Below are 57671 nucleotides of genomic sequence, written 5' to 3'. Positions count from 1 at the left end.
AAAGGGCAAACAGTATTCTTGCTATTTGACTTATCAGATCAGTACGTCGGCGGCTTTCGAGTTGCGAAAGTAAAATATGGCTATCAATTTGAAGAGGTATTTACTGAAGAAACAGCGGGCTACGCGGTCAATAAATCTACCCTTGATTCCGTTGTGTCTCTAACATTGCTCCGAACCGACAAACCTTCTCCTTCTGGATGGCTGATTAGCGAAGAAAGGCTGCGAGAGGGGTTGGATTGGAGTAAAAAACAACTAATCAACCTATGAAAAGTAAGCTCTATTGGTATTCGTTGGGGGTTCTATTTTGTCTATTTTGTCCACGGGTGGTCGCCGCGCAAACCAAGGATAATCAAGAACTGCAAAAAATGTACGAAGATGACCAAAATGCGCGTAAATCGCCTAATATCGACTGGGAAGTCCTAAATAAGCAAGACAGTATTAGGCAAAAACGAGTGAATGAATTTATCAAAGAAGGTAAGATTAAGACTGGCAAAGACTACTACCATTCAGCCATGATTTTTCAACATGGCACAGATACGCTTGCCTCAAGTATGGCCGTCAAACAAATGAGGAGAGCGATTGAAATAGATAGTACGGTGAACAAATGGCTTTTAGCTGCCGCCATTGACCGCGACTTGATGCGACGCGACAAGCCCCAAATTTACGGTACGCAATACATCCGAAAAGGCGAAAATGCGAAATGGGAAAGATACACGATTGATACCACCCAAGTATCGGATAAAGAACGAACATATTATGGCGTTGAAACCCTTACTGAGCAAAAAATAAAAGAGTATGAGCTTAATAGCCTTCCTATTTCAGAGGTCTATTTAAAGACAAACTCTTTGGATGAAGTGATCAAAGTCATCAAAATTAATTATGAAAAAGGGACTAACGGCACCTACAATGTTTCAGAAAATGCCATTAATGCTTTTGGATATAGTTTAATGAATGAAAACAAAAATGATGAAGCGCTCAAGATTTTCAAATTAAACACCGAACTTTACCCTAAGGGGTATAATACATTTGATAGCTATGGCGAGTGCTTACTAAAGTTAAAACAAATACCTGAAGCCGTAAAAGCGTATAAAAAATCTCTTGAACTTAACCCCAATAACAAACAAGCAAAAAAGGTAATCGAAAAATACCGATAGATGGTCCATTCCATTTTTGTCGTTTAGGTCATAAATCATATCTTGAATGGTTACTTTGGTAAAAATCCCTGACAAAAGTTTTTGTTTTAACGACATTTGTTGTATCTATTTGTAAAATCTTTTCTTTCAAACTATATCCTCTGTTATCCCAATGAAATCAGACAAGAAAAAAGCAGTGACCGATATTGCGCAGAAAATATCGGCTGCCCTTACAACCGAAAATGTATCGAAGAAAATAGCCAAAGCTATTGAAAAAGCTTCTGAGAAATTGGCTAAAAAGCTCCTAAAAATCAGCAAAGAGGCGAAAAAAGCTCAAGAAGCAGCCGAAAAAGAAGCAGCAAAAAAAGCGAAGAAAGCAGCCGAAAAGGAAGCTAAAAAGGCTAAAAAAGAGACTAAGAAGAAAAAGGAGCCAAAAGTAATTACGCCAAAAGTGGAGGAATCCGTAAAAACTGTTGCCCCTGAAGTTGCGCCAGTGACTCCCAAAGCAGCATCCAAACCTGCGGCGGCTAAACCCGCAGCTCCCACCAAACGCCCCGCTCCGAAAAAAGCTCCTGCTGCTCCGAAACCAAAAGAATCGGATACATTAGCCGAAAGCTAAGTTTCTCATTGATTTCTTGAAGGCGGTCTGACCATCGTCTGACCGCGACAAAGGTCAGACGGCAGTCAGACCGTAACACACAACAAAGGTCAGACGGCAGTCAGACCGTAAAATGCAACAAAAAAGCCTCCCAAAGACCGTGCATAGCATCGAACTCTCTGGGAGGCTTTTGTTTATTGTTACCCTTTTTATTCTTGTTTTGGTTTCTTCGGAACAAAAACAGGCTTCGGTCGTGCCCCCGTTCCCCCAATGGGGGCAGTTGCGTCAGATTTTTCTTCTGTCGCCTGTGGACTATCGACCGTGGGCGAGGGAGTTGAAGCTGACTGCTCAACGCTCTCCACTGGCGGCTGCGCCGCTGGCTTCTTAGGCACAAAAACAGGCTTCGGTCGTGCCCCCGTTCCCCCAATGGGGGCTGATTCGTCAGATTTTTCTTCCGTCGCCTGTGGACTATCGACCGTGGGCGCAGGAGTTGAAGCTGACTGCTCAACGCTCTCCACTGGCAGCTGCGCCGCTGGCTTTTTAGGAGCAAAAACAGGCTTCGGTCTGGCCCCCGTTCCCCCAATGGGGGCAGTTGTTTCAGGTTTTTCTTCCGTCGTCTGTGGACTATCAACTGTGGACTCAGTATTTGAAATTGGCTTTTTAGGCGCGAAAACAGGCTTAGGTCTGGCCCCCGTTCCCCCAATGGGGGCTGATTCGTCAGATTTTTCTTCCGTTGTCTGTGGACTATCGACCGTGGACTGTGGACTTGAAATTGGCTTTTTAGGAGCAAAAACAGGCTTAGGTCTGGCCCCCGTTCCCCCAATGGGGGCTGATTCGTCAGATTTTTCTTCCGTTGTCTGTGGACTATCGACTGACTGCTCAACGCTCTCAGCTGACGGCTGCACCACTGGCTTTTTAGGCGCGAAAGCTGGTTTAGGTCTAGCCCCCGTTCCCCCAATGGGGGCAGTTGCGTTCGATTTTTCTTCCGTTGTCTGTGGACTATCGACCGCGGACGCTGAAATTACAGCCTTTTGCTTTTTCAACTCTTCTTTCTCACGAACAAACTGTTCATACAACGACTTCTTCTCATCGGCCTGTTCGGGCGTAAGATTAGAGTAATGGTAGTTCATATCACGTACATCAAACTCACTGTAATCGAAAGTCTTGGTCATCGTTAAACACTCCGTTGGGCATACTGTCGTGCACAGGCCACAATAGCAGCATTTAGCCATGTCAATATCGAACTTGGCCGCATACAAACGAATGGGTGAGCCATCAGATGCTTTCCCAACTTCACCCGTTGCTTTAATCGGCTCAATATCAATACAATCGACGGGACAAACCTTTGCACATTTATCACAAACAATGCAATCATCCATTTCATTGTGTAAGCGATAACGGCCATTGTCGGGAATAGGCATTACTTCAAGCGGATACTGTAACGTCACCATTCCATCCTGTTCATTGAAATAGCCACTTGAACCGACATTATGATTACTTCGCCGATTTCGGGCTTGCCAAAGGTGTCTAAAGGTAAGCTTTAAGCCTCCTAGTGTGGTACGAATACCGTCGTTGATATGTTCAAAATATGTTTTCAAAAGATTTTTTCTTTTTTAGCTCTTCCCAAATCGTTTCAACCAATCGAGTAATCTTTCAACATCAGCGCGGAGAAAAAGTTGCGTTCCTTCGTTCATGGTCGCAGCCGAACCGCAAGCCACACCCCAGCGAATCATTTCTGAGTAAGTCAGTCCTTGCGTCAGTGCCCACGTCATCCCTGCCACCATGCTATCGCCTGCACCTACCGTGCTGCGTTTCTGAACGGGTGGAGCAGGTACGTGCTCACACAAGTCTTTCGTCACCAAAATAGCTCCTTTGGGTCCCATCGACACAATCACCACTTCACATTTTCCGTCCCCAATAAGCATTCGAGCGGCGTCATCCACGTCGTCGATTTGTAAATCTTTCGCGCCAACCAACGCTTCTAATTCTCCGATGTTGGGTTTCAACAAAAACACGCCTTCATCACAAGCAGCCCGAAGTGGTTCTCCCGAAGTATCTAAGACCAGCCTTGCTCCTATTTCTTTGCTGATAGATGCTACTTTTTCGTAAAAATTGACATCCATCTGTGGAGGCAAACTGCCACTTGCTACAACGTACTCGGCTTTTGACTGTCGTAATGTTTCCAAAACAGCCTCGGTTTCGGCTTCACTCAAGGCCGTCCCTGGCATCCCGAAACGGTATTGGGCGTTGGTAGAAGTTTCGGCAACAATAAAGTTTTCCCGCGTCCACTGTTCGGTCTGAATCACCTCACAATCAATCCCTTCTTGAGACACCAAATCACGAAGGACTTGTCCAGCTGGCCCGCCCGTCGTAAAAATAGCGGTACTTTTTCCTCCCAATCGCTTGATGGCTTTGGAAACGTTGATACCTCCCCCTCCCGCATCAAAACGTGGCGTATCACAACGCAGTTTTTGTTCTGGAATCAGTCGATCGATATGGGTGCTTTTATCTACCGCAGGGTTGACGGTTAGGGTGACTATTTTCATCGTGTGTCTGGTCGTTATTTTAAGATAATAGACTTATTTGGATGCCTTATTCCACTCTTCAATTTGAGCCAAAATATCTTGTTGCCCCACTCGTTTTTCTGAAGAAGTGACAAAAATGAGCGGCAACTCTACCCAAGTTTCTAACAGGGTCTTTTTGTAGTTTTCAAGTCGAGTTTGCAACTGGTTTGCAGTCAGTTTATCTGCTTTTGTAAACACCAAACAGAACGGCACTCCTTTTTCTCCCAGCTTTTGCATAAACTCAAGGTCTATTTTTTGGGGCTCAATACGGGAGTCAATAAGAACAAAAGTACACGTAAGGCTTTCACGATTGAAAAGATAATCGTCTATCATTATCGACCACTTTTGGCGTTCGGTTTGCGATACTTGGGCGTATCCGTAGCCAGGCAAATCGACCAAATACCAAGCATCGTTTATCATGAAATGATTGATTACCTGCGTCTTACCTGGCTTTCCTGAGATTTTAGCCAGGTTTCCGTGGTTGGTAAGCGCGTTGATAAGCGACGATTTACCCACATTCGACCGACCGATAAACGCGTATTCAGGGCGGTCGGGCTTAGGACACTGTTCGTGCTGCGAAGAGCTTTTGACAAAAACGGCAGTTTTGATTTTCATAGTGCAAAATTACAAATAACTCACCAATGACGTCGGGATTTGTTTGTTTTGACCAAATTAGTTTTCATAGAACTCAATCGGAAGGTCATCAGGGTCGGCGATAAAGAAAAAGCGCTTGTGGGTAAACTCATCCACCCGAATCGCTTCACATTCAACACCTTTATCGGTCAGATAGCCATGTGCTTGCGAGACATCTGCCACACTAAAAGCCAAATGCCGCAGTCCAGCGGCTTCGGGGCGAGAAACCCGCGCGGGAGGATTTGGAAATGAAAACAATTCAATTTGGTAGTGGTCATTGATGGCCAAATCAAGTTTGTACGAATCTCGTTCGGCACGATACACTTCGGCGACCACCCTTAACCCCAATAATTGGGTATAAAAATACTTTGAACGCCCGTAATTTGAACAAATAATGGCTACATGGTGAATGTTTTGAAGTGAAAGCATGTTGTTATTTTCCTTGTTTAAAACCTCCTTGGTTGTCTATTGCTCAAATTTAAAAAAATTTAGCCATGCCCCATTTACCCGTTTACGATACTCGATTGAAAGCCGCACCATTGGCCGAGTACCTTCAAACCTTGTATCCATTTTTAGACATAGTCGAAGCGCGCATTCTCAAAACGGGTATCAATCATACGTACTTACTTCGTACAACGACTGACTCGTACATTTTTCGGTTATACTTTTATCAGTGGCGCAGTCGGTTGGAGATTGAGGAAGAAGTTCGCTTGTTACTTCATTTAAAAGCATCGGAGGTGCCTGTTTCCTACCCGATTGCCGACAAAAATGGGGTATATCTCCAAGAAATTGAGGCTCACGAAGGGTTACGTTTCGGCGTCCTTTTTTCGTTTGCCGCAGGTGAGAAGGTTCGTTTTTTTAGCCCCAACCACAGCTACACCATCGGACAAGCAATGGCACGTTTTCACAAAGCAACACAGAACTTTGACTTACAACGCCCTACTTACACTTCCGAAACATTGCTCAAACAGTCATTGGAACGAATCCGAACGTATTTTTCTCCCGATTCGGAAACTATGAAGTACATTGAGCGAATTGTGCCTTTGCTAACCGATGTATTGGATTCAACCGACACAGCTTCGATTCGTGCGGGGGTAGTTCACCTTGATATTTGGTTTGATAACTTGAACATTGCTCCCGATGGGAAAGCGACATTCTTTGATTTTGATTTTTCGGGAAATGGCTGGCAATGCCTCGACTTGGCTTACTACAATATTCAACTGTTTAATACTGAACCTGACACCTATCGCTACGAAGAAAAACTAGCTCGTTTTTGGGCGGGTTATGAAGCGATACAGCCTGTATCTGACGAAGAAAAAGCGTTGATTCCGCCACTTGCAGTTTGTATTTGGTTGTTTTACTTAGGGATCCAATGTCAGCGCTACGACGACTGGTGCAACCTTTTTATTAGCGAAGATTATTTAAAACGGTTTATTGGCATGGCACAACGCTGGAGCGAAAAGCAAGGGCTGTTTGCCGATATGTAGAACCTGATAATCAACCATATACTCCATAACAAAGTCAGAGACTTTAGGCCGTAGCAGTCCCGACATGATGTCGGGACGAGCGACATTTAAAAAAGTGAGTTTCATTGTCAACTGCCCGTACTGCATACTGCAAGCAAGCGTCTATATCCTCCTTTTCAAGAAATGGATATGCCATTAAAAGATTTTCTACCGTTTCACCTGCTGCGATATATTCCAAAATTGTTTTTACGGTTATTCGATACCCTCTTATTATTGGTTTACCATTGCAAATATTTTCATTAATGGTAATTCTTTTCAATAAATTTTCCATGAGATTCTGTTTTACACAAAATTAAGGTTTTGTTTCCATGAAGACAAAGAGAGAATTATTTACAAACGCCGCCAACGAGTAGAAGAGACTTTAGGCCGTAGCCGTCCCGACATGATGTCGGGACGAGCGACGCATGTAAGACTTTCCAAGTTTTTAAACTTGGAAAGTCTGAACAGTCAAAACTATTCTACCGAAAGCATTTTGGCATTTACTTCTTTTTCGATGGTGATATAGCCTGGATAATTGATTTGTGAGTTACCAATCCCCAAGGTAGGGCGTAGTTTGATGGTCAACTTAGAAGGAGTCGTGTTGGCTTTTCCCGACAAATTTTGCATCATATTGACGATGGCTTCGCGGGCTTTGCTGTCGGTAATAAACCGATACGCGTTGGTGGTCAATTGCATCGGAACGCGGGTGGTTCCGCCTTTGGGTTGTACTTCAATACGTTGGTCGTATAGCCCAGTAAACAACTCATTTTCTGACAAAAACACCTTGTATTCAAACTGGTTGATACCTGCCAAATTTTTGGTTGGGTTCGTAATATCAAGATTAAGGCGAAGGTTGAGCGGGACGTCTTTTGTCAATATCGCTAACCCAATTCTTGGCGACTGCGACAAGTCAAGATTTTGTAGGCTTCTAACATCCACGCCTGCCAGCGTAATGTTATCGGCCGACGCAACAGTGTATTTGCAGTCGCCAAGGGTTTTTACTTCCGAAATTTGTTTCGTGACGGCACAGCGTTGAAGAGCCAACCCAAATACTATAAATAATAGACTGAAAGTTCTTTTTTTCATTTTTATCAATATATGTAAAACTATTTGTACGGTTTTAATAATATATTTCATTAGACATATCAGATTTTTGTCTAAACACATCTAACAAGCCTATTTCCCAAGAAACTCCTTTAAAGTCATATAAAATTTTTGAATGTTTATTTTTTACAGAACTTATTTTCTCTGGAAAATTTAACATAACAGTATATTTTGAATCTTTCATTAGAACATCCCCCATAGACAATGATGATTCCTTTATTTTTTTACTATCAATCAAGAACGACAACAATGATTCTGTCGAACGGTATGTCATTTGGTTACCAACTTTATAAAATTTTATTATTTCTTGAGGTTTACTCCCTTTTAATGTATCATCAAAATCAAAAATATCATCTGCTATTACTATAAACTTATTCATTGAAAGGTTTAGAGCATTTATATTTTCAAAATCCATTCCTATTCTGTATCTAAGTTCTGTTGTATCTATTTTTATTTCACTGATTCCATCTATTTTCGCACATTCAATCGAGTATTTATATAGGCTCTTTTTAACTTTACTAATGAATGAGTCATCCGTTTTATCTATTTCATTAGATATAGTATTTCCCGTAGAAGCTGTACTATCTTTCTTAGAACCTAAAGCTCCATCAAGGTTTTCTATTCCTTCAAAAAAACCAAATTGAAGTGTCATTCGCCCACTCGTTGGAGTATAAAAATCCACTTTTTCTTCTAAAGTAAGGCAACTCTGACAGGCTATCAAAAGTAAAAAGCAAGCAAAATATAGGTATTTATTCACAGTGATTTTTTCTTTAAATTTCACAACACTTTGCAATTTAAAGCATTTTCCAAGTTAATTCCTAATTACAAAGAAAAAGCAAGGTGGAGGGGTAAAGCTAACGATATTATGAACTTTACCCCTCCTAAAAAGATAATCTCATTACTGGCAAATCTTTTGCAACACTTTTTCCGTCGCCTCGTCAAGTTGCTCACGTTCTTCTTGGCTACGGTAAGTGGTTGCAAAAAGGCTGTCCATTGTTTTCGTGATTTTATCGGCCAATTCTCCCGTCCGAATGGTATAGCTTTCTTTCACCGAATCAATCTCTGCGCTTTTTTGGGGCGACAGTCGAAGTTTATATTTTGCCAACGAGTCTTCCATAAAGCGAATATCGTTGGCTGCTTTAAAGCGTTCTTCTTTTAATTGGCGGGCTTGGCACTCCAATTGGGCCATAAGTTGAGCATCGTTCTCCAGTTGGGCTTGGTTATTTTTTTGGCAACCTAGCATCAACATACTACCCAACATTACCCCCACTCCTATCGGTCTCTTCATCTTCATTAGGCATAAAATATTATTTAACATTTTGTGGCCATTGGATAGCACTAAGTACGTTGTTACCAATACCACGCCCCATCAACAAACCATTTTCGTTGTCCATTGCGTAGTGAATACCGCCGTACAAACGCGAATTGGCACATTCTTGGGACATCGCAGCAAAGTTTGTGAATTTACGTGGCTGAAAACCATGCTGCACTTGAGAACGGTCAGTAAAGTTATAATTGCCATCACCACTGGTAAACAACTTCACAAAAATACGCTCTCCAACCCCAATTTCCGTGGCGTGTCCAGAGGTATAAGCAGGAAAGGCAGGTGTTCCAATCACCGTTTTAAAAGCGGGGTCAATGTACTTTTGAATGTAGGATACAGGGCGAATCAATGAATAATCATATTTGGCTTTCCAACAAGCGATGAAGGCATCAATTTCGGCAATACCCAACATGGCATAGCCTACCACTGCTTTTTCAAGGGTCGCATTTGTTTCTTCTAGCAACTGGGTTAAAATATTGAATGTATGCCCCGTTGGAGTACAAGTGACAAACGGGTCATCAGCCCAAAACTTCGTAATTTCCACTTGTTCAGCCGTATTATTTTTCACTTGATTATACACGGCCAGTGCTTCATTATAAAATGTCGAACCCTTATCCGTAGAAAACGGTATGGGTTTTACTGGATTGGCATAAGTCATGTCAGAAGCCAAAATCGGGCGGCATTTTTGCCAATACGGAGCAAGAGGAGTCGCATTATTGGCATCTGTAGGCACCCATTTGTCAACACCAGTTACGGGCGTAAAAGGTCTTGAAAAGGGATTAAGGTACGAATCGTGTCCACCATCGGTGAGTGAATATTCATAAATAGCTTGCGAAACGGCTCGCCCATGCTTTACCGACTCATCGACCAGCAGCTTTGAAGTTGTTTTCAGAAACGCGGCTAGGTTATCGGCTTCCATCTGATTGATTTTTGCTAGGTTGTCGGCACTCAGCTTTTTGTCAAACATTTTACGCATCATGTCAGCCACGGCGGCATTGACAACCGCACCCCAATGATAACGCACATTGAGCGGAAGAGGCACGGGCATCGTTGCTGGCATCAAGCGATTGATTTGACCAGCCAGAGGTTTCGCGTTTGGGATTCCACTGTACACAGCTTCGTAGGCCGTAATGCCCACATAGCCAAAAGCCCGAGACGCTTGCGGAGGTAAAAAGCCCCCAGTCTCTTTGACAATTCGACACTCCAATTTCATCCACTCACGCAGAAAATCAGCCGAATAGTCCGACACGTTGTTTGTTTTGGCGGGTTCTACCACCTCTGGCGTAGTTGTACATCCTGCCAACAAAGCCACAAAAAGCGCAAAGCATAGTAAACGTTTCATAATCAATACAAAGAAGGATTTGGTGTAGTTCGCAAATCTATTTTAAGTTAAAGTTCTTGTTAGACCTACCAAGTTTTAGAAACTTGGTAGGTCTTCTCAGTTTAATTCTTGTCTCTTTACAATTTCACCCCCACCGACAGCGCCACACTCCGACCATCCGAAGGCCAAATACCTGGCCCTGGGTAAAAGGTTGGACGTTTTGTGAAGTATGACTCATTTAATAGGTTATTGACACTCAACCGTACAGTATATCGTTCGCCGATTCGAACGGTGGAATTCCAGTCAATAATGGTATAACTTGGAACCACTCCTTTCGCTCCGTTGGCCGACGGCTGAACGGTATTGAGGGCATCTGCAAAGGTTTTTGACACATAGCTCCCCAACAACGTAGTGCTTAACCAGCGGTGGTTGAACTCTATCCCATTGCGGCTCGTCCACTGGGGTACCGACTCTACTCGATTGCCCACAATGTTTTGGTTTTCTTTTCCATTGCTCACTTGGCCTTTTACGTAGCGAGCATCAATGTAGGCGGTAGATGTAAATACCGATAAACGAGTTCGGCGAGTACGTAAAAATTCGTATTCCACATACATCTCTACTCCCTTATTGAGGTTGTCGCCGATGTTGGTACGGAAAATATACGACGTACCATCTGGGTCACTCAAAATCAAGCTACCAAGGCGATTTTTGTAGCTTAGTACAAAACCAGTGATGTCGTAATGTAGCTTTCCAGTACGTCCGCTCATTCCTACTTCCAGGTTGTACCCTTGGGCATCTTTTAGGTTTTTATCGGCCCGCTCCAACACGGAGCTTGGGATAATATCCTTCAAAATCACGGGGCGATACGCTTGCGACCAGCCCGCATAAATGCGATTTTGCTCGTTTAGACGATACTGCGTACTGACGCCAAACAACGGAAATCGGTGCGGGATACTATTAGGCACAACCTCAGGTTTGAGGTAGCGGATGTATCCCGAAAAGTCGGTTTGACCACTCTCCAAACGGAAGCTTGGGGAAACCGTCCAGCGGCGGGTCAAATACAATAAGTTTTCGGCAAATACTGCCACGTTCTTCGTTTTAAAGTGCATGTCACGTCCCCAGCCGTCGGTACCTACGAGCGTCAGGTCATAATCACTGCCTGTGGTTCCTTTGCCCATTTGTCTGCGGTTCAAGTCGTTGTTCATCACCTGTACTCCCGCAACCAGCACCGAGCTCATGTTACCGATTTGGTAGTCGTGCGACAGCTTTAGTTCAGACGTAAAACTGTTGAACTTATCAACATCGACTTGGCGATTTTTGTACTGCAACGTACTTGGCTCGATGGCATCTTTGACCGTGGCAAAGGCATCAATCATCACGCTGTTTCTCGCACCCAGCACCATCGAGTTTACCCATTGCAAACGCGTGCGGGGCGTAATTTCCCAACGCAACGTAAGTGAAGGCAAGTAAATGTCTGGTTCGTAATAATTACGCGAACGAGTGGACATCCGTGGGTTAGCCAAAAACATACTATCGGTCAATGGTCCAGGAATTTGATACACATAATCGGTATGTCCTACTTCTGCCTTTAAGGATAATTTTGGCGTAAAATCGTATTGCAAACTAACGTACTGCGACTCCGATTCCGAGCGACTATTCTGGCGGTACCCATCCGACTTACGACGGTGGTAATACGCATAGTACGTCAGCTTTCCTACTTTCCCACCAATGGCGTTGTAAGAACTTAACAAGCCAAAAGAGCCCAACGAACTGATATTCTCAAACCCAAACTTACGGGTAGTATCGGCTTGTTTGCTCACATAATTGACCATTCCGCCAAACTGCGCTCCGTATTGGAGTGAGCCCGTGCCGCGCACAACCTCAATCCGCTCAAACGATTCGGCGGGCGGGTTGTAGTGACTGGCAGGGTAGCCATACATATCGGTATTGCCAATGACGCCATTGTAACGGACATTAAACTCCCAGCTTCGGTGCGGGTCAAGCCCCCGCGTGGCAATGTTTATTTGGTTGCCCGAACCGTCCATGTCATAGACAAATATCCCAGGGATTTTGGCAAAAAGTTGACGAGGATTACGTTCGGCGATGTTCGCATTTAGTCCCAACAAATGAATCACTTCGCTTTTTTTTCCTGCGGCAATCAGCATTTGATGCACATCAGGTAAGCGTTCGATTTGGATTCGTTCTCGCAGCCCAACAACCTCTACTTCTTTTAAGTTTTGAGTGGTGTCTGGCTTTGTTTTTTGAGAATAACCCTGTAGGCCAAGGCATAACCCCAGCAACAGGAATGATGTATTTTTTATCATTCAATAGCTCCCTAATAATTGGTTAGTAAACTTTTTCATTTGGCTACAAAGCCAATAAATTACGCAAGTTTACCGAACTCGGGAGGGGGCGACAAAAGATAAAAAAAGGAGTCAGAAGGTATTTGTGAAGAAAGGTAATAGACGGATTTAGGTAAAAAACCTGCCAATAGCAACGGAGGCCAAACCAACTCTGCGTTGGATACGTACGACTTGGATAACCCTAAAAATAACGCAATCGTTTTTTTCACAGGATTCAGTGGCGCTTCAGAAGTAGCATCCAACGACTCCTGAATTTGATTGGAAAGTTCGGTAAAACGCTCGCGGGCATCGCGGTTGGTTTTGAGAACAATGTAAAGTGTATCGTCTTTATGATACTGCTTCACAATGTTATAAAAGTCGCCGTCTTTACGAATTAAGCCCTCTTGTTCGGCAGGTATTTCTTGGTAAGAAACGTAAGGCAATTCTTGAAGAGGTATCTTAATTATATCCCATTGGTCATTTTTGGTGACGGGAGAAGCGTTTTGGTATTCATCTTCAAAACACAGCAATGCCACCGACAGCCCAAACATGTGGTAGAGCAGTACGATTAATAGACCGGTGGATATAAGTTTCTTCAATGAAATTGGCACAATAAAGGGTACAAAATTAAGCTACCAATTATCATGCCAAAAATTATTTATACCTTTTTGTATTGGGATGAAACGTTTTCCAACTGTGCCAATACTCTTGATACGCATTGGCTCTTTCTAAATCGGGAATGCCCTTTCGGTGCGATTTTCCAGCCAAATCATACGCACACCCACCTTCATCATAGAGAGAATCATTTTTCATACTCAACTTTTGCCCAGGCGTAGCACGATAAAGTGCCACAAAACTCTGTTTATCAGACGCTAATACCACCGTAACGGGCAAATATCCAATCATATCATTGATGATTTTTTCTTTTTGCAATTGATTCCAATCATACGCTTTGACCCCTCCATTTACCTCTACACCCACCACCCACGATTTATCACTCCACGAAGCTGTATCACGTTTGGTCAACTCTCCCGTCCGTTTTCCCGTTTCGTATTTGCTCAATGAATCGTATTTTTCTTGAAATTTTGCATCGGGTTGCATCACCAAAGTCGTTGGGTGTAAATCCATCCATTTCGCCAAAGTAACTTGCATAACAGGAATTTCGGGCAAAAACTTCCCTTTCAGCTCGCCCGCTATCGCTTCCCCGTTGGCTTGTCGCCACCAACTACCCGTCGTTTTGTCTTCAAACATGGCGTTGAAATGATCCATCCCCACCAATCGGAAAGCTTCCTTTTGCCCTCCCACGATTGGCTCAAACACCCTACCCGTGCGGCAAACGGTGCAGTAAGTCACGATGATAGGTTTTCCTCCCAACGTATCTTGTACTTGGTGGTGATAACCAATGTATTGAATCGGATACGCCCGCGCTTGTCCATTCACTTCCACGCCAATCACAAGACGTTCTTTGGCTACTTTATTGTCCATTCTATTTTTCAGCGTCAGTACCGAAGGCTGATAAAACATCGAATCGGCCGCCATTGTGAAATTGGCAGCGTAGGTAACTGCTGCGACCGCAAGGATACAAATACCAGCTACGTACGGCTCCCATTTTTTCCCTCGGAAAACTACAAAAGCCCCTACCAAAGCCATTGCCCCAAACACCGCACGAAATGCCCACCGCCACGTATGTAAAAAATAGGCAGCGTCAATGCTGTTCATTCGTTGGCTACCTGGCATGGGCATGATGAAATACACGTTGGCGATTTCAAAAAGAATCAGGCCAATAATACCGATGTAAAAAAGTTTTTTCATAAAGATTCTAAGGATTAGGCACCATCAATTTGTTTGCCGAAATCTCACCGCTCGGAATAGGCCAAATGTAGTTGCTGGCCGTGGGCAACACCAATGGGGCTGTCCCGATGCTTCCCGTTTTAGCGGGCAAGGTCAGCCCGCGACGTTGTAAATCATGCAGTCGGAAACCTTCGCCCAGCAATTCGATGCGTCTTTCGTTAAAAATAAGGTTGAGTAAAGTCGTTTTAGAAGTAAGCTCTGTTTCTGCAAAAATATGATTCGGATTTGACCGATTTCTTACAGCTTTAAGCAAAGCAGCTGCCATCGACAAGTCGTTTGTTTGGGCGGCGGCCTCTGCGTAGTTGAGCATCACTTCGGCATAACGAATCACAGGTACGTAATCGCGAAACGGCGCGGTAGTGATGTTGAATTTGCGCAATACTTTCTGACCAGCACTGTTGGTACCAATCAAGCCCGTGCGTGCGTCGGCAACATTGGTGAGGGCGGGGTCGCTCACAATTCCGCCCGTTGCCAAAAACAAAATTGGCTGAGATACATACGTAAAAGCCAACGAGCTCTGCGACGGGGGGGTTTCGGTGGTAGTATTGGCAAATGGAATCGAAAAAATAGCTTCACTCCCCGTGTAACTGCCTCCAAAAATGGCAGCAATATTGGTTTCCAAACGATGCGTTAGCGAACCAGTCGTGTATTGAAAAGGAGCGGTTTTTGATACCAGTTTGGCCGCTTCTTCAACTACTTTCTGAAATTCGTTTTGTTGCAAATACACCCTTGTTTTGAGCGCAATCGCCGTACTTTTCTTAGCACGTGCGGTGTTCAACAAAGGCGTTGTATAGGATGCTGGCAAATCGACCTCTGCTTCATTTAAGTCTTTGATAATCTGCGCATAAACATCCGCAACCGAACTACGCGCCAAGTCATTGTTACCTTCAGTTGTGATAGCTTTGAGGCGCAACGGCACACCCAATGCGTTTTTGTCCACATTATAAGGTTTAGCGTAGGTTTGTACCAATGCCAAGTATGACAATGCCCGTACAAATTTAGCTTCCGCCACGTACAGCTTGGCATCAGCCACCGACACCACAGTGGTGCCATTAAGCCGCTCCATGAGTACGTTTGAAGCATTAATAGCCGAATAGGCTGCTCCCCATACGTTGTTGATAAACTCGTTGGTAGAAGCTACGTTTTGGTTCCAAACCGCTGAACCTGTAGCGGCGTTGCCATCGTTTTGTCCAAACTCATCACCGCGCTGCTCGTTGAAAATAATATAGCGACCTCCATAAAATGTCGCATTTTGGAGTTGCCCATAAAGATTATTGACCTGCGCCAGTATTTTGGCAGGGGTGCTGTATGCGGCCTCTTCGGCTACAGTAGTTTTAGGGACTGTATTGAGAAAACCATCATTACAAGCTGTCAAACAGACCGTTGCAAGCGAGAATATAAGTATTTTTGATTTCATTTTGTTCAATGTTTGTGTTGTAGAGAGTGGATTTAGTCCCCTCTTTTATCGGGATGACAAAAGGCTTTAAAATCCAACATTCAAACCTACTGAAAGCACTTGGGCGTTGGGCGGAACGTTTTGGTCTTTGCCAGAGTGAATCGAGTTACCATTGATAGATACTTCGGGATCTGAACCACGGTACTTGGTGATTGTAAAGACATTGGCCGCTTGCGCATATACCCGCGCGGAAGCTACCCTACCGCGCAGTAGATTGCTTTTCTGAACAGGAATGTTATACCCCAAAGAAATATTACGGAGTTTGAGATACGAACCGTTCTCTACCTTTGAAGTAGCTGCAAATGAGAAACCCGCCGATACATTGTCGCCATACTGTAGCTTCTGAATCTCAGTCACATCACCTGGCTTTTGCCAACGACTCAAAATGAAGGTACCATTATTAAAATACCGCTGATCAGAGTTGGTAGCACGTGTACCATTGTAGAGCTTATTACCAGCGACAAAGTTAAAAATCAAGTTCAAATCAAAGTTTTTATAGCTAAAACTATTGTTGAGCCCACCAAACAAGCGTGGCAACGAAGGCCCTTGAATCACCCCATCTTTAAGGTTATCAATGGCTGGGGCTGCCGTACCGTCTTTGTATGTCCACCGTGGCGAGCCAATGTGATTGTACTGAACTTCACGGCCTTCACTGTTGACAAACACCATCAAACCATTATCGGGGTTTACCCCTACCGTTGGAACGGCAAAAATTGAACCGATAGAGTAGCCCACCCGCGTCATGTTTTGAACGCCAAAAACACTCGGCACATACACATCACTCACGAGCGAAGTAACCTCGTTTTTGAGGGTTGAGAGGTTAAAACCTGTATTCCATCTAAAATCGCGATAGTTGGTCACAATGGCACTGATTCCTAGCTCAATACCACGATTATAAAGACTTCCTACGTTGGCATTAATGACGTTGCCTGGGATGCCCGCCGACAATGCCTGCGGGGCTTTCAGAATCAGGCCATCCACCTCGTTGTTGTAGTAATCAAACTCAAACGTAAGACGGTCGTTGAACATCGAAAAGTTGAGGCCAATGTCTAATTTTTTCGAGGTTTCCCAGCGAAGGTTGGGGTTAGCCGCTTGCGAAAATGCCAACGTGGGCATTCCACCATAAGTGTTTGAATTGTAAGTTCCAATCGCAGGATAGTCCCCAATTTCACTATTGCCTACCACCCCATAACTGCCCCTGATTTTGAGGTTATTAATGACGCGCGCCAGTCCGCTATTTTTATAAAAATCTTCCTCAAAAATATTCCAACCTACCGAGCCTCCACCAAAATTCCCGTATTTATTACCCGTCGCTAAGGCCGAAAGTCCATCGCGGCGAAAATTGAGACTCAACAAGTATTTTTTCTTGTAGTCATAGGTAATATTTGAAAAATAAGACAACAACGCATTCTCCATCAAGATGTTACCACTGGGAGCAATGTTACTAAAACCACCCTGAAAATTGGAATAGGAAGGGTCCGTCACGTTGGTTTGTTGTGCTCCCCAACCATCGGTAGTCGTTTTAATCGCTTCATGGCCGAGCAAAACTGTGATGTTGTGTTTTTCGTTAATGCTGGTGCTATACAACAACGTATTGACCCAATCGCTCCGATAGAACTTCGTAAAATTGTTGGTTGCGGCACCATTGGAAGCAGCCCCTCCTCCGTGAGTGGGATTAAGAAATGCCTTATTGGTCACTTGTAGGTTATTAAGCCCGTAGCTAGTTCTAAATTTGAGGTTTTTCAGTATTTTCCATTCTCCATAGACATTCCCAATGAGGGTATTGTTTTCCGACGAGCTTAAATCCAGCGTTTGTACCATGGCCAAGTTATAGGCATTTATGGTTCCAATCGTACTCGGATTATTGGCACCATAGCCCACACTGATGCCGTTTTGGATGCTATATGAGCCATCCGAACGGTAAACAGGTACGTTGGGCGGCAACACGTAGGTCATACGGGCGAGGGGTTCGTTGGTGATATACTGTGAGTTGTAAGCCGACGACGACATCGAGTTGCTGGGCACTGCACCCGTATTAGGGCCTATGTTGGTGCCATTGCTATAAGTAATATTGGCACCAAATGTGATGGATTTATTCAGTTCATGGCTAAAATTCAACCGCGCTGCCAACCGCTCAAAAGTGTTGTTTTTGATAAAACTGTTTTGGTGCGTATATCCCGTCGAGAAGAAGTAGCTCGTTGCATCGTTGGCACCTGACACGCTGATGTTGTGGTTGTGAGAAATTCCTGGACGAAACGCCACGTCGTACCAATCCGTATCTACCGTACTTCCATCGCCGTTTTTCATGAGGGCATAGCCAGGCGCACGTCCCGAGTTGACCATTGCCTCATTTTTAATCATCGTGTATTCTTCCGCTCCCAGCATTTTGGGCATATTGTAAGGCGTGCTGCGGCTCACCCAATTATCATAACTGACTTTTGGTTTTCCTTTACGGCCTTTTTTGGTTGTAATCACCATTACACCATTGGCCGCTCGCGAGCCATAAATAGCTGCGGCCGATGCGTCTTTGAGAACATCAATCGTTTCAATATCATTGGGATTTATATCGGCCAAGGGGTTGTTGCCAATGCCTCCACCAATCGCCCCCACAAAAACCGTTACCCCGTCCACTACCACCAATGGAAACAAACCTGACGTAATGGTGTTGATACCACGAATACGCAACACAGGAGTGGCATTGAGAATATTTGTGGGCTGAATCAAATCAATACCCGCTGCTTGTCCGTTCAATAACTGATCGAAACTGACAGCAGGGCGATTTTGTAGCTGTTTGGCTGCTACACTCGACACAGCGCCAGAAAACTCATTGCGGTTTTGAATCGTATAACCACTCGAAACGACCACTTCGCTCAGGCTCGTCACCGATTCTTTGAGCACAATAGCGTTAAACGCCAACGAGTTGACCACAACTTCTTTGGTTTCAAAACCGACAGAGCTCACCAATAAGGTAAAAGGTAATTTTGGTGCCTTAGGCCATGTAAACTCCCCTTTTTCATTAGTCAGCACAAAGTCTTTTCCATTTTTTAGTTGTACAGTCGCACTCACCAATGGATTTCCGCTTTGGGCATCTGTAACAATCCCTTTTAAAGTTGTATCCTGTGCCAATGCACAGCCAACCCATAAAAGCATCAGAAAAAGGCAGGTTATTTTTTGGGTAAAAAAATGTCTCATACTTAGCGATTTGATAATTTTATAATACAGTGGCTCACAAACGCGTGGCGTTCAAATGCCAAAATCCAGAGATGTAATTTAGTATTGTCTTCTTCATCCAAGTGAAAGACTGTTCCATCAATCCCAATTTTGTGATTATCTAAAAAGTTACCTTTCTCATCAAGCAAAAAAGAATAAAACGGATTGTCTTTCGTGAGGTGTTGTTGCTGATAATCAAAGGTTTCATAGAAGGAATGATTGGAAATCCCCATAGAAGCACGTGCACCGTCGCTGGCATTTGTAAGCGAAAGAACAGGCAGTGATGCTGGTTTAAGACCGCCCACAACCAAACGCGTAATAGTCTTGGCATCTTGATTACTCACAAAAACATACTCTATTTCTAGGGCTGTTTCCTTGGTAGGTGTGGTGATTTGTCTTTCTATCACTTTAGTAAGTTTACCAAACCGACTTAAATAAGTAACACGAGGGTCTTTGGTATCATAAAAACCTGGTTGAGCAAACGTCGCAAACCGTGTGCTATCGCTCAACAAATCGCCCATTTTTGTCACTTTTTTAGGATAGATAATATTTTTACGTTTGCGTTCCAATTCACCCTTCAACGCATACATTTCATCATTACTTGACACAAACGGAACTACTTTTTCGGATTTCACTTCACGTAACAAGCCCAGATTGATTTTTTTTGAAGGCGGGTCAACCCAATTTTCTAATCCTGCACGGTAAGGATCCATGCTTAGTTTATTGCGTTTTACAAAGAGTTCTTCGTACAAATCTTTCGGAAAATCAAACCAGCATTGCCAATATAATTTATCTTTACCGTCCGTATCTTTGGCATAAACCAACATTTCCCAGAGATAGGCATTAAGGCAGTTACGGGCCAAATCCACGCGCGAAATTTGGACTTCTGTCCCCGCAGTTACCTCAAATTGCCCTGCATTAAATTGTACTTGCTGACGATTCCACTCTTGGTTTATGAGGCCGATGTACGTCAAATAATCATCTTTTTTAATCCAATCCACCGCCGTCGGCATCCATTCTAAGAGCGGTATGCCTTTGATTTTGATGGTTGGCGTTTCGTTTTTTTGGGGAAGTAGCTCAAAGTCAAACTTGTCGTCAACTTGTTGTTGAATGGCAATCGTTTTATACAAAATCTGTTGCGCCTTGGGGTGTCTGGAGGTTAAATTAGGATTGTCGGGATATTGTTCATCGGTCATTTCTTTCACGGGTGTTTGCCAATTTTCTGCTTTATGACAGGCATTTAGCAAACAGAGAATAACCAATAGAGGTATAAGGTACTTCATTTCAATTTGGGTTGCTAGTTTAGGAGATTTACTGAAAGATTTTAAAAAGCCCCAATCAAGTTAATTGGGGCTTTTTGGTCACTCCAACCTATGATATTATATTATCTTTTCAGAAGTGTATTTTCCTTCTGCTGAGTATCCTTTTTCAACAACCCTGGCAGCTCTAGCGCGATATACCTCAGGGTTTTGAGGCGCAATCGTCGCTAAACCATCCACGTACCGATTAAACATGCAAAAAGCTGCCGCAATGAGTACCGTGTCGTGGATTTCACGGTCGGTAGCACCTTGTATTTTTGCGGCCTCCACTTGTTCGGTCGTAACGTGTTTTCCTCCTTTTTGCACACTACCCGCAATCGTCAACAATGACTTCATTTTTTCGGAAAGCGCGGTTTGTTCGTAATCGCATTTAACGGCTTTTACAAACGACCAATCTTCATCTCCCAAGTACTCACTTGCCACCGCTCCGTGAATGGTTTGGCAGAAAAAGCAGTCGTTTTGGGATGAAACGTAGGTGGCTATCAGTTCACGTTCGCCACGGCTCAGTCCTTCGTCAGTTTGCAAAAGCGCATTGGCCAGTGCATTCATCGGTTCAGCCGTATGAGGGCTAAAATTCATCGGGCCTAAAATCCCTGGTAAGTCGTTTTGAAATTGTATATGTGGCATGGTAAAATGTCGAATTTTAGAGTTCAGAGTGTCGAGTTTTTTTAAACCTTATAGGTTTTTGAAACCTATAAGGTCTATGCTTGTGGCTTCGGCGGTACATACCCCAGCGTGCCCATACGTTCACCCATAGGGATATAATCAGCGACATCGGTAGGCGTCACGGTGGCCAAGCCATCCACGTAGCGATTGAACATACAAAACGTCGCCGCAATCAGCACTGTATCATGAATTTCGCGGTCGGTAGCCCCGAGCAGGCGGGCATTGGCCACTATTTCTTCCGAAACGGTACGAGCGTCTTCTTGAACGCATTTCGCAATGGTCAGCAACGCTTTCATTTTATCCGAAATCGGTGCCGTTTGATAATCCGCAATGACAGCATCGACGACATCTTGGTTGTTTTCAAAGAGAAAACGGGCAGCGGCGGCGTGGCTACAAGTACAAAATGTACACTGATTGAGCGATGAAGTAAAGGTGGCAATCAACTCCGCATCAGCCTGCGAAAAGGCCGAATCGCCTCTCAAAAGTGCCTCCGCCAACGCGTACAAAGCCGCCCCCGTGTCAGGACGATAAGCCGCCAAACTACGGATTCCAGGAAAACCTTCGGGTAATGAAATATGTGGCATAGATGTATTTTAAATTAAAAAGGGTTGTTTTTTCAATAACTTTCCACGCTTATTTCCGCCAGTGCAATGCGTTGATATTTTTTCCAATTTTGGTACCTTCTTCCAGTCCAATGTCATTGTCATGGCGCGTGTGTATTCCGCCCATCAATCGCGACTCGGCACATTCTTTGGCAGACTCCCAGAATGAACGGTAGTGACGAGGTACAAAAACCACCTCTTTTTCTAAGTATTCAGGAATGTAGTCCCCTAGAAATACGGCATCATATTTGGCAGGCAATGGCTTCACTACATAATAGCGTTTGGGGCCCCGCCCCGCGTGAGTCGCGTCCGTAAAAGAAAAATTATCGCCGTACATTTCTGTCAAAACAGTGGCAGTAGCCGCCGATTGCACAGCATGGCCTGAATAAAAAGATGGAAAAGGAGGCTCCAAAAAAAACGGCAACCAATTAATCATTTCACCTGGAAAAACCTCTTTGTGTCTAAAATTTTGCCTAATAAATGACGACGGCCGCTGAACCATGTAGGCAAACTTTGCCTTCCAGCAGCAAATAAACGCATCTGCCACGGCCATGCCTACGCGGGCATAAGTCTCAGCAGCTTTAATGGCGTCAGCGTTGCTGTTTAGAACAGCGATGGTGGCCAAATTATATGAATGACCTGGCGGCGAACACGTTTCGGTTGGGTCATCTCCCCACCACATCACAATCGCCCGCTCTTCGTTGGTCAATGTCTTCTTGCGATCAGCTACCTCTTTATATTGTTTGTAATACTCGGTGGTTGTATCAGTAGAATACACCAGCGGCTTAGGCAATGGCAGTAAAGCATTTTGGGCTGAGAATGTCCGATTTTGTCCCCAAGTTGGGTGCATCGGAATTTTAGAATTTGATTGGCCAATGCTAGGAGGTACCCACAGTCCTTCCCCTTGAGGTCGCACATAATCTTTAGGAAAGTTTCTCAAATGACCTTCATGGCCGCCATCTAGTTTTGCCCACTCGAAAATACGGTATGCCAACATCCTCCCATAGTCAACCGAAGCTGTAGCTACCGCAGGTGAAAGATTTTGAGAATAACGTTGATAAATCACTTTTTCCAGTGAGTCTATTGGATTTGTTTTATTTGTATAGCCATAAAAAGCCTTTAAAATCTGGGCTTGACCTGCGTTCAAAGCCAGTTCCCAGGCATATTTTTTGTTAGGCTTTGGTATTGATAAGGTATCACAGAGCGACTTGATGATTGAGCGATGTTTGGGCGAAATAGGTACCGTAGCCTCATACATTGTAAGTCCAATGTACGCCAAAGCCCTCGACCCATAGGTCGGAGTATTATTAGGTGCTTGCGACATCACCTGCACTGTCATTTTAGCCCAAGCGATAGGTACCGAGGCATCTTTTCCTTGGCTCTTATCGTTTTGCTGGGCTTGCAGCATTGATATTCCAACAAAGAAAACACCAATCCTCAACCACCCTTTTATGCTTGTTGTTTTCATCATATTCCACGCCTTTTTTTGCTATTGCTTTAGAACCATTAGGTTTTGATAAAAAACAGGCTTATCAGACGATAAGCCTGTTTAAGTCATCAATTACCTATCAATTATTTTATATCACTTTTCACTTCTAATTCGCTGGTTTCCATTTCATTGCATTTACTTTTCGACCTACATTGTATCCCATACGTAAGCCTTCGTCGCAATCCATTCGGTAATGCACTCCTAGCAAAATTCTTGAAATCGCATTTTCGTAAGCCATCTCATTGAAATCGTGATAACTCCGAGGTTTACCAATAAACTCCACCCGAAACTCATGGCTTCGGTCGGTCATTTGATACTTATAGCCAAAGATGTTTGACAAAATTTCTGCGGCAACCGCCCCAAATGTAGAATGCCCCGATGGATACGCTGGAAACGGAGGCGTCACTCCTTTTACTTTTTTGACGGTATTGTCCAACAATGTGATCCATTTAGGGTTAATCGAACGATTGATGTATGAAATCGGGCGCTCAACGTTGTACAAAAACTTAGAATTCCAACACGCCACCCCTGCATCGCTCAATCCCATTCCCAGCTTGGCATAGGTATAAACGGCGGTTTCGAGGTGGGCTTTTTCTTGCACCATCACTTGATTGGCAATCGCAATCCAACGAGCCGCTGGTTCAAACGTCTGTTCAAAAATATCATCACTCCAAAACTCGCCAATCCATCTATTCTCATAATTATCTGGAAATGAGCATACTTCTAGCGCTTGTGCAAAAAACTGTGACGTAATTTGCGAACTGTATTCAATGGGTGGCTTCGCTACTTTATCCTCTGCCGAGATGGCAAAAGTGCGCGTACGCCCCCAGTAAGGCAACAAGGCACGGGTAAAATCAGGTTTTGTTGGCTGCCATTTTCCTACTCCCACTGGTGGTACATAGTCAGTAGGGTGTGGGTTCAGATACGCCTCATGCCCATTTTTATCCGTTTTTGAATACTCAAACATCACCGAAGCCACACTTTCACCCAATGCGCGCGAACGTGCAAACGTCTCCGCATCGGTTTCTGCCTGAAACTCTTTAAAGAAAGATTCGCCCAACTGGTTCATTTTTGCCTTTTGGTCAGCGCTTACGTGCGGAAAAAACTTCAACATCATCGACAGGTACGAGGCATTTACCGCCGTTGGCCAATGATACGCTTTTCCAGCTTCAGCTTTTGGAATAGTTATTCCTGACAAATAAGGCGCAAGCGACTGGTAGTCTTTTGTCCCCGAAACCACGGTTTCGTAGGCCGCAAGACCAATGTAAGCAAAGGCTCTCGCTGCTACGGGCGGGCGATACCCTGGCGCGTAGCGGTCGAGTTCTAAAAACAACTCTCCCCATTTCAAGACTACTTTTGCATCGTAATCTTTCAATTCTTTTTGTGGAGTAACGTCTTGATTCTTATTACATGCTATAGCTAAGAGCATCAACAGCCCTAGCACGCCTTGGTTAATTAATTTTTTCATAATTGATTACATTTAAATTTTTTAAAAATTAAAGTGTTTCAATTATTTACGGGTTATATTATCAGTCATCAATTGCCATTCTCTTTGCTGAAAAAAGCCATCCCTAAGGCAATCAGAAATGCTACAGAAAATGTAAGTAGCGCATTGCTTAGGCCACCAAAAAATGCGACCATAGCGCCAACAAAAAACACCGAAGTGGCCGTAAAAAAGCGGCCAATATTAAAACAAAAGCCCGTGGCCGTTGCTCGAATCGAAATAGGAAAAAGTAAGGGTATATAGCTCGAAAGCGTTCCTTGGCTAATGCCGAAAAAGAGCGATAGACAAGCCATTTCTACATAGACAATTGAGCTAAACTGCTGGTTGGTCAAAAACAAAATCAACGACAGCATAGCACACCCTAAAAACGTAATAATCAGAGTTCTACGAACACCTATCTGTTTAATCAAAAAGCCTGAGAGTATCCCTCCAACAATACCACCCGAACCCAACAACATCATGGTCACACCACGTTCTTTTTGGCCACTTTGACCTGCTGGCAATAAAGATTGAACCCAAGTCGGAATCCAAGAAAAAATACCCCAAAGCCCAATCAACACAGACCCAAAAATGACCATGCCTATCAGGAGATTGGAGCGATTTGAAGCACTCCACAATTGTGCATCTACTCCATTTTTTTCTATTTTTGATTGATGCCAAGCCTTCGATTCAGGTAGCCATTGCAACATAGCAAGCGCCGTAGCCATAGGAATGACTCCTAGCCAAAAAGCTTGACGCCAATCAGCAAAAAATACGTTCATCCCTCCCGTGGCTACAATACCAATGGGAAAAGCTACGGCCAATATTCCCAATGCAATAGGGCGAGTGCGAACAGGCCAAACTTCCGACAAATAAACTGTCGAAATCAGTAGAACGCCTCCGATGCCCATTCCTGTCGCAAAACGGCAAGCCATCAATAAGTACCAATTAGGTGCAAAAGCCGTTAGCAACGTAGCAGTACCGTACAAACCAGTCACCAAAATCAGTGATTTTGTACGGCCAATACGATCACTCAACCAACCGAAAAGTAACCCACCAAGACCCCAGCCGTATAGGAAAGCAGCTCCGACGTACGCTCCAATCTCTCCCAAACGTGCCTCAGAAATACTTGTTTCACCCAGTAATTCTGGAATCGCCACGGGTAAATACACTGACATAAGCGTAGCCGCCGTACCACCAAACAAATAACTCAACATACAAAGGCCAAAAGCGACCCAATTATGTTGCACAGCTTCGGTTGAAACGTTGATCGTAGCCGCACTTTCTAGACGAGAGGTATTCATTGTGTTTTTACAAATTAATTGGTTTATTGACCCGTTAAGTTAGATAGGGGTAGGTGTAACACACACAGGAATCGCCCCTTTGCTTCGCTCAAAATTTAGTTTTTTCAAGTTTACAACTTCCAACTTTTCGCTATTCTCCTGAATTTTCAGAAATTGATTGGGTTTAACATTTTTAAATACCTGTTGGTGAGCAGCACGGCCTCCCCCCCAAGTCACTTTGATTTCATCAATAACCGTTGCTTGGCCGATGCCTATTTCGCGACGTAAAGCCGACGAACCAAAACTCCCTCCTGAGCTTACCACTTGATGCACTACTCGCTTTACCCCATTTTCTCTAAAACTAACTTCGACTTTAGTACCAATTGCCGAGCGGTTATTTTGTTGCCCTTTCAGCGTCAAGTAAATCCAACGGTTATCGTTTTGACCAGGATTGAGGTACAAAGAGTTATTGTAAGAATCGCCAGGGTAAGCCCCCCCTACTTCAATAAAAATATCTTGGTCGCCATCATTGTCAATGTCAGACATCGCCACACCGTGGCCTTTCTGTAAATTGCCAACCCTGCCCGACACCGTCACGTCAGCAAATGCTTTTCCACCTACATTTTTATAGAGTCTGTTTGGTACCAGCGACTGGTAGTCTGGATTTCCCGTACCGAGATACATATCAGGATAACCGTCATTGTCAATGTCACCAAAATTGGAACCCATCGCAAAAACACAGCGGCTAAGACCTGTTTCAACCGAAACATCCTTAAAAGTGCCATCGTGGTTATTACGAAAAAGATACATACGTGCGGCGGTATTGGGTATCTTCATCACATCTGTTGCCACGGAGTAAGCAAGTGTTCGGTCAAATTGATAACCGCTGACAAAGAGGTCCTCCCAGCCGTCGTTATCATAATCCCAAAACCACGTAGGAAATGTCGAAACCAATAATTGATCTAAACCTGCTTTTTCTGTCACATCTTCAAAATATATTTTCCCCTGCACCACCCCTTTGTTTTTCAGAAGGATTTTGGGGCCATTCGTAGTAGAAAGAAAAAGGTCTTGCCAGCCATCGTTATCATAATCTCCTGCGGTGACTCCTTTCACAAAGGCATTTATATTACACCCAGCTTCTACCGCCACGTTGGTAAACTTGCCATTTCGATTGCTCATAAACAACTCACAACCATGCCGTTCGCCATTCTGAACTGATTCGTTGCCGATAAATAAATCTAGCCAGCCATCGTTATTAAAATCTCGCCATACTCCTGCTTGTGTAGGGTGCAATGAATACAAGCCGCTTTGCATCGTCACATCATTAAATGTTCCATCGCCATTGTTACGGAGCAGTGAATTGGGTTGTTTTCCAAATGGACCTGCCATCCAAGCGCCGCGCAGAACCAAAATATCCAAAAAACCATCGTTGTTATAGTCGGCTTGAAGGATGTTTAAACCACCTTTAAATTTTGATAAGCCTGCCTTTTCAGATACATCTACCAACGACCCATCGCCATTATTTTTGAAATAGTGCATGGCTCCGTCAAGCCCCCAATCTGAGGTAATGACATCCAGATACCCATCATTATCAAAATCATCGACAATTGCTCCACCTGCCTTGTTTTGAATATCAAGACCTACATTTGGTGCTACATCCACAAACGGTTTAATGCTGATATTTGAGGGGTCTTTGTCTAAGCCCGCAATAAGGTATTGTGCTGGAACTCGGCTGGGATATTCTCCCAGCGTCATGTAGGCAATATTGAGCAACCAACGAGTTTCATAATCGGTCGGGTTCATTTCTAGCATTTTCTCATATACCTGAACTGCCCTCCGCGAACCCGTTTGGATTTTGTGTATGCCCGTATTGGCAATGGGTAAAATGCACGATTCTACCGAATGATTTTTGACGCAATTTTGGCGTTCGGCAAGCCGCACGTTGGCCATTCCCAACGTTGCCAAGGTTTGATACACATTCTTTTTAGACTCAACCACCTGGGGCAGTACATCTTCTAGTAAATCAATGGCTTTTTTTTCATCCCCAAACTTTAACAAAGACATTGATTTGTAATAATTTACCACCAAAGACCGATACGGATTGCCTTGGCTGACCACAAGCATCGAATCAAAAAAGACCAATTCTGCTTCGGGGCAAAAGGTATTTTCCTTGTTAAAATTGGCTTTATGTATTTTTGCTAATACGTCCACCATCTCATTATCATCATGGTCCCTGCTACAAGCAAAAAGGAATAACGATACGATTATGATGCAACTGCTCCACCCTACCCCCATTGGGGATAGTGTTAAGGGCAATTTTTTATGACTATAGTTGTGCATTGTTACAAAGGGTTAGGAAGAGTACCGTATTTTATCTCAACAACTCATCAAACGTCAAACTCACATAATACAAACCTCCTACGGCTGGTGAACCGTATGCCTGCACCACGTAGTTGTTCCCTAAGTTGGAAGCGCCCAACTTGAGCATCGTTTTTAGCTTCGTCAATTTGTACGAAACTTGCGCGTCAATCAAGTTGTAAGCAGGAACAGGTCCTGGGCGGTTTTCGGTAAATGTACCGTACCACAAAAAGGCGTCTTGCCAGTGCCACGCAACGCTAAAACCGACTTTATCGGTCAAGCGAGCATTGCTAAACGTGACGTTGGTTTTCCATTTTGGCGTATTAAAGGCGGGAACGTTGTTGGGGTTGGCATCCAAAATATTGAACTGTGCCCAAGTTGCGTTGGCGGCCAAGCGATAGCCTTTGTCCAACAACACCGTCACTCCTCCGCTGGCACCGTCGGTCGATACTTTATCGGCGGCATTGGTATATAATTGGAAGGTCTGACGCGTAGTTGTGCTCAAAATCTCTTGTGCCGCTGCGGGATTGATGCTTCCATCGGCCGCTAACACCGCCGCCGAGTTGGGGCGAATCACCACTTGGTTGATTAAGAAGTTGGTGAATTTTCCGTGATAATAACTTACATCAAACAACAAGCGGTTGTTAATGGCACCTTTGTAACCAATTTCAAACGCCTGCATTTGCTCAGGACGAATGTAGGGAACAGCCGATTTCACCAACTTGTCTTTGTGCTTCGCAATGGCTTGGGCAAACGATGTCCCCGCCGCCGTTTCTTGTCCAAATGCCGCTCCAAACGCTCCTACCGAAGCCGCCGTAAATGAATTTTCGTAGGCATTCAAACCTGCTGAATTTGACGGAGCACCACCCAACAAAATCAGAGGACCGACATTAAGTTTAATGTATTGGTCAACGACCGTCGGGTTACGAAAACCCGTTTGGTAACTTACCCGAAAATTGTGGTTGGTATTGGGCGAAAACACCGCCGAAGCTCTTGGCGTAAAGTTTCCTGCAAAGCTTTGGTTTTTATCATAACGACCTGAAACCGTTAGCTTTAACTTATCTGCAAAAAGCGTTTTTGACGCTTGTACAAACGCACCGTATTCTTTGACGCGAACTTTATTGGTTTTATCGTCAAACAGCGTCCCGTTGGTATTCATGTCGTAGTAGCGCAAGTTTCCACCCGCCTGAATGCTCAACCACTCAAAATGAGGAGTAAAATCGTACAAGCCTTCTACGTGGTACATTTTGCACAAACTCAATACACCTGCGCCTTCCAAACCGTACAAGTGGCTGTACTTGTCTTTGGCCGCGTCAAACGCTGACGTCCCAGGCAAAATTCTACCCTCATCGGCAAATGCCCGTGCAGCGGTATGGTTTTGAGATGTGATACCGTTAACCTTCCCGTTGTAGGCTGCCCCGTAGCGTTCAAACCAAGTGGCATCTGCTTTGCCGATAGGCACTACATTACCACTCAAATCTTTTACCCAAGTGCGGTTGATAAACTGCCCTAATGAACGGGTATTGTACGCATTTTGCGAGTTTTCGGCCACCGAATACGCACGGATAAAGAAATTGGCTCCTTTCAACTCCAGGCGCTGTTGCGTAAAACGAAAATCGCGCAACATGTTACGGCTACTACTGGTATAATTGGCCGTTCCTTGGTTGACATTGATTTGGTAAATCGCCTCAATTTTATCCGAAATACGGTAATGCAAAGCCGCATTGGCTTTTAGGCTATATACATCGTAAGTGGTTACGTCTTTTTCCAAATAACCCGTACGAGACACCCGCCCAATCCCTGGCAAGGTCGAAGCGACTTCGTCCCCGTAGATGTTCAAACTATTTTTTCCAGGATTGTTATTTCCCCTATTTTCAACGGGTGTATTAGGGTCAATATCGGTATAATCTGTTGCGTACCAATCAGTTCCTTTGATGTATGACGCGTTTAGTTTAAAGGCAAAACGGTTGTTAAAAGCTTTTGCATAACGGATTGCCGTTTCAGAAAAAGGCTTTACACCTCCCCCATTGGGGTCATTGACGTGGTTAATACCTACTTTTTGCTGAACTGTCAACCCTTGAAAATCAAACGGACTTTTGGTTTTTGTCATCAACAACCCGTTAAATGCCGTCGGGCCATATAGCGCCGAAGCTGCTCCAGGAATGAGCTCAATCGACTCTACATCCAAGTCAGAAACGCCGAAAAAACTACCCGCCGCAAAGCCCAAACCCGCCGATTGGTTATCGACGCCGTCGGTTAATTGCAAAAAACGGCTATTTCCAATGTTGTTAAACCCGCGCGTATTGATCTGGCGAAGTGTCAAACCACTCGTCACCATATCCACTCCTTTCAGGCTGTTTAAGGCTTCAAAAGCCGTCGCAGCGGGCGCTTGTTGAATGGCGCGCGCTTCCATTTTTTCGATGGTAACGGGCGTTCTTAAACTGCTTTCTTCAATCCGCGAGGCCGAGACAATCACCTGATTAAGTTCCGCCACATCGGCCTTCAACGAAATCGTCAGAGGTTGATCATTGCTGGCGCTTACTTCTTGGCGTTCGTAGCCTACCATCGAAATCACCAAAGTAACTGGCGTAGCCGTAGCCAACTCGAAACGACCTTTCGCGTCGGTCACTGTACCGATAACTTTTCCTTTCACCGCCACCGAAACTCCCTGCAAAGGCTGTTTTGTTTCGGGGTCAGTGATTATTCCTGACAAGCGCGTCTGTTGCGCTTGTAGTGTACTACTCATCCAACAAATGCAACCGAAGAAAATTAAAAGAGATATATATTTTTTCATTGTTTATAACAATTTTGACAAAGTGGGTACTTTATCGTCCGAAAAGGGTCAAACGATGGTAAAACTGTGCTTTACTTACGAGAAAAATAAACCTAGTACTCCCTATTTAGGCGCTACAAATCCCCCTGGCGGGCGGGTATATCCGCGCCCTACAATACGTTCACCTAATGTCTGGTAAAACGAAGGATCAGAAGGAGCTACCGTCGCCAATCCGTCCACGTACTTGTTGTAAAGGCAAAACAAAGCCGTAATCAACACCGTATCATGAATCTCAAGGTCGGTGGCTCCTGCTTGTTTAGCGCGCTCGATTGCCTCGGCAGTCACGGCTTTTCCGCTCACTTGCGTCAGCGCTGCGATATTCAGCAACGCTTTCATTTTGTCGCTCACGGGTGCCGTTTCAAAGTCCTGCTTTACCAACCGCGCCGTTTCTGACTCGCCCAAGAGCAAATCGGCGGCTTTGGTATGCGCTGCTTCGCAGAAATTGGTGCAATTGCGGGAAGAAACCAACGTAGCTATCAGCTCACGTTCGCCCTGTGTGAGGCTAGACTCTCCGCGCAACAAAATTTGCGTCAAATCGCGGATTGGCAAAGCGGTATCCAAGCGGTATTCGAGCAAGCCCGTAATACCTGGCAGGTGTGCTGGCAATGGAATATGTGGCATAACAACCAGAAAATATCTGTTTTTATTTTTCTCAAATTTTTAAGGAAATGAGTTGTCACAAAGCATACCTGTATTCTTTCACCTCTGAAAGAAGTCATGCTATTGAAACAAATCTTTTGTCAATAAATAGCTACCGCGAGACGGAGCATTCACCTTAAAAAAGAGCTTTAGGAGGCGGCACAATCACCCGCAGGGCGCGGGTCATTAGAGAAGAAGTGTTGTTTTCTAACGGTGAGGAGTCGGTCAGCCATTCTACTACGTAAAATACGTGTAAACGTTGAAACGAAACGTATTCTTTTAACCACTGTCCTGCCCAAGACTTTGACGGCTTTGGATGTTCAGTAGCTTGGTTTTTAATGTGTTGGTCAATGTGATCAGACAGCGCTTCAAAATTAGCGCGGGCGTCACGGTTTGGTTTACATTTGATGAAAAGTGTATCATTGAGCATGATTTGCTCTACCATTTCGTAAAATTCATCTCCCGCCTGAATCGTTCCTTGAACAGGCTCAGGAGCTGTCCAGTCGGTTTGGTAGGGAAGCGAAACGGGTACTTTTACCGTTACAAAGTCACCTTCTTTTAAGGTAGAAAGAGGTTCGTCTTTGGATACTTCAAACGCGACATTGCCCCCCAACCAATAGACTACCGAGTAGCCTACCATGTTGTAGAGCAACAGCGCAAAAAGTAGTATGGAGACAAACCTTTTCACTTTGTTAGGGGAACTTTATTGAGTTATTTTTTTTCAGGAAAGGCCGATACGTGTTGTTCAATAATCAACCATTTCCCTCCTCTTTTTTCATATACAAACAAATAACGAACGGGCTTTTTTTCACGGCTGCCATCGGCGGCATTTACGTCAAACACCCACGAACCTGAGCAAGTCGCTATATCACCAAAGATACGTACTCGCTGGTCGTTGTTAAGCGTTGCTACGGGTTTCTTGGCAATCAAGGTTGTCAAAAAAGCCTTACGGGTTTCTGGTGTGTTGGCACTATTAATAAAGGTTGGAAAAAACACAGCGTCGCTGGCATACATGGCAGATACTCCCTCTAGGTCTCCTTTTACTAACCCATTGTGCCAGTTGGTTACTTGCTGTGCTATTTCAGACGGTGTGGTTTGGGCAGCTACCATGGTATAACTAGCCACTGCCAAGAATAAAGTAATAAGTAGTTTCATTGTTTTTTTATTTTCCACCTACAAGGTCTAGTAAAACCTCATAGGTGGATATTGCGTAAAGATGTCAATGTTTTTATAGACCTGAGCCGTCTGCTTTACCGCGAGCAATGGCATATTCACCGATTTTTCGTCCATGAACTAAACCTAGTTCACAGTCTATGCGGTAGTGAATCAGGCCATAAATACGCGACTCTGAAGCCTCCTTGGCTTGTGCGTCGAATTTTGTAGCTTGGTCAGGAAAAATGTAACTCAATACCGTAGCCGCCGCTGCCGAAAACGTAGAGTGCCCCGAAGTATAAGAAGGGAAGTTAGGCAAACCTACCGATGTTTTCAATCCAAACTGCTGAGGACGAGGTGTGTAGTAATAATACTTGGTTTCCCAGCACGCAATCCCTGCATCCATTTCGGCGGTTCCGACCAAGGCCAACGCCCGTGCCATTTTCACTTCACTGAATCGTGCTTCGTGCGCGGCATTGGCAGCAGCACGGTGCCAGTGTCCTGGAGGCGTGTAGCTACCTGCTCCGTCGGCCCAGTAGTTGGCGATGCGAGCTTGTTCGCGCGTTTGGTTGTTTTGGATGCTCTTCAACTCATCCAGCTCTTTTTGCCATTCTGCCGAACCTACCACGTAAGGAATCACAGGGCGGATTTGGCCTAAAGTTGCTTTGTCAAAATTCCACGTAGCCACTGCACCATAATTAGGCAACATCGGCGGACGCAAAGGCGCTTCTTGGCTCACCCACGGCTCTTTGATACCACGGCTCTTAGCGGCTTCTATCATCCCCGCCGTCAGTGCCTGGTTGTTGGCAGCACCCATACCATCCGTTCTAGCACGCCCCATCACTTTGGCCGCAATGGCCCCACCGAGGGTAGTTCCTGCCGACAAATCAGAGGTTACATTCATACCTGCCCATTGGCGGCTGGCCAAATGTTCTTTTAATTTCTCATCCAAATAAGTTACTTCACCAGGAAACATGGCTTTCAATATTGTCACCGAAGCGGCCGCTACCACCGCATCTTCTGAAGGATAGCTTGGCAAAGTCGATACAGGTAACGCTACTGGAATACTGGCATCTACTTTAGAAGGTGCTGCACGCTTGAACTTGTACTTATAACTCCAAGCCGACACCAAGGCATCAAACTGTGCTACCGACAAATACGCCAACGCACGGGCTGTGTATGGTGGGTTTGCAAACGGGAACTTAGGGTCTGCCAAAGGGTTAGCAGCATCGGGTACAGGATATTTCCCATCTGCATTGGAAGCAGGTGGAATGTTGTAACGAGCGGCCAATTCACGGGCGATTTCGTTCCAACGATACACTGCCCCAGCTCCCCAGTACACAACTGCCTCTTTTTGTTCTTGGCTCAAGTTGCTGGCTAAACCCTTCAAGGTAGCCAACTCAGCCACGTATTCTGACGACGTCACTGCTGTTGGAGCAGGTACACTAATTTCTTCTGGAGAAGCCAATGAATAGGTCTTCCAAGTCCCTGCTTTTTCGTCCACACTAGCAGGTGTATAACCTACTCGTTGTGGCTCTTCGATGGTTTTATCACAGGCAAACACACCCACTAAAATTGCCAGCGTAATGCCGCTATACTTCAGGTATGGTACATACTTTTTCATGGATATCCTTACTTTTTAAAATTGAACAAATACAACACTCCCACCATCACACTGGTGCTCTGCCCCATGTTAAGGCCGCTTGTTACATAGCCTACGCGGGCATTCATTCCCAACGCTTTAGGCTGAAATTTACCATACCAACCAACCGTCGTTGCTTCCATGTTGTTGGTTGGGAAAGGCATATCATTGCGGCGAATGTTATCGCCATTTACGCATGAAAAATTCTCTACAAATACTTCCGTTTGCCATTTTCTTTTCAAAATCCCTACGCGCGCACCCCAGTCGGTGGCATTAGGAACACTTACTTCATTGGTATTATACACACGGTCGTCGGCTTGGTAGGCATCACGATCTACGTTTATATTGCTGCGCCATGAGTACGTCCAATGCCCCGTCACATACACTCCTGATTTGTGCTGATAACTAGGCAAAATACGAGCTGATACCGTTTTACACTGAAGCCCAATCGACATAGGTAAAAAGTCGGGAACGTACTTACTCACAGGAATAGAAGCACCCAACAAACCATTGATTGAAAACCCTTTTACTTCTACGGCTTTCCACTTGAGCCAGCCTGACAAATCTTGCAGCCCTTTCTGACCCATCAAGTTCCCCGCCGATGTTTTGGTCCAAACATACGGAAGCGACAGTAGTACATTTAGGCGATTAGTAATTCCAATGGCGGGCATCACCATCACACTTTGGGTCGTATGCGTACCGATGTTAAAGTTTTCGCGCTTGAGGGTGTTTTCCCAATATTCATTCCACGAACTATTGGTGTACATGGTGGCGACACACACTTGCCCTTTAGACATATAAATCGCGTCTGACGGCATCTGGGCAAGCAGCTCCCATCCTCCAAAAGAGCCCATAAAGGCTGCCGTTAAAAGAGTTTTAAGTAAATTTATCTTCTTCATTTTTGTAATTATTACGGTGTAAAAACACCCCGATTGGGGGTAAGATGGCTTAGAACCAACGTGTTAAATTGACCGAAACCGAGTAGTCTGCAAAGGCAGCATCACCGTGACGTACGCCGAGCGGGTCTAGGCGATCAGAGTAACTTTTGGTACGGTTACGATAAAGTGCATAAGGAACATTCAGCGCTGCCGAAAACTTACCTTTCATATAAGCAACACCTGGCTCTACCGACACAATATAACCTGGACGGCGGAATCCTTTGCTCCCACCGATGACATCAATGGCTGGCACACCTTCTACGCGTCCTCCCAACATCACCGAAAGTCCTTTTCCGATGGATTGGCTTATCCCAGCACGTCCCGCAAATTGGTCAGAGACCGAAAAATAGCCCGTTACCAAGTCAATCGTGGTTGCTTCTGGGCTACGGAGTACGTTGTTAGTTTCTTTGGGGTTGAACAAATAATAGCCATTAAAATAGGCAGTAGTCGATTTAGTAAGCTGGGCGTAGCCTTGTAGTTCGAGGCTAAATCCAACTCCTCCGTCTCCCAATTGAATCGATTGGTCAACGGGCTTATTGATAACGTAGTCTTGTTTTTCTTTGTTTAGTTTATGAAAATCGCCCGTTACGCCTGGATTTCCAGTAGGAAGTTTAAGGCCTGCGCCCAAGGCAAAATTAAACTTAGGTAACTTATACGGATTGAGCATCCAATAACTCGCTGTCAGGCGCATATCACCGATACCTTGCGAATATGTATGAAAACGCTTCTGGTCAGGGTTAGCCGAAACCGCATTGCCATAGTGTTCATAAAGCGACGAGCGGTCGTTGTATTGGATAGGCAAATTGATACCAAACGACAAACGCGCACTTGGCTGGTAGCTAATCCCCAAATCTAGGGCATGAGAGAGGTTGATAACTTCGGTATTTTGCTCCAAACGTTCGTGCTGTTCGGCATCGCCTTTATAGTGGCGGAATGACCGAAAATAGCGGTAGCCCATGCTTACCTGCCATTGTCCATTCTTTTGCTGAAAAAACTCAGAAGACGCGGTATTGGCCGCAGTACAACTCATGTGACGCACAGCTACACAGCCCTGCGAAAAGCCTTCATTGGCTAAAAATAAACCGATTAGAGAGTATAGAATTCGTTTCATTTAGGCATGATAATTTTAAACTTCCATGGTTGGAAGGGGTTGTTGAACATAGTTTGTTTTCAACCAAAATCATCACATACGATACGTTTCTTAGGGAGCTTGGTGTACAACTTCCTCCAACTGCGCCATTGGCAAGGCACAGCCTACGGGTGGAATATCCTTGACAGATGTTCCATTGATTCCTGAAAGTGCTGGTTTGGGAATTTCTCCCACAGTTGTACACAATTTTGCGCTTTTACTTGTCCACTTTCTGGCTGCTTGCGTATCGCTACACGTCATAAGCGCCGTAACCGACAATAAAAGTACTCCTATAAGAATTTTCATAGTGAGCTTGGCTTAATGAAAAATGGTTGTCAATAGGCGACAAATAGCCTATTTGAATGAACTACCCTTGGGGCAGGTCACTCATACATTTCATTAAACTTGCTCTGGAGGCGGACAATGAAGCGATAGAATCACTTGAAGTAATGAATGCGAAGGAGTGGCGTAGTTTTCCTGACTCAACGATTCGGTCGCTTGAGCAGTAGGCCATTCCATGATAGTGATAGAAGTGGGGAGATAATTTTTCAACAAATCGGACAAGAGCTTTACCGCTTTCCCCATGGGGCTATCGGGCAACTGGGCCTCTTGGTCGGTCATCTCTTGAATTTGATCGGCCAACTCAAAAAAGCGATCGCGCGCTGTTTGGTTGGTTTTCATGGTTACATACAAAGTATCGTTTTCGTGGCGCTGTTCGGTCACGTTATAAAACTCATCCCCGTGTCTGATTAGCCCTTCTTGCCCTTCGGTATTTTTCCACGTACTATTATAAGGAAGTGTAGGTAAGTGCATTTTGAGGGTCTGCCACTCGTCGTTTGCGACGGTCGGCGAAGCTGTACTAAAATCCTTGTCAAAAAGCAACACGGTAACTGTCAGCCCAAACATATTGTAGAGCAGTAGCAGTAGTAGTCCGATTGCAGTTAATTTTTTCAAGGAATAATGAAATTTTGCCTCAAAGGTATTGAAAACTTTAAAATACTATGTAAAGTTAAAAACAATTTTCGTGCCTAACTTCTCACAAATACCACCAATATTGAATATCGTTCCAATTTATTGTGTGATAAATATTAAGTTGAAGCAGATTAAAGAAACGATAGTCTTGGGCTTTATTACGTACCAAAGCTTGAAAACAATATCCCAATTCGGCCCGAGTAAGCCCAAAATTATATCCTCCCGCAAGGTGCATCCAGTTTTCCGAAATTAAGGACCCGTTGCGCGAGCTCACTGGACCATTTGTTGCTCCTTTGAAGTATAAAAATGCTTCATTGGAGGCCGACACGAAAAACCCTTGTTTTTCTTTTTTGGTATCATATAAAGGCAAAGTTGCCCAAACTTGATAACGACCAATGGATGCCTGAGAAGTGATACGGGTCTGTAAGTTAGTCGGTTGACGCCACTCGTAGCGACCACGGTGGGTAATGATAAAGTTCCCAAGTTTGTGTTGATACGTTGCTTGCGCTACCAGACGATGTTCGTTTTCACGGAGTCCAAAAATATTATGTCGCCCATACGCATACCCTGCGGCAATTGTGAGCGGTTTTGAAAGCTGGTAAGTAGCCAAACCATGTAAAACAAGGTGCGTATGCCCACTCGGAAAACGTTTCCCATCGACTGTTTGGCTAAAAGCATTCATCACCGAAGACGCGTTTACATTGTACCCTAGCTTTTTGGTGAATTTCCCTGCCTGAGAATAACTGGGCGAAATTCCGTACAGCATTAAATCTTGGGCTTGAGTAGCAATGCTCAATACACACCCTAATACTAGAAGTAACTTTTTCATCAAAATAATGGGTCTTAATCTGGTATATAAAAATCCTTCACAAAGAGCGTGCCAAAAAACTCCGCGATTCGTTTGTATCTTTGTCCCCATGAGAATCTTGAATATTTGCGCTTATACCTGGGCGATTGGTGGCCCTGCCCGAATCATTTACGACCATACAACCGTTGTTCTCAAACTTGGGCACGAGGTGGATATTTTGAGTCCGATTACCCCAGGCGACAAGGTGTATCCTGCCCCCGAAGGTGCCCGCGTCATTGTCTGCAAGCGCACCGCACCCATAAGCCGCTTTTTCCCCGAATTTTCCCTTGAAGCTTGGGATTACCTCCGCCAACACATTCACGAATACGACGTGGTTCATTGCCACGGCATTTGGCATTTTGGAAGTGTCGCGCCGTTTTTGTTTAAAAATAATACCCCAAAGGCCATTACCATTCACGGCTTGCTTGACAAATGGGCGATAAATCACGGTTATTGGAAAAAGAAGTTGTTTGGAATTTTGTTCCAAAAACGTTTTTTGAAAAAAGCGCAATTGATTCAAATCAATAACCACGACGAACTCAACGACCTGCACCAGTTTTTAGGTTTTCAGCATCCCAACGTTGCCATTATCCCCAACGGTATGCAGTTGGATGAATTGGCACAATTGCCCCCAAAGGGAACGTTCCGAAGCCAATTTAACTTACCAGCCGATAAAAAACTGGTTTTGTTTATGGGACGCTTGAACATCAAAAAAGGCTTGGATTTGTTACTACCTGCGTTTAAAAAATATACCGAAAAGCATAATGATGCCTTGCTAATTTTGGCAGGCCCCGACGACGGCTACCAAGCCGAAACGGAGCGGTTTATTGCCGAACATCAACTGCAAGATAAAATGATTATGGTGGGTATGTTGACGGGAGAAACCAAAAAAGCAGCTTTGGCCGATGCCGATATTTTTACACTTCCCTCCTACTCCGAAGGTTTTTCTATTGCAGCCCTCGAAGCCATGACGGCGGGGGTGCCGTCGCTTGTTTCTGACCGCATTGGATTTGATGGAACCGTCTCAAAATACAATGCCGCCCACGAAGCTCCACTGACCGTCGAAGATGTTTATTACGGATTGGAAACAATGCTCCAAACCCCTAAATATTGTCAAATACTAGCCAAAAACGCCAAAGAAATGGTATGGGAGCTTTACGACATCAATATCGTAGCGGGAAACTTGGCCAAGGAATTTGAGAAAATACGCAGAAAATAAGCCAACCTTCGGGAAGCTTGGAGCTTCCCGAAGGTTTTATACGTGTAACACCCCGTCGAGTCCCAATTCGGGAATCGGTTGCAAGTTTTCCTCTACAATACTGTCGGGAACGAAGATGAATTTCTTGTCAAAAATCTTACTCTCTACGTAAAAACTCACCCAATATTCGTTGTTGAGGTGGAATACATCGGGCATGATGGTTTCGACTTGCACCCATTGCCCCGCCTCTATTTCAGTAAAAAAGTGGCGTAAGGTAGAAGTGCGTTCTTGATCTGCTTTCGATTTGGCATCGTCGCCCGAATACCCTCTGGAAGTTACAAAAACGTTGGTGATGGTAGTTTCATTCTGATTAATCAAATAAACGCCCCACTCGGCTTCGGTCAGTTCGTTGATACGGCGGGCAATAGTCACCACAACCCCTTCAACTGGCGTAAAATCAATGTCTTTTTTCATATTCTTGGATAAATGAAGCCCCAAAATTAACCCTTTTTGGTGCTACATTCCAAAATGCGACGAAGAGCTGAGTGATGAGCGTTGAACGATGAGTGGTTTTCATCAGTTAAAAACAGGGCTTGAAGAAAAAAGGGCGTTAAAGTTGGACGGAATAGATTCTTTGATGTTTCGGACACTGATTCCGCCAAACATTTTTAGCGGAAAACCTCGCATGAAATGATCGACTCCCATTCGCAATTGTCCCGTACTGAGCGGCACAAATAGCCCCAAATCTGAATAATGAAGCGGAATTTCGGTGGTTGACTCCCAGCTAATCCCTCCTTTGAGTACATAGCGTTTTGCCAAATATTTCCCTTGGTATAAATAACTACCTTTGATATTTTCCTTGTCAAATTCTCGCTTTCCTTTTCGCCCTCCCCAAAATGCCTTTTCGCTGGTCAGGTGCGTTCCATCGCTCAATTCTTTGAGATTTTTCTTGGTTTCGTTGGCCGTTTTGCGGCCTTCTGCTAGGTGTTTTTCCACCAGTGGAATTGTTTCTTTTAACTCCGCTTTCCGTTCGGACGATGTCGCTGGGTCACGAAGCTCGGCTTTTGCTTTCTCAAGTGCCTCTTCCCTCATTTGTTCCATCTGCGGTTCGATTTCCTCCATCTTGTTATAAATCGTTCCTGCCCAATTTTTGGGTACTGTAATGTTTTTTATTCCCTCTTCGTCTTTAGAAACAATGTGCATAAATGCGCTATTTCGCTCACTGTACGTCTTCACCCAACCGTCTTCTGTACGCACCACCGATACGATGCTGTCGCCTTTTACATAAAACCGAATGGCTTTGTTGGGTTCGGGGTCGTAGGTCCAGTCAAATGTCAAATCCATGCAACGGGCAGGTGCATCCTCAAACACGCCCACGGCATACCATGCGTGCTTGACGCTGTGCGTTTCGGTAGCGCATTTGCCAAACATCTGCTCGGCTGTTTTGACGGTGGCTTCCGCAAAACGCTCAAAATTGGTGTAGGGAGTCAAGCTAAAAAGGGTTTGATAGACCAATTTGGCCGCTTTTTGAATGCCAATTCCTTTTTCGATGTTGTAAGGCTGTTTGTGGTCGTTGGTTCCTTTTCCACCTTCCGACAACAGATAAAACCAGTGCGACGCTACCGTGCTGTTGATGTGTTCGCCACAATCATCGTTATCCTCACTTGGCACACACCCATTGGTATCTATCCAAAACTCACCTTCGTAGGTATTAGGCCCTTTACGCTCCGTATCGGTGAGTGTTTTTGGTGATTTCATGTTTCGAATCCCTCCCAAAATTACTTCTGAGGCGATTAGCCAATCGGGAGTTTTCACCTGTGCCCAATGCTCTACGGCAGTCCCTAACATGTCGGCAATACCTTCATTGAGCGCGCCCGACTCACTTTGGCCTAAAAGATTGGCGGTATAGCTAACCAATCCGTGCGTAAACTCATGACCTACAATATCAACTGTTGCCAAAGGGTTGCCATTGATGTAACCAAAATAAATAAGATTGTGCTCTTTTGACCAAAACGCGTTTTTGTAGTGTTCCTTCCATTCCCTTGGGACCCGCCTGATACCGACTTGCGTTCCTTTATTATCAAAACTCGATTGTCCCAATTGGCTTTGATAAAATTCCACTACTTTCTGACCAGAAAAAGCAGCATCTAAAATACCTTTGACCCGATACTCGCCCCGATTCCACTCATTATCGGGTCGAGTAGGCACTTTTTGATTGGTATCAATGACAACAACATAAGGCGTATCGTGCGACGAAAGTAAATACGTTTTCGTATCGCTATCATAAAACGTTTTTATTTTCTGAAATCCATAGTAATTGGTGTTAATCTGCGCAACGGCTTTGTGCTCGTCGGCGCCTTTTGAATGCCAGCAAAAACTCCGATGATTGAGCCGATGCACAATTTGCCCTGACTGAGCATCGACAAAATAAAGAATGTCATCGTGCGAAACTTGATGAACAAGTCGCAGTTTACGCAATGACGGCGTCAAGCGATCAGGAATGATAATGAGTTGCTCATACTTAGGTACGATGGCTGCGGTAGCTACTTTTGAGCCAACCACTTGTATGCTTTTTTCTTTACTGAACGAAGGTTTCAGCATAACTTTCGAAATCATTTCTCCATCAAAGGCATCGCCTGAAGCCGCAAGGGCTTTGCCGTTTGGCTCATGTCTTACTTTAAAATAAGCCCCAAAAACGGGGTATTCTCCCACAAACTGCTGAAATGTCGTAATTTTTGAGCCCGTTGGTAGCGCGGTCGTTTCCCTTTTTTGTAACTGAACGCCGTACTTTTTTTGCATAAATTCCGCAAAGGTTGCAACCGTCACTTCGCTTTCCCGATAAAACTGAAACGACGAAGGGACTTTTGAATACGGGCTTTCCACTTCGTCAAAGTTGGTAGGTACGGGCTGTTCTACGGGCTTTGGTGCAGGAGAAACAGTTTCTGGTTCGCTTGGTTCTTCGGGTTGAGAAGGGGTAGATACACCACCCCCTTTGGCCATTTTAAGCATTTCAGCCCGCGCTTTTTCAAATTCCCTCAACAACTCAGGCGTGGCTTGTCCCTTCGCTTTGAGTTCTTTGATTTGGTCATCGAACATTTTATTGATATAAGCAGGATCTTTGAGCTTGGCCATTTCGGCTTCGGCTTCCTTTACCGCTTTATCAAGTTCGGCCTGTTGTTGCTTTGACGGTTTTTGTTGCGCCAAAGCCTCAACATACAATCCCAAAAACACGACCAATAACCAAACGAGCTGCTTTGCATTCATGGCTTATCCGAGTTTGAATTATAAATTAATCACAAACGTCCCCGACTGTATCTCGGCGTTGGCATTGATAAAATCACTCACTTGGGCGTCAAATGTTCCTTCAATTTTTTTGTTGGTAAAGGTCGAGAAGCGTACTTTCCCACTTTTAGCAAACAGCGGATTATTCTGTCTTTTGTAAAGCAGATTGGCATTTTTGTTGGTTTCATTAGCGGGGATTTCAAACAAATAATCTACTCCCGTTTGGATGTCTTTCCCCACCATCTGAATGGAGATTTCGTTGGCATCGTCTATTTTTCCTACAATCGTCAACAGCCCTCCGACGATGGCCACGCCTCCGCTGGCGGTATTGGCTTTCCAACTTTTACCATCCACTGTTGCGGCAAAAGAGTTAGAGCCACCCGATGGCGTTGGGTCGTCTTCTTTTGACGTTCCTAATTTACAAGCACTTACCAGCACCACTAGGGCTACCAGTGAAACAATAGATTTAAGATTTGTTTTCATTTTGTGTGGTTGTTAGATACGATTTTTCAAAAATCATTTACACTTAGCCAGCACTTCGGCGGCCAGTTTTTTGGCTAACTCGATGTTTTCGTCGTCATTACTGCTCACTTCTACACTCACTTGAAAAGTAATTTTACCGACCAAGACCGTGAGTTCTTTTTCTTTGATACGCCAAGAGGCCGCATCGCCTACTCCAGTGATGTCCTTAAACGTAATCTCGTCGCCCGACAAGTCTTTGGCCATATTGGTCGCAGTTTCGGTGGTTTTGGCATCATAGCCTTTTTCTTTCATCGACTCGCCTGCTTTTTTGAAAGCAGCTTCTTTTTCGGCGGCGGTCGTATTTCGATAAAAAGCCTTAAAATTTTCCAAAGAAGTCGGTTTTCCCATGATTGTAAATAAGTCACTACCTACCCATCTGAGTCCTATTCGATTGGAGGAAGGATATTCCACTTCTCTGCCCGCTATTTTCATTTTACGAACCCTATCACTATCCCAAGTGTATTCGTAGGTATCTTTGTCGTGCTTTTTTGCCTCGGCACGGTAGCTATACGTTTTCTTTGCCTGCGCAGGAACATTGTGATGTTTTTTAATGACATCAAGCGGAAGGAGTTGATCGAGCGTCCCTTTATCAGCGTGTGATTTGAGGCAATCAGCATTTCCAGCAGTAGAAACGGCCTCAGTGTTTGGCGCTTCACTGGCACTTTTTTCGGTATTGTTAGCCGTCGTATTGTTGCAGGCTGTCATGGCAAAAGCCACAATAACAGGCAGAATAATTGTCTTTTTCATGGTTTTAGAAATGGTTTATCGGTGCTGATAAGTCACTACAAAGCTGTGAAACTTGAGGGTCTCCCCCGTCCAGTTTCCAACCGACGAGATATTGACATAATAGGAGTTATTCTGGTTGTCCACCGTTTCTGTCACCGATGCGGTTACGCTTCCTATCGAGGCCACATTTGTAGAAGTCTGGGCCGAGGCGATGGTCGTAAACACGTTGGTCGTATGCGTGTTTTTATTAAATACAAAAGAGATATTAGAGGCCGAATTGTCCCAAACGTACATTCTCACGTTGGTAACCACCACGCCATCGGGGAGGTTTAGTGGCAAATACATGGTTTTACCCGAAGCAGTCGAATTAAACCACGCATAGCCACTCCCCTTGCGAAGCTGGTCGTCCCAATCTTGCGCCTGAACGCTGCTAAAATTGTAACTTTGGTAGTAATTTGACGTATTGGAAACCCTCAAAATACCATCTTTATCCGCAAAAACAGGCCGCCGTTCGCTGTCAGTTGTTTGGTTAAAATCCAATTCTCTGGAACGGATTGTCCCGATACCATTGGTACCCTCGACGTCCAGTGCGGCTTTGGCTTTACCAGATTCTCCCACAAAGAAGCGACCAAATTCAAAGTGAGCGGCTGGAATATCGTCAAGTTGAAACTCTAAGCCTTGGTATCCCCAAATTTTCAACAATTTATCTTGCCCATACATCCCTCCAACAAACGTGTTGTTTTTGGTAAAAAGTGGTAACATGATAAAGCTCTGATCACTTTGTAAAGTCAAAGGCACGGAGCTTTTTCCACGAATGACGACCGAATCAGTAAGGCTATTTTGTAAAAACGTGCTGTTGGAAGGACTAATGACCACACTTTGAGCCACTGCTGTTGCGCCTGCAAAACCATACACACAACTCACTAAAAGAAAGCGCATTACTAACGAAGCAACACTATTTTTGTTTACATTTTTCATTGGCTTTACCCTATTTACTTACGCTCAAACGTAAAGTTTGTCGTGACTTCGCAGGTAGCTTGGGTTGGTATTTGAAACGACACTTGGAGCGTTCCTTTTATTTCTTTGGTAGAGACTACCTCAAAATCGTACACACTTTTAATCGTTGGCTTCGTTTCTGGCAAAACAATGGCCTTGTATCTATTGGGAGCAGTGGTAAGCCAAGGCGTTTTGGGTGGCAGCAAGTCTTCTGGCGTAAAAGGTTTTTTAAACGTTTTATTGCCACTTTTTAGCCCTGCGATACTTTTTAGCTGAGTCGCGAGTTGGGGAGAGCAGTTTTTGGTAATGGGAGGAGCAGTAATGGCTACCCAGTTTCCGTCTTCAGGTTGAATCAGCGCCTCAAATGAAATGGTTCCTCCTTTGGAAACACTGGGCTCGCCCTTCCCTCCAAAATACGTGTGTAATTCCTTCAGATTACGTTTTGTATCGGGATAATGCACGTCTTGATTTTGCTTATTTTTGAAAAAAACCAACGTGCCTTTGTCCTTCTCAAAAGTACCCAAGTAGTTAAACATCCCGTCGAGTTGGGCATAGGTGTATTGGGTTTGGTAAAATTTACAACCTCCTCCCAACTTGCAATACCCAATTGTTACTTGCGCATGAAGTTGCATCCCTAAAGGAAAGGCAAACAATAGGGCTATTTTTTGGAATGTGTTCATGGGATAGGTTGGTTACAGTTTGACAAACTCCACGCGGCGGTTGTTCGCTTTTCCTTCAGCAGTTGTGTTTGGGGCTACGGGCTGCGCCTCACCTTTTCCATCGGTTTCCATGCGCGACGCCTCAATACCAAACTCGCTTTGAAGGGTATTTTTCACCGAAGCTGCTCGGCGTTTCGACAAGTCTAGGTTTTTGGCATCTTCTCCGTCAGCATCAGTATGCCCAATGATGCGGACTTTGACCGTGGCATTTTCTTTCAACACCGTTCCTAATTCTTTTAAAACACCGTACGATTCGGGCTTGATTTTATCCGAATTGACGTCAAACAATATACCTGTCGTGCTAAACTTACCTTCGGTGATGAGCTTGGAGCGGGTGTCGGGCGCACCTACTGCCACGCGTAGGTTGCTTAAATAAACCGTACCTTCAAAAATGCTGGTCGCAAAAAGCATTGAGTACTTGAGGGAAGCGTCAAAGGCTTTGGGTAAGTCCCAAATCTTGGTTTCGTTTACGTAAATGCGCAAGCGGGTTTTTTGTTTCCAAATAGACACGCGGTTGGTCACGTTACTGTTCCAAGTCAACCGATTGGTATTTTCTACAACTTTCTCACTGTTTTTGTCGAATACCCAAACACTACTGCTGCTGCTTTCCCCATCGGCAGTAGGGTGAATATCAATCCCTGCTTGGGCAGATGAGTTAAAATTTTGGTCGAAGGTCAATTTTCGTTCATTTAACACGGGGAAGAAAACTTTCAGGCCAGACATATTGACGCTCAAGTCTTCAGAAGCCAACATATCAAACTCCATTGTGAAGTTCTCAGGGAGTTCTTTGACAAATTCGGGATAGTAAACGCCATTTTTGGCAAATTGCAAAAATTTCGTCCCTTCCATCGTTACTACCTCTCCACTGGCATTGGTATTCCATTTGGCAGGAAAGTCGCCCACGGCATCTTGAGAAAAATCTTCAGTAGCGACAATTTTTTCGCCTGGAACAAAATCAAATTTAGAATATGCCTTCATACTCTTTGGCTCGTCTTTGGCCGCTACCGCTCCCCCTTGAGAATTTGCTTTTGTTGAACCAGATTTACTCGACGACGTTTCGTTTACTTGTGCGTCGTTGCTGTCTTCCTGCTGCTGCTCGTCGTTACCTTTTGAGGTCTTTCCTTTGGTTTTTTGCTCTTTTTCTCCTTTATTTTTCTTTTTAAAGATATTCCCAATCCCTTCTTCAACTTTATCGAGACCTTTGTTAATCCCTTGGTCAATACGGCTATTTACTCGTCCTTCTACGCTTCGTTCAGCCGTTTTTTTGGGGTCTTCGACCCGAATTTGCGCCGTGGCTGAAACCGCCAACATGGCTCCAAAAAAACTACTTAGTCCAATTCCTCGAACCTTGAAAGCTACGTTGATTACCATAGTGTGTATGTGTTTGAATAGAAATCTGATGAGCTCAAAGTTGGGCAATCTCTTCTATACCATTTAGCTTCATTTCATACATCACGATTTTCGCTCCATCAAACCGCCATTTCAATCAATAATTTCCGTTTTCAACGCCCATTGATTCAGACCGAGGCTTAATCAATTCAAAACCTACCTACATAGAGTGATAAAAGGAGATTGGAGAAAATTTGTCTTTCTTTGAGGGTATCAATTGATTCGCTCTGCCACTATGTATCGTCGGTTTGTATTTTGGGTGTTGTTTGTTGTGGGTTTGCCACTTTGGGGCAAATCCGACACCCTCTATGTCAGCCACATCGCTGACCGTACGATGCTGTATGACATCGCCTACTGCACGACCAGTGCGCTCAACAGCGACAAAGATTCTCTTCAACTTTTGCTACAACAGCCTCAACGTTGGCAACGGCTTACGGCTAAAACTCCCAGCTTTGCCCAACGCTCGCATTGGCTTCGCTTTTTTTTGACCAACGATACCGACACCACGCAGACGTTTTACGTTTATCTCACCAATGCCAATCAACGGGTGACGCTCTTTTACGCCCAACATGGCCAGTGGCGTTCTATTACCAGTGGCACTTTGATTCCCACTTCGGCGTGGGCGGTGCCTTATTCTGACAACTATGTTTCGTTCAAAATTCCTGCTCGCGCTACCTTTACCATAGTGCCCCGAATCGCCCACGAACAAGGTGCGTTGCCTTTTTGGACTCATTTTGTCACCCCCAAACCCTCTTGGGGACTGCAACTCCAAAAACCCGAATACCATGCCGAGCGCATCCTCGATGAGTACCGCCGCAATATGCCTGAGTTTCAATACCGAAGCTGGATTCAGGGCGCATTGGCGTTGGTTACGCTTTTTTTAGCCTTACTTTATTATCAATACCGCCACCGAATTTATGCCTATTACGGGGCATACGTCTTGTGTAGTTTCATATTTTCTTTACTTAAAACCCGCGCCTACACCCCTCTGGGTCAGTCGCTTGGCGAGTGGCCGTTGCTCAAAACCCACTTAATGGAATCATTGCTGTGGTGGGGAATCGGAGCGTACCTCTTTTTCATGACGGAATTACTTGACTTGTCCAAAAACCACCCCAACATGAAAAAGTGGTTTTTGCGGCTGGCTTTTGTCTTGATGGGATACGGGGGGCTATATTTGATAGTGATGTTGCTTACCAACGACCTTGGTTTTCAGCAATTTTCGTTTTGGGGCGGGCGTTTTGTCGCTTTTCCCATTTATATCCTTACCCTTTTTTGGATTCGCCGAAGTGTTCGCTCACCCATGGTTCCGTACGTGATTTGGGCCAATGTCGTTTTGGGCTTTTTTGGTTTGTTAGCGTGGTTGCGGGCGGGGCGCGTTATTTTGGAAGGAGTCAAACTGCCCGCCAACGTCGATGATTTGTTGACGCTTTCGTTTGCCGTCGTTATGGAAATCTTGGTACTTTCGTTGGCCATTGCGCATCGTTTTCGATTAAACGAAAAAGAAAAAACCGAAAGCCAACGGGCTTATTTTCAAGAACTTCAAACCAAGGCTGCCAACGAAAAACGCATTGCTGAAACCGAAATGCTGGCCTTACGTTCGCAAATGAACCCCCATTTTTTGTTCAATAGCCTCAACTCCTTAGAATACCTGATTGTGGCCAACGACGAGCAAAAAGCCACCCAATACCTTTCTAAATTTTCCAAACTACTTCGGATGATTTTGTCGCACTCGCGGGAAGAAGCCATTTCACTCGAAGAAGAATTGAATGCACTCAGTTATTATTTAGAAATTGAAGCCACCCGCTTGGGAGAAGATTTTACATATCGCCTGGAAGTCGCCTCCAGCATCGACACGGCCTCGGTGATGATTCCACCGTTGTTGTTACAGCCATTTGTTGAAAATGCCATTTGGCACGGGCTTATGCCCAGCGACGAACCTGAGAAAAAATTGGCGATTCGGATTACCCAAAAAAACGAACAACTGCTTGAGTTTGAAATTGAAGACAACGGCATTGGCCTAAAAAAAGCGACCGAAATCCGAAACCGTTCTACGATGCGTCGGAAGTCGCACGGGATGGAAATCACGCAACGCCGCATTGAGTTGTTTAACCGAAATTACCCAAACCAACTCGCCATCGAAGTAGTTGATTTGAGAAAAAATACACACACTGGAACGTTAGTGAAGATTGGGTATAATTTATGGCCTAGTGCAGCCATTTGATTTGTTTTTTTATTAAATAGACCATTTTTTTGATTTGGAATTTTATAAAATTAAGACAATATTTGATTTGGAATTTTATAAGACAACTAATGTACATTCCCCGTAACATAGATTCAGAACTTGAAAATTGGCGAGTATCTAAACAACGAAAGCCAATACTTTTGCGTGGTGCGCGACAAATTGGAAAGTCAGCGGCAGTCAGACATTGTGCGCTCCAATTTGATTATTTTATTGAACTTAATTTTGACGAAAACCCACGTTACAAGCGTATTTTTGAACAAAATCTCAGCATTAACGAAATTATCGAGTTAATAGAAGCCACTACAAACACTCCGTTAGTAGCAGGCAAGACACTCCTGTTTTTAGACGAAATCCAAGCTTGTGTTCCCGCTATTTCGTCGTTACGGTATTTTTACGAAAAATCTCCCGACCTACATGTGATTGCGGCAGGGTCGTTATTAGAGTTTGTTTTGTCCGAAATTCCCTCTTTTGGCGTGGGACGCATTCGGTCTCTTTTTATGTATCCGCTTGATTTCGAAGAATTTTTAGGTGCTTTCGATGAAAAAATCCTACTCAAAACACTCCGTAATGCATCGCCCGAAAAACCATTATCTGACCTTTTACACGACAAACTCAAACACTATTTTAGACGTTTCTTAGTAGTAGGTGGAATGCCCGAAGTCGTACGAAACTACGTACAGAATAATGATATTCTTGAGACCCAACGGGTAATAGATGATTTGATTGTATCATTTGAAAGTGATTTTGCCAAATACAAAAATCGTGTACCTGTAGCACGTATTCGAGAAGTTTTCAATGCTGTTGTCAGGCAAACAGGGACACAGTTTACCTATTCATACCCACAAGCTACCCTTACTAATGTTCAAATTAGAGAAGCTCTTGACCTTTTACTGCGAGCAGGACTTGTTCATGCGGTTACTCACTCAGCAGCCAACGGGCTTCCTATCGGTGCTGAAATCAACCCCAAAAAGCGCAAATGGATGCTTTTTGATACTGGTATAATGCAACGTATTTTGGGATTATCCATTGGCGATTTATTACTTGAAGATACGTTGGAAGTCATTAATAAAGGAGCTATTGCCGAGCAACACGTAGCACTTGAACTGGTTAAGAGTTATTCACCTTACCAACAACCACAGCTGTATTATTGGCATAGAGACGCTAAAAATAGCCAAGCAGAAATAGATTTTTTAATCCAAAAACACAGCGATATTATACCTGTTGAAGTGAAGGCTGGCTCACGCGGAAGTATGCAAAGTATGTATATTTTTATAAAAGAAAAGCAAAGTCGTTACGGTATTCGCTTTTCCCTCGAAAATTTTTCAAGCCTTCCCTTTATTATGGTTTTTCCACTCTATGCGGTCAAAAATTCAATGCACTTTCAAGTCCCTCAACCATGATACGCGCCATTCTTATTGACGACGAAAAACCCGCAACGGAATTGTTGGAGCTAAAACTCAAACGACTCAACATGGGCGTGCAGGTCGTTGCCAAATTTAACCAGCCCGAAGCTGCCGTGGAGTTTATTCGGATGACACCATTTGACGTGCTTTTCCTCGACATTGAAATGCCCCGCCTCAATGGCTTCGACTTGCTCGCGCAGTTTGCTGATTTTCATTTTGATGTCATCTTTACCACCGCTTACGACCAATACGCCATTCGGGCTTTTCGGGTCAGTGCGTTGAGCTATTTATTAAAACCCATTGAAGAACACGACTTGCGTGAAACCTTGGGGCGTTGGCAGCAAAAACGCATCAAACAACTTCAACCACCTCAAATACAGCTTTTTCACGAACATTCAGCGCCCAAACAAGCACCGCAAAAAATAGCCCTCCCGACCAACGAAGGGCACGAAATCATCGAAATTGCCAACATCATTCGCTGCATGGCCGATGCCAGTTACACGCATTTTTACATGAATGATGGCCAAAAAGTGATGATTTGTCGGACGTTGAAAGAGGTAGAGCAAGCCTTAGAAGCCAATAGTTTTGTACGGGTTCATCAGTCGCACCTCATCAATCCTCAGTTTTTAAAGAAAATTGTCAAACAAGAAGGCGGATACTTACTGATGAGCGATGGCTCTCAGGTACCCGTAACAAAACAAAAACGAGATTGGCTCGTGGAGCAGTTTCAAAGTTTGAGTCGATACTAAACGCGGTTGCGTTGGAGGTATTTTTGAAGTAAAGACCCAATAAATCCGAACAAAAACCCATTTAAAATTGCCGCAATGAGCACCGCTCCAGGCGCAATTTCATCGTTTGGTGGAATACTAGGTAGTACAAACACTTTGAAAGAAAACAAGAAGCTCGAAAGCCCAACGATAAATCCTCCGATTTTACCTAATTTCTGTTTCATGGCTGCCAATTGGTTTAAATATTTTGATGTACAAAGGTAAATTAATTTACTTTGTATTTCAAAGTACTTTTGAAAAATTTATTTTACTCTAAGGAAATAAGCCTTATAGAGGCATTAAAAGCCTCATTTTAACCTTTCAAGAGTTGAATATCGCTATAGCAGAAACGTTTTTTGGTTACGAATACTGTATTTCAGAAGGGTTTTGTACCTTTGCACCTTAGAAACACGTCTATGACCGAACAGATCCTAATTCTTGATTTTGGTTCGCAATATACCCAACTCATCGCTCGACGCGTCCGCGAACTAAACATTTACTGTGAAATTCACCCCTTCAACAAAATCCCCGAAATTACGCCTGCTATCAAGGGAGTCATTCTTTCTGGTAGTCCATGCTCCGTGCGCGACGCCGATTCGCCACGCGTTGATTTGGATTTATTTCGGAATAAGCTACCGTTGTTGGGCGTTTGCTACGGTGCCCAGCTCATGGCGCATACCCTTGGAGGCGAAGTAAATGCCTCTAAGCACCGCGAATACGGCCGTGCCATTCTCAACCATCCCGAACACTCGCTTTTGTTGGATTCGGTATCACCCACGACCCAAGTTTGGATGTCGCACGGAGATACTATTACCAAAATCCCTGATAATTTTGAATTGATTGGCTCTACCGATTCGGTAAAAGTAGCTGCGTTCAAACTTACGGGCGAACAAACCTACGGCATTCAGTTTCACCCAGAAGTAACGCACTCTACCGAAGGCAAAACGATTTTGAAAAATTTCGTGGTGGACATCTGCGGTTGTACACAAAACTGGACATCTGAGTCGTTTGTAGAAAGTACCATCCGTGACCTAAAAGAAAAACTCGGCGATGACAAAGTAGTAATGGCTTTGTCGGGCGGGGTTGACTCTACGGTGGCAGCGTCGTTGGTTCACCATGCCATCGGCAAAAACCTCTACTGTATTTTTGTGGACAACGGGCTTTTGCGCAAAGACGAGTTTGAAAGTGTATTACACTCGTACCAAGACATGGGGCTCAACATCAAGGGGGTTAACTCGAAAGACCATTTTTACGGTCTGCTAGAAGGTTTGACCGACCCTGAAGCCAAGCGTAAGGCGATTGGAAAAGCATTTATTGATATTTTTGACCAAGAAGCCCACCTCATCGAAGATGTAAAATGGCTTGGTCAAGGAACGATTTACCCCGACGTCATTGAGTCAGTTTCGGTCAAAGGCCCTTCGGCAACCATCAAGTCGCACCATAACGTGGGTGGTTTGCCCGATTTTATGAAACTTAAAATCGTGGAGCCGCTCAATACGCTCTTCAAAGACGAAGTTCGTAACGTTGGGCGAGCTCTTGGAATCTCTGACAACATTCTCAAGCGCCACCCGTTCCCTGGCCCTGGTCTTGCGATTCGTATTCTGGGGGATATTACTCCCGAAAAAGTAGCCATTTTGCAAGAAGTTGATGCCATCTTTATCAATGGTCTCAAAACACGCGGCCTCTACGACCAAGTTTGGCAGGCAGGCGCCATGCTCCTACCCGTACAAAGCGTGGGTGTCATGGGCGATGAACGCACTTACGAGCGCGTAGTGGCGCTTCGGGCCGTTACGTCAGTCGATGGCATGACCGCCGACTGGGCACACTTACCGTACGATTTTTTGGCAGATATTTCCAACGAAATCATCAATCGTGTCAAAGGCGTTAACCGCGTCGTTTACGATATTTCGTCAAAACCACCCGCAACGATTGAGTGGGAATAAAGTATGAAGTCCATGGTCGATAGTCCATGGTTTTAAACTATAGACTATCGTCCATCGACTATCGACCATCGACTCCAATGTTAAGTTTCTTCCGCGTTAATGCTCCTTATCAAATCTTGAGTTTCATCGTTGTATTGATGATACTACAAGTTCCTTTGTACATCAGTTCGCCCGATTTGCTGATTCCAGAACTACAATGGATGCTTGTCGGCGAAAAAATGTCACAAGGATTTATGCTTTATCGCGATGTGTGGGACAATTTGAGCCCATTGTCGGCAGCCGTTTATTGGGGAATGGATGAACTCTTTGGCCGCTCTCCCTTGGCACATCGAACGGTTGCCAATATCCTCATTCTTTTTCAAGCGGTCTATTTCAATTACATTTCCAGCGAACGACAGCTTTTTACCGAACGCAACTACGTTCCTGGAGTTCTCTACATTTTATTTTTAAACGTCTCTTTCGATTGTAGTACGTTGTCGCCCGCCCTGATGGGTACGACCTTTATTTTGCTGGCTTTTGGCACGCTCATCCGCCAAATGCAGCGCGAAGGGGTAACCGACGAGGTTTTTGAAATGGGCTTTTATCTGAGTGTAGCCACCCTCTTTTATTTGCCCATGGGGCTTTTTGCACTTTGGACATTTGCTTCCATGCTTTTATATACGGGGGCTACATTTCGGCGGCATACTTTGGCATTCTTTGGCTACGTTTTTCCTTTTGCCCTTATATTACTCTTTTATTTCTTCCGTAATGCACTGGATGATTTAAGCCAGAATCTGCTTACTTCGGCTTTTCGGACACGGCGTTATAATTTCAACGATTTTATTGGTGTGCTTGGCGTGTTGGGAGGGGTGTTTTTGATGGCTGGTTTGGGATTTTTTCAAACATTAAGCTACCCTCGGTTCATCAACTATCAAACGCGTATTCACCAAATCATGATGTTGTGGACAATCACTGCCGTGATTTCGATTGGCTTGATGCCGTTTATCGCTCCGATGCAGTTTTGTGTGTTTATACCGCCTTTGGTCATGTTTTCGGTCAACTTTTTTATGCTGATGAAACGTCGCTGGATGGCAGAGGTTCTTTTTTTGGGTCTTTTTGTGGTACTCTTTTTCTTTCGCTATCAGTCAACATTCCTTGATAACGCATTCAGCATCAACGAATCTACACGTTTGGAAAATCTAAAAATTCAGCCGTCATTGTTGCCTGAACAAATTCGTCAGCAAAAAATTTTGGTGATTGGTGAAGATGAAGGCGAATACAAAGACAATTTTCCTGCAACGGCGTACCTCAACTGGGAGCTTGCCCGCTACGATTTTGATAACTTAGACAGCTACGAAAGCGTTATCAGCATTTTTGATAATTTCCAAGCCGACCCACCTACCTACGTCATCGACAAAGAAAAGCTTTTGCCCGTTTTATTCAAACGTCTTCCTGAGTTGGGCGAGTTGTACCAACCCACCCAATGGAAAGGAATCTATCAGCGCAAATCGGCGAACTCGTCAAAATAATACGCAATTAAACTCAGCTTATTCGCAGTAATCGTCAGGTTGTGAGCAACCTGACGCACGGCGTAAAAACCTGACGCACCTAGCACTCCGTCATACTTAGGGCCAAGCCCGCTTCCGAGGTTTCTTTGTATTTTTTGGACATATCACGCCCCGTGGCGCGCATAACTTTAATGACACTATCAAACGATATTTTCTGCATTTCGGGGTCAATCGTCATGGCCAATAAATAAGCATTATAGGCTTTGGCAGCACCCATGGCGTTGCGTTCGATGCATGGGATTTGTACATAGCCACCAATGGGGTCACAAGTCATTCCGAGGTGGTGCTCGATGCCAATCTCCGCCGCTGCTTCTACTTGTCCCATCGTTCCGCCATACGCATACATCAACATCGCCGCCCCCATGGCCGATGCCGTCCCGATTTCTCCCATGCATCCCATTTCTGCTCCCGAAATACTGGCATTGTGTTTGACCAAAAAACCAATGGCCGCCGCCGCCAGCATTCCTTCTCGCATCTTTTGAGGCGAGTAATGAAAATGGTTCTTCATCAAATACGTCAACCCTGGAAATACCCCAGATGCCCCCGAAGTCGGCGCCGTCACGACAATACTTCCAGCGGCATTTTCTTCCGAAGCCGCCAAACAATAGGCGTTTAAAAACATCAAAAAGCTATCAGTTGTAGCGGCATGGAGTTTGGCTTTTTCGTATAATAGAGCTGCTTTCCGCTGCAAGCGAATACTGCCAGGCAACAGCCCTTTAGCTCGAATTCCCCGCTTGACAGCCTTGTGCATAAACTCTAAAATCTGATCAATTTTTCGTATTATTTCTTTTTCTGATACCCCCGTAATGGCTTGTTCGTTTTGAATCATCAACTGCGCCAGCGTCAGTTGATGTGTTTTCAAATGTTTTTTTAATTCATCCATCGTACTGTAGGGGTACGTGGGCTCACCTTGTGATGCTCCTTCGGGCAATTGCCCTTTTTGTTGGATAAATCCCCCTCCTACCGAGTAATATTCCCCTTCCAACAACACCTCTCCTTCAGCGCTACACAACCGCAAAATCATGGTATTTGGGTGCGGGAAGTTGGCTTTACCTTTATGATAAATGATGCTCTGCGCCGAAATGGGCACTTCTACTCCCTGAAAAGTGACGTAATACTGTTCGTCTTCGTTTTTCATCAGACCGCTCAGATTTTTTGGGTCGCAGGTATGCGGTTGCCAGCCCAAAAGACCTCCTACAATGGCTCGATCGGTACCGTGGCCTTTACCCGTAGCGCTTAGGGAGCCGTACAAATGGATTTCGAGCGAGGTAGCACGCACCGATATTTCGGTGGGCAACAAGGCTAGGTCTTGTAAAAAACGATACGCAGCTTTCATTGGGCCAATGGTGTGTGAGCTAGATGGCCCAGGGCCCACTTTAAATAAATCGAACAGCGAAGTGGTGATGGTATTTTTGGAAGACATATAGTAGTTTGTAAAATGAAGTGCGAGATTGTTGCCAAAAATACAAGAAAAAACGCGAACAAATCAGCTAGATTCGTTCGCGTTTTAAAGTATTAGATGCTTTATTTTTCTACTCTTCCATTCCTTCTTCGTAGGTACTTGTGCGTGAAAATATAGCATCTCTTAGTTTCTTTTGCTTCCATTTGGGAATAATGTTCGGGTTTTTGAAAATCACTTGCAACAATAATTTTTGCGTAATCGTCAAATATCGACTCACTTTGGGTTGGTCCATCCCAAAGGTTTCGGCCAATTCCTCTTGCAAAACACCTCCTTTGAGGTACGTCAACACGAACAAAAGTGCATCTCTCGAATCACTGAAAATGCTGTTTTTACGGACAGAAATTTGCTTTCTTTGGCGCTGCTGCCCCGTAAATGTGAAAAAGTAAAAATACAATTGCCATTCTTCGCGAAAAGCATAGTATAAAGCCAAAAACTCTTCGTTTTTAAGCCCCGTTAGTCTCCTAAGACCTTGTTCGTCGGCCTCAAGCTCGTTGTAGCGCCTTACTGGCATAAAGTTCATTGTCATGATGATGTAAAATTGAAAATGGGTGTGTTTGATTAACTTTTGAAAATGGGTTGATTATGAAATATAGGTTAGCTTGCGTTTCGTAGCATCGTTGACGGGTTGACCATAAACCTTTTTTTGAAAGCCTTGTCAAAATTGGCCGTACTGGTATAGCCCAACTGCGACGCTATTTCTGAAATTGTCCACTTTTTTTCCAACAATTGATTTTTTGCTTCGTCTAGTTGAATCTAGCCCGCTAAAAAGTTGGACACAAATTAGGGTATAACTTTTAAATTTGTGATTCAATGGGAAAGCATCAAAAATCATGGAGCCAGGAGGAAAAACTGACCATAGTGAATTACTACAAAGAACACGGAGCTGCTAAGACATCTAAGGAGTTTAACGTCTCGAGTGCAAACATTTATAACTGGGTTTCCCAGTACGAAAAAGGAGGTTTTTCAAGCCCATCCAGCGTTAGTAACTCTGATAAAGACAAAGAGATTCTTCGCCTTCAGCGAGAGATTCAAGCTTATAAAGAGATAATCGCTGAAAAAGAATTGTCACTTAGAATCAAGGA

At 44.4% G+C, this 57671-nt stretch carries 53 protein-coding genes (1 of these 53 running past the window's edge); 11 read left to right on the top strand and 42 right to left on the bottom strand.

The window, feature by feature from the left end; all coding sequences use genetic code 11:
* From K339_RS0106905 to K339_RS32815, 3 genes are all read left to right on the top strand, one after another.
* Nucleotides 1-267: the 3' portion of a hypothetical protein gene (locus tag K339_RS0106905; RefSeq protein ID WP_028522956.1), read on the top strand. 225 nt of this gene lie to the left of the window's left edge; only the last 267 of its 492 coding nucleotides appear in the window; the start codon falls outside the window, past its left edge; the stop codon is at nt 265-267.
* Entirely contained in the window at nt 264-1154 is an 891-nt protein-coding gene (locus K339_RS0106900; protein WP_051397856.1) for a tetratricopeptide repeat protein, read from the top strand. The genes K339_RS0106905 and K339_RS0106900 overlap by 4 nt, the downstream gene beginning before the upstream one ends.
* 151 nt (nt 1155-1305) lie before the next feature.
* Nucleotides 1306-1752: a hypothetical protein gene (locus tag K339_RS32815; RefSeq protein ID WP_051397855.1), complete on the top strand. Its 447-nt coding sequence runs from the start codon at nt 1306-1308 to the stop codon at nt 1750-1752.
* Nucleotides 1753-1940: 188 nt separating this feature from the next.
* Here K339_RS32815 and K339_RS36495 read toward each other — a convergent pair whose 3' ends face one another.
* From K339_RS36495 to gloA2, 4 genes are read right to left on the bottom strand one after another with little or no spacing between them, the layout of a single operon-like run.
* Complete coding sequence (locus tag K339_RS36495) at nt 1941-3329, bottom strand: 4Fe-4S binding protein (protein ID WP_064750953.1); 1389 nt, start codon at nt 3327-3329, stop codon at nt 1941-1943.
* 15 nt (nt 3330-3344) lie between these two features.
* Nucleotides 3345-4277: a 1-phosphofructokinase family hexose kinase gene (locus K339_RS0106885; protein WP_028522954.1), complete on the bottom strand. Its 933-nt coding sequence runs from the start codon at nt 4275-4277 to the stop codon at nt 3345-3347.
* 33 nt (nt 4278-4310) lie between these two features.
* Entirely contained in the window at nt 4311-4910 is a 600-nt protein-coding gene (gene yihA / locus K339_RS0106880; RefSeq protein ID WP_028522953.1) for a ribosome biogenesis GTP-binding protein YihA/YsxC, read from the bottom strand.
* Between the two features lie 57 nt (nt 4911-4967).
* Nucleotides 4968-5357, bottom strand: a complete 390-nt coding sequence (gene gloA2, locus K339_RS0106875; protein WP_028522952.1) for an SMU1112c/YaeR family gloxylase I-like metalloprotein — start codon at nt 5355-5357, stop codon at nt 4968-4970.
* Between the two features lie 65 nt (nt 5358-5422).
* Here gloA2 and K339_RS0106870 point away from each other — a divergent pair, with 65 nt between their 5' ends.
* On the top strand, nt 5423-6415 hold the full coding sequence (locus K339_RS0106870; protein ID WP_028522951.1) for a phosphotransferase: 993 nt from the start codon (nt 5423-5425) through the stop codon (nt 6413-6415).
* A 43-nt stretch (nt 6416-6458) separates the two neighbouring features.
* Here K339_RS0106870 and K339_RS0106865 read toward each other — a convergent pair whose 3' ends face one another.
* The 27 genes from K339_RS0106865 to K339_RS32780 form a co-directional block, all read right to left on the bottom strand.
* A complete protein-coding gene (locus tag K339_RS0106865) occupies nt 6459-6725 on the bottom strand; it encodes a DUF433 domain-containing protein (protein WP_028522950.1) in 267 nt (88 codons plus the stop codon).
* Nucleotides 6726-6907: 182 nt separating this feature from the next.
* Nucleotides 6908-7519, bottom strand: a complete 612-nt coding sequence (locus K339_RS0106860; protein ID WP_028522949.1) for a hypothetical protein — start codon at nt 7517-7519, stop codon at nt 6908-6910.
* Between the two features lie 34 nt (nt 7520-7553).
* Entirely contained in the window at nt 7554-8318 is a 765-nt protein-coding gene (locus K339_RS0106855) for a hypothetical protein (protein WP_157607504.1), read from the bottom strand.
* Nucleotides 8319-8435: 117 nt separating this feature from the next.
* The gene (locus K339_RS0106850; protein WP_157607503.1) at nt 8436-8825 is read right to left on the bottom strand and encodes a hypothetical protein; all 390 of its coding nucleotides are present in this window, start codon (nt 8823-8825) and stop codon (nt 8436-8438) included.
* Nucleotides 8826-8844: 19 nt separating this feature from the next.
* Entirely contained in the window at nt 8845-10203 is a 1359-nt protein-coding gene (locus K339_RS32805; protein ID WP_051397854.1) for a vanadium-dependent haloperoxidase, read from the bottom strand.
* A gap of 116 nt (nt 10204-10319) precedes the next feature.
* Complete coding sequence (locus tag K339_RS0106840) at nt 10320-12506, bottom strand: TonB-dependent receptor family protein (RefSeq protein ID WP_028522946.1); 2187 nt, start codon at nt 12504-12506, stop codon at nt 10320-10322.
* 59 nt (nt 12507-12565) lie between these two features.
* Complete coding sequence (locus K339_RS32800; protein ID WP_051397853.1) at nt 12566-13075, bottom strand: hypothetical protein; 510 nt, start codon at nt 13073-13075, stop codon at nt 12566-12568.
* Between the two features lie 103 nt (nt 13076-13178).
* Nucleotides 13179-14336 carry a DUF3179 domain-containing (seleno)protein gene (locus tag K339_RS0106830; protein WP_028522945.1) on the bottom strand — a complete coding sequence of 386 codons (1158 nt, stop codon included), beginning with the start codon at nt 14334-14336 and terminating at the stop codon, nt 13179-13181.
* A gap of 7 nt (nt 14337-14343) precedes the next feature.
* Entirely contained in the window at nt 14344-15792 is a 1449-nt protein-coding gene (locus K339_RS0106825) for a RagB/SusD family nutrient uptake outer membrane protein (protein WP_028522944.1), read from the bottom strand.
* A gap of 66 nt (nt 15793-15858) precedes the next feature.
* Complete coding sequence (locus K339_RS0106820) at nt 15859-18981, bottom strand: SusC/RagA family TonB-linked outer membrane protein (protein WP_051397852.1); 3123 nt, start codon at nt 18979-18981, stop codon at nt 15859-15861.
* A 44-nt stretch (nt 18982-19025) separates the two neighbouring features.
* Entirely contained in the window at nt 19026-20324 is a 1299-nt protein-coding gene (locus tag K339_RS0106815; RefSeq protein WP_028522942.1) for a hypothetical protein, read from the bottom strand.
* Nucleotides 20325-20420: 96 nt separating this feature from the next.
* Nucleotides 20421-20987, bottom strand: a complete 567-nt coding sequence (locus K339_RS0106810) for a carboxymuconolactone decarboxylase family protein (RefSeq protein ID WP_028522941.1) — start codon at nt 20985-20987, stop codon at nt 20421-20423.
* Between the two features lie 74 nt (nt 20988-21061).
* Nucleotides 21062-21610, bottom strand: a complete 549-nt coding sequence (locus K339_RS0106805; protein ID WP_028522940.1) for a carboxymuconolactone decarboxylase family protein — start codon at nt 21608-21610, stop codon at nt 21062-21064.
* 49 nt (nt 21611-21659) lie between these two features.
* Nucleotides 21660-23099, bottom strand: coding sequence for a vanadium-dependent haloperoxidase (locus K339_RS0106800; protein WP_028522939.1), 1440 nt, complete (start codon nt 23097-23099; stop codon nt 21660-21662).
* 124 nt (nt 23100-23223) lie between these two features.
* A complete protein-coding gene (locus K339_RS0106795) occupies nt 23224-24585 on the bottom strand; it encodes a vanadium-dependent haloperoxidase (protein ID WP_028522938.1) in 1362 nt (453 codons plus the stop codon).
* A gap of 68 nt (nt 24586-24653) precedes the next feature.
* On the bottom strand, nt 24654-25904 hold the full coding sequence (locus tag K339_RS32795; protein ID WP_051397850.1) for an MFS transporter: 1251 nt from the start codon (nt 25902-25904) through the stop codon (nt 24654-24656).
* 39 nt (nt 25905-25943) lie between these two features.
* Nucleotides 25944-28097 carry a CRTAC1 family protein gene (locus K339_RS32790; RefSeq protein WP_051397849.1) on the bottom strand — a complete coding sequence of 718 codons (2154 nt, stop codon included), beginning with the start codon at nt 28095-28097 and terminating at the stop codon, nt 25944-25946.
* Nucleotides 28098-28254: 157 nt separating this feature from the next.
* Nucleotides 28255-31035 carry a TonB-dependent receptor gene (locus K339_RS0106780; RefSeq protein ID WP_028522937.1) on the bottom strand — a complete coding sequence of 927 codons (2781 nt, stop codon included), beginning with the start codon at nt 31033-31035 and terminating at the stop codon, nt 28255-28257.
* A gap of 102 nt (nt 31036-31137) precedes the next feature.
* On the bottom strand, nt 31138-31695 hold the full coding sequence (locus K339_RS0106775) for a carboxymuconolactone decarboxylase family protein (protein WP_028522936.1): 558 nt from the start codon (nt 31693-31695) through the stop codon (nt 31138-31140).
* Between the two features lie 154 nt (nt 31696-31849).
* Nucleotides 31850-32401, bottom strand: a complete 552-nt coding sequence (locus tag K339_RS32785) for a hypothetical protein (RefSeq protein WP_157607502.1) — start codon at nt 32399-32401, stop codon at nt 31850-31852.
* 23 nt (nt 32402-32424) lie between these two features.
* On the bottom strand, nt 32425-32868 hold the full coding sequence (locus K339_RS0106765; protein WP_028522935.1) for a DUF4440 domain-containing protein: 444 nt from the start codon (nt 32866-32868) through the stop codon (nt 32425-32427).
* A 73-nt stretch (nt 32869-32941) separates the two neighbouring features.
* The gene (locus K339_RS0106760) at nt 32942-34489 is read right to left on the bottom strand and encodes a vanadium-dependent haloperoxidase (protein ID WP_028522934.1); all 1548 of its coding nucleotides are present in this window, start codon (nt 34487-34489) and stop codon (nt 32942-32944) included.
* Between the two features lie 8 nt (nt 34490-34497).
* Nucleotides 34498-35406, bottom strand: a complete 909-nt coding sequence (locus K339_RS0106755; protein ID WP_028522933.1) for a hypothetical protein — start codon at nt 35404-35406, stop codon at nt 34498-34500.
* A 49-nt stretch (nt 35407-35455) separates the two neighbouring features.
* Nucleotides 35456-36556: a hypothetical protein gene (locus tag K339_RS0106750; protein ID WP_028522932.1), complete on the bottom strand. Its 1101-nt coding sequence runs from the start codon at nt 36554-36556 to the stop codon at nt 35456-35458.
* 90 nt (nt 36557-36646) lie between these two features.
* Nucleotides 36647-36880 (bottom strand): hypothetical protein, encoded by a 234-nt coding sequence (locus tag K339_RS0106745; RefSeq protein ID WP_028522931.1) that lies wholly within the window; start codon nt 36878-36880, stop codon nt 36647-36649.
* 93 nt (nt 36881-36973) lie between these two features.
* Complete coding sequence (locus tag K339_RS0106740) at nt 36974-37528, bottom strand: hypothetical protein (protein ID WP_028522930.1); 555 nt, start codon at nt 37526-37528, stop codon at nt 36974-36976.
* An 82-nt stretch (nt 37529-37610) separates the two neighbouring features.
* Nucleotides 37611-38375, bottom strand: a complete 765-nt coding sequence (locus K339_RS32780; protein WP_051397847.1) for a DUF2490 domain-containing protein — start codon at nt 38373-38375, stop codon at nt 37611-37613.
* Between the two features lie 88 nt (nt 38376-38463).
* Here K339_RS32780 and K339_RS0106730 point away from each other — a divergent pair, with 88 nt between their 5' ends.
* On the top strand, nt 38464-39612 hold the full coding sequence (locus K339_RS0106730) for a glycosyltransferase (RefSeq protein WP_028522929.1): 1149 nt from the start codon (nt 38464-38466) through the stop codon (nt 39610-39612).
* A 36-nt stretch (nt 39613-39648) separates the two neighbouring features.
* Here the strand turns inward: K339_RS0106730 and K339_RS0106725 are convergent, their stop codons facing one another.
* From K339_RS0106725 to K339_RS0106695, 7 genes are all read right to left on the bottom strand, one after another.
* On the bottom strand, nt 39649-40065 hold the full coding sequence (locus K339_RS0106725) for a hypothetical protein (RefSeq protein ID WP_028522928.1): 417 nt from the start codon (nt 40063-40065) through the stop codon (nt 39649-39651).
* 102 nt (nt 40066-40167) lie between these two features.
* Nucleotides 40168-42855, bottom strand: coding sequence for a M4 family metallopeptidase (locus K339_RS0106720; RefSeq protein ID WP_028522927.1), 2688 nt, complete (start codon nt 42853-42855; stop codon nt 40168-40170).
* A gap of 18 nt (nt 42856-42873) precedes the next feature.
* Nucleotides 42874-43356 (bottom strand): hypothetical protein, encoded by a 483-nt coding sequence (locus K339_RS0106715; protein ID WP_028522926.1) that lies wholly within the window; start codon nt 43354-43356, stop codon nt 42874-42876.
* A 33-nt stretch (nt 43357-43389) separates the two neighbouring features.
* Nucleotides 43390-44142 (bottom strand): hypothetical protein, encoded by a 753-nt coding sequence (locus K339_RS0106710; RefSeq protein WP_028522925.1) that lies wholly within the window; start codon nt 44140-44142, stop codon nt 43390-43392.
* 15 nt (nt 44143-44157) lie between these two features.
* Complete coding sequence (locus tag K339_RS0106705) at nt 44158-45099, bottom strand: hypothetical protein (RefSeq protein ID WP_028522924.1); 942 nt, start codon at nt 45097-45099, stop codon at nt 44158-44160.
* A gap of 14 nt (nt 45100-45113) precedes the next feature.
* Entirely contained in the window at nt 45114-45797 is a 684-nt protein-coding gene (locus tag K339_RS0106700; protein WP_028522923.1) for a hypothetical protein, read from the bottom strand.
* 12 nt (nt 45798-45809) lie between these two features.
* Nucleotides 45810-47207 carry an OmpA family protein gene (locus K339_RS0106695; RefSeq protein WP_157607501.1) on the bottom strand — a complete coding sequence of 466 codons (1398 nt, stop codon included), beginning with the start codon at nt 47205-47207 and terminating at the stop codon, nt 45810-45812.
* A gap of 253 nt (nt 47208-47460) precedes the next feature.
* On the opposite strand from K339_RS0106695, the gene K339_RS32775 reads away from it, so the two are divergent.
* The 3 genes from K339_RS32775 to K339_RS0106680 are packed head-to-tail and all read left to right on the top strand — an operon-like array spanning nt 47461 to nt 51619.
* The gene (locus K339_RS32775) at nt 47461-49446 is read left to right on the top strand and encodes a histidine kinase (RefSeq protein ID WP_051397846.1); all 1986 of its coding nucleotides are present in this window, start codon (nt 47461-47463) and stop codon (nt 49444-49446) included.
* A gap of 29 nt (nt 49447-49475) precedes the next feature.
* The gene (locus K339_RS32770; RefSeq protein ID WP_157607500.1) at nt 49476-50867 is read left to right on the top strand and encodes an ATP-binding protein; all 1392 of its coding nucleotides are present in this window, start codon (nt 49476-49478) and stop codon (nt 50865-50867) included.
* On the top strand, nt 50864-51619 hold the full coding sequence (locus K339_RS0106680; protein ID WP_028522921.1) for a LytR/AlgR family response regulator transcription factor: 756 nt from the start codon (nt 50864-50866) through the stop codon (nt 51617-51619). Before K339_RS32770 ends, K339_RS0106680 begins: the two co-directional genes overlap by 4 nt.
* Here K339_RS0106680 and K339_RS0106675 read toward each other — a convergent pair.
* Complete coding sequence (locus K339_RS0106675; RefSeq protein WP_028522920.1) at nt 51616-51822, bottom strand: hypothetical protein; 207 nt, start codon at nt 51820-51822, stop codon at nt 51616-51618. The genes K339_RS0106680 and K339_RS0106675 overlap by 4 nt on opposite strands.
* A 231-nt stretch (nt 51823-52053) precedes the next feature.
* Here K339_RS0106675 and guaA point away from each other — a divergent pair, with 231 nt between their 5' ends.
* Together guaA and K339_RS0106665 are read left to right on the top strand one after the other, a co-directional pair.
* The gene (gene guaA / locus K339_RS0106670) at nt 52054-53580 is read left to right on the top strand and encodes a glutamine-hydrolyzing GMP synthase (RefSeq protein ID WP_028522919.1); all 1527 of its coding nucleotides are present in this window, start codon (nt 52054-52056) and stop codon (nt 53578-53580) included.
* A 77-nt stretch (nt 53581-53657) separates the two neighbouring features.
* Nucleotides 53658-55088, top strand: a complete 1431-nt coding sequence (locus K339_RS0106665) for a hypothetical protein (RefSeq protein WP_028522918.1) — start codon at nt 53658-53660, stop codon at nt 55086-55088.
* Between the two features lie 79 nt (nt 55089-55167).
* Here the strand turns inward: K339_RS0106665 and K339_RS0106660 are convergent, their stop codons facing one another.
* The 3 genes from K339_RS0106660 to K339_RS36575 form a co-directional block, all read right to left on the bottom strand.
* Nucleotides 55168-56550, bottom strand: coding sequence for an L-serine ammonia-lyase (locus K339_RS0106660; protein ID WP_028522917.1), 1383 nt, complete (start codon nt 56548-56550; stop codon nt 55168-55170).
* A 109-nt stretch (nt 56551-56659) separates the two neighbouring features.
* On the bottom strand, nt 56660-57115 hold the full coding sequence (locus K339_RS0106655; RefSeq protein ID WP_084332128.1) for a transposase family protein: 456 nt from the start codon (nt 57113-57115) through the stop codon (nt 56660-56662).
* Between the two features lie 68 nt (nt 57116-57183).
* The gene (locus K339_RS36575; RefSeq protein ID WP_084332127.1) at nt 57184-57342 is read right to left on the bottom strand and encodes a helix-turn-helix domain-containing protein; all 159 of its coding nucleotides are present in this window, start codon (nt 57340-57342) and stop codon (nt 57184-57186) included.
* A gap of 57 nt (nt 57343-57399) precedes the next feature.
* On the opposite strand from K339_RS36575, the gene K339_RS0106645 reads away from it, so the two are divergent.
* Nucleotides 57400-57671 (top strand): transposase (locus K339_RS0106645; protein WP_028522915.1); only part of this gene is annotated, 272 nt, incomplete at its 3' end.

The sequence above is a fragment of the Runella limosa DSM 17973 genome (assembly GCF_000482465.1).
Taxonomy (GTDB): domain Bacteria; phylum Bacteroidota; class Bacteroidia; order Cytophagales; family Spirosomataceae; genus Runella; species Runella limosa.
The sequence above is the reverse complement of the archived record's forward strand: the minus strand, read 5'-3'. Positions and strand labels throughout refer to the sequence as shown.

Excerpts from the sequence above, each read along its gene's own strand:
- K339_RS0106900 (WP_051397856.1), top strand. The coding sequence starts at position 264 with ATGAAAAGTAAGCTCTATTGGTATTCGTTGGGGGTTCTATTTTGTCTA.
- K339_RS32815 (WP_051397855.1), top strand. The coding sequence starts at position 1,306 with ATGAAATCAGACAAGAAAAAAGCAGTGACCGATATTGCGCAGAAAATA.
- K339_RS0106885 (WP_028522954.1), bottom strand. The coding sequence starts at position 4,277 with ATGAAAATAGTCACCCTAACCGTCAACCCTGCGGTAGATAAAAGCACC.
- yihA (WP_028522953.1), bottom strand. The coding sequence starts at position 4,910 with ATGAAAATCAAAACTGCCGTTTTTGTCAAAAGCTCTTCGCAGCACGAA.
- gloA2 (WP_028522952.1), bottom strand. The coding sequence starts at position 5,357 with ATGCTTTCACTTCAAAACATTCACCATGTAGCCATTATTTGTTCAAAT.
- K339_RS0106870 (WP_028522951.1), top strand. The coding sequence starts at position 5,423 with ATGCCCCATTTACCCGTTTACGATACTCGATTGAAAGCCGCACCATTG.
- K339_RS0106865 (WP_028522950.1), bottom strand. The coding sequence starts at position 6,725 with ATGGAAAATTTATTGAAAAGAATTACCATTAATGAAAATATTTGCAAT.
- K339_RS0106860 (WP_028522949.1), bottom strand. The coding sequence starts at position 7,519 with ATGAAAAAAAGAACTTTCAGTCTATTATTTATAGTATTTGGGTTGGCT.
- K339_RS0106850 (WP_157607503.1), bottom strand. The coding sequence starts at position 8,825 with ATGAAGAGACCGATAGGAGTGGGGGTAATGTTGGGTAGTATGTTGATG.
- K339_RS32805 (WP_051397854.1), bottom strand. The coding sequence starts at position 10,203 with ATGAAACGTTTACTATGCTTTGCGCTTTTTGTGGCTTTGTTGGCAGGA.
- K339_RS0106840 (WP_028522946.1), bottom strand. The coding sequence starts at position 12,506 with ATGATAAAAAATACATCATTCCTGTTGCTGGGGTTATGCCTTGGCCTA.
- K339_RS32800 (WP_051397853.1), bottom strand. The coding sequence starts at position 13,075 with ATGTTTGGGCTGTCGGTGGCATTGCTGTGTTTTGAAGATGAATACCAA.
- K339_RS0106830 (WP_028522945.1), bottom strand. The coding sequence starts at position 14,336 with ATGAAAAAACTTTTTTACATCGGTATTATTGGCCTGATTCTTTTTGAA.
- K339_RS0106825 (WP_028522944.1), bottom strand. The coding sequence starts at position 15,792 with ATGAAATCAAAAATACTTATATTCTCGCTTGCAACGGTCTGTTTGACA.
- K339_RS0106820 (WP_051397852.1), bottom strand. The coding sequence starts at position 18,981 with ATGCTTTTATGGGTTGGCTGTGCATTGGCACAGGATACAACTTTAAAA.
- K339_RS0106815 (WP_028522942.1), bottom strand. The coding sequence starts at position 20,324 with ATGAAGTACCTTATACCTCTATTGGTTATTCTCTGTTTGCTAAATGCC.
- K339_RS0106810 (WP_028522941.1), bottom strand. The coding sequence starts at position 20,987 with ATGCCACATATACAATTTCAAAACGACTTACCAGGGATTTTAGGCCCG.
- K339_RS0106805 (WP_028522940.1), bottom strand. The coding sequence starts at position 21,610 with ATGCCACATATTTCATTACCCGAAGGTTTTCCTGGAATCCGTAGTTTG.
- K339_RS0106800 (WP_028522939.1), bottom strand. The coding sequence starts at position 23,099 with ATGATGAAAACAACAAGCATAAAAGGGTGGTTGAGGATTGGTGTTTTC.
- K339_RS0106795 (WP_028522938.1), bottom strand. The coding sequence starts at position 24,585 with ATGAAAAAATTAATTAACCAAGGCGTGCTAGGGCTGTTGATGCTCTTA.
- K339_RS32795 (WP_051397850.1), bottom strand. The coding sequence starts at position 25,904 with ATGAATACCTCTCGTCTAGAAAGTGCGGCTACGATCAACGTTTCAACC.
- K339_RS32790 (WP_051397849.1), bottom strand. The coding sequence starts at position 28,097 with ATGGTGGACGTATTAGCAAAAATACATAAAGCCAATTTTAACAAGGAA.
- K339_RS0106780 (WP_028522937.1), bottom strand. The coding sequence starts at position 31,035 with ATGAAAAAATATATATCTCTTTTAATTTTCTTCGGTTGCATTTGTTGG.
- K339_RS0106775 (WP_028522936.1), bottom strand. The coding sequence starts at position 31,695 with ATGCCACATATTCCATTGCCAGCACACCTGCCAGGTATTACGGGCTTG.
- K339_RS0106765 (WP_028522935.1), bottom strand. The coding sequence starts at position 32,868 with ATGAAACTACTTATTACTTTATTCTTGGCAGTGGCTAGTTATACCATG.
- K339_RS0106760 (WP_028522934.1), bottom strand. The coding sequence starts at position 34,489 with ATGAAAAAGTATGTACCATACCTGAAGTATAGCGGCATTACGCTGGCA.
- K339_RS0106755 (WP_028522933.1), bottom strand. The coding sequence starts at position 35,406 with ATGAAGAAGATAAATTTACTTAAAACTCTTTTAACGGCAGCCTTTATG.
- K339_RS0106750 (WP_028522932.1), bottom strand. The coding sequence starts at position 36,556 with ATGAAACGAATTCTATACTCTCTAATCGGTTTATTTTTAGCCAATGAA.
- K339_RS0106745 (WP_028522931.1), bottom strand. The coding sequence starts at position 36,880 with ATGAAAATTCTTATAGGAGTACTTTTATTGTCGGTTACGGCGCTTATG.
- K339_RS32780 (WP_051397847.1), bottom strand. The coding sequence starts at position 38,375 with ATGAAAAAGTTACTTCTAGTATTAGGGTGTGTATTGAGCATTGCTACT.
- K339_RS0106730 (WP_028522929.1), top strand. The coding sequence starts at position 38,464 with ATGAGAATCTTGAATATTTGCGCTTATACCTGGGCGATTGGTGGCCCT.
- K339_RS0106725 (WP_028522928.1), bottom strand. The coding sequence starts at position 40,065 with ATGAAAAAAGACATTGATTTTACGCCAGTTGAAGGGGTTGTGGTGACT.
- K339_RS0106720 (WP_028522927.1), bottom strand. The coding sequence starts at position 42,855 with ATGAATGCAAAGCAGCTCGTTTGGTTATTGGTCGTGTTTTTGGGATTG.
- K339_RS0106715 (WP_028522926.1), bottom strand. The coding sequence starts at position 43,356 with ATGAAAACAAATCTTAAATCTATTGTTTCACTGGTAGCCCTAGTGGTG.
- K339_RS0106710 (WP_028522925.1), bottom strand. The coding sequence starts at position 44,142 with ATGAAAAAGACAATTATTCTGCCTGTTATTGTGGCTTTTGCCATGACA.
- K339_RS0106705 (WP_028522924.1), bottom strand. The coding sequence starts at position 45,099 with ATGAAAAATGTAAACAAAAATAGTGTTGCTTCGTTAGTAATGCGCTTT.
- K339_RS0106700 (WP_028522923.1), bottom strand. The coding sequence starts at position 45,797 with ATGAACACATTCCAAAAAATAGCCCTATTGTTTGCCTTTCCTTTAGGG.
- K339_RS0106695 (WP_157607501.1), bottom strand. The coding sequence starts at position 47,207 with ATGGTAATCAACGTAGCTTTCAAGGTTCGAGGAATTGGACTAAGTAGT.
- K339_RS32775 (WP_051397846.1), top strand. The coding sequence starts at position 47,461 with ATGTATCGTCGGTTTGTATTTTGGGTGTTGTTTGTTGTGGGTTTGCCA.
- K339_RS0106680 (WP_028522921.1), top strand. The coding sequence starts at position 50,864 with ATGATACGCGCCATTCTTATTGACGACGAAAAACCCGCAACGGAATTG.
- K339_RS0106675 (WP_028522920.1), bottom strand. The coding sequence starts at position 51,822 with ATGAAACAGAAATTAGGTAAAATCGGAGGATTTATCGTTGGGCTTTCG.
- guaA (WP_028522919.1), top strand. The coding sequence starts at position 52,054 with ATGACCGAACAGATCCTAATTCTTGATTTTGGTTCGCAATATACCCAA.
- K339_RS0106665 (WP_028522918.1), top strand. The coding sequence starts at position 53,658 with ATGTTAAGTTTCTTCCGCGTTAATGCTCCTTATCAAATCTTGAGTTTC.
- K339_RS0106660 (WP_028522917.1), bottom strand. The coding sequence starts at position 56,550 with ATGTCTTCCAAAAATACCATCACCACTTCGCTGTTCGATTTATTTAAA.
- K339_RS0106655 (WP_084332128.1), bottom strand. The coding sequence starts at position 57,115 with ATGACAATGAACTTTATGCCAGTAAGGCGCTACAACGAGCTTGAGGCC.